Source organism: uncultured Clostridium sp. (assembly GCF_934754925.1).
In the GTDB taxonomy this organism is placed as follows: domain Bacteria; phylum Bacillota; class Clostridia; order Clostridiales; family Clostridiaceae; genus Clostridium.
Genome location: NZ_CAKVJA010000021.1, coordinates 1 through 41,777 on the forward strand (window position 1 = coordinate 1; position 41,777 = coordinate 41,777).

At 27.4% G+C, this 41,777-nt stretch carries 34 protein-coding genes and 1 pseudogene; 9 read left to right on the plus strand and 26 right to left on the minus strand.

The features are described 5' to 3' along the window. Nucleotides 1–1,664, minus strand: a 1,664-nt coding sequence (locus tag Q0G30_RS08305) for a NosD domain-containing protein (RefSeq protein ID WP_294388814.1), incomplete at its 3' end; no start/stop codon positions are given. 177 nt (nucleotides 1,665–1,841) lie between these two features. Between Q0G30_RS08305 and Q0G30_RS08310 the strand changes: the two genes are divergently transcribed. Further along, nucleotides 1,842–2,174 carry a HesB-like protein gene (locus Q0G30_RS08310; RefSeq protein WP_195468392.1) on the plus strand — a complete coding sequence of 111 codons (333 nt, stop codon included), beginning with the start codon at nucleotides 1,842–1,844 and terminating at the stop codon, nucleotides 2,172–2,174. 113 nt (nucleotides 2,175–2,287) lie between these two features. Here Q0G30_RS08310 and Q0G30_RS08315 read toward each other — a convergent pair whose 3' ends face one another. The 8 genes from Q0G30_RS08315 to Q0G30_RS08350 form a co-directional block, all read right to left on the minus strand. Next, nucleotides 2,288–2,962, minus strand: a complete 675-nt coding sequence (locus Q0G30_RS08315; RefSeq protein WP_294388816.1) for a hypothetical protein — start codon at nucleotides 2,960–2,962, stop codon at nucleotides 2,288–2,290. 406 nt (nucleotides 2,963–3,368) lie between these two features. Next, complete coding sequence (locus Q0G30_RS08320) at nucleotides 3,369–4,166, minus strand: GTP pyrophosphokinase family protein (protein ID WP_294388819.1); 798 nt, start codon at nucleotides 4,164–4,166, stop codon at nucleotides 3,369–3,371. A 135-nt stretch (nucleotides 4,167–4,301) separates the two neighbouring features. Next, on the minus strand, nucleotides 4,302–4,991 hold the full coding sequence (locus tag Q0G30_RS08325) for a metallophosphoesterase (protein ID WP_294388821.1): 690 nt from the start codon (nucleotides 4,989–4,991) through the stop codon (nucleotides 4,302–4,304). A 160-nt stretch (nucleotides 4,992–5,151) separates the two neighbouring features. Then, nucleotides 5,152–6,372 carry a tyrosine--tRNA ligase gene (gene tyrS / locus Q0G30_RS08330; protein ID WP_294388822.1) on the minus strand — a complete coding sequence of 407 codons (1,221 nt, stop codon included), beginning with the start codon at nucleotides 6,370–6,372 and terminating at the stop codon, nucleotides 5,152–5,154. A 232-nt stretch (nucleotides 6,373–6,604) separates the two neighbouring features. Continuing rightward, a complete protein-coding gene (locus Q0G30_RS08335; RefSeq protein WP_294388823.1) occupies nucleotides 6,605–7,018 on the minus strand; it encodes a hypothetical protein in 414 nt (137 codons plus the stop codon). 183 nt (nucleotides 7,019–7,201) lie between these two features. Continuing rightward, entirely contained in the window at nucleotides 7,202–8,347 is a 1,146-nt protein-coding gene (locus Q0G30_RS08340; protein ID WP_294388824.1) for an RNA-binding domain-containing protein, read from the minus strand. 247 nt (nucleotides 8,348–8,594) lie between these two features. After that, nucleotides 8,595–9,722 carry a Ger(x)C family spore germination protein gene (locus Q0G30_RS08345; RefSeq protein ID WP_289128075.1) on the minus strand — a complete coding sequence of 376 codons (1,128 nt, stop codon included), beginning with the start codon at nucleotides 9,720–9,722 and terminating at the stop codon, nucleotides 8,595–8,597. Then, nucleotides 9,709–11,130 carry a spore germination protein gene (locus tag Q0G30_RS08350; RefSeq protein ID WP_289128076.1) on the minus strand — a complete coding sequence of 474 codons (1,422 nt, stop codon included), beginning with the start codon at nucleotides 11,128–11,130 and terminating at the stop codon, nucleotides 9,709–9,711. Before Q0G30_RS08350 ends, Q0G30_RS08345 begins: the two co-directional genes overlap by 14 nt. A 103-nt stretch (nucleotides 11,131–11,233) precedes the next feature. Between Q0G30_RS08350 and Q0G30_RS08355 the strand changes: the two genes are divergently transcribed. The 3 genes from Q0G30_RS08355 to trpS all read left to right on the plus strand — a co-directional run bounded on the left by Q0G30_RS08355 (nucleotide 11,234) and on the right by trpS (nucleotide 13,855). Then, nucleotides 11,234–12,304 (plus strand): endospore germination permease, encoded by a 1,071-nt coding sequence (locus Q0G30_RS08355; protein ID WP_289128077.1) that lies wholly within the window; start codon nucleotides 11,234–11,236, stop codon nucleotides 12,302–12,304. Nucleotides 12,305–12,487: 183 nt separating this feature from the next. Beyond that, on the plus strand, nucleotides 12,488–12,652 hold the full coding sequence (locus Q0G30_RS08360; RefSeq protein ID WP_133016848.1) for a zinc-ribbon domain-containing protein: 165 nt from the start codon (nucleotides 12,488–12,490) through the stop codon (nucleotides 12,650–12,652). A gap of 195 nt (nucleotides 12,653–12,847) precedes the next feature. Beyond that, nucleotides 12,848–13,855, plus strand: coding sequence for a tryptophan--tRNA ligase (gene trpS / locus Q0G30_RS08365; protein ID WP_294388828.1), 1,008 nt, complete (start codon nucleotides 12,848–12,850; stop codon nucleotides 13,853–13,855). Nucleotides 13,856–13,929: 74 nt separating this feature from the next. On the opposite strand, the gene galU is transcribed toward trpS, so the two are convergent. Then, a complete protein-coding gene (gene galU, locus Q0G30_RS08370) occupies nucleotides 13,930–14,802 on the minus strand; it encodes a UTP--glucose-1-phosphate uridylyltransferase GalU (protein WP_294134549.1) in 873 nt (290 codons plus the stop codon). 298 nt (nucleotides 14,803–15,100) lie between these two features. Here galU and brnQ point away from each other — a divergent pair, with 298 nt between their 5' ends. After that, nucleotides 15,101–16,354, plus strand: a complete 1,254-nt coding sequence (gene brnQ, locus Q0G30_RS08375; protein ID WP_294388829.1) for a branched-chain amino acid transport system II carrier protein — start codon at nucleotides 15,101–15,103, stop codon at nucleotides 16,352–16,354. Between the two features lie 42 nt (nucleotides 16,355–16,396). Here brnQ and Q0G30_RS08380 read toward each other — a convergent pair whose 3' ends face one another. After that, nucleotides 16,397–19,084: an N-acetylmuramoyl-L-alanine amidase gene (locus Q0G30_RS08380; RefSeq protein ID WP_294388864.1), complete on the minus strand. Its 2,688-nt coding sequence runs from the start codon at nucleotides 19,082–19,084 to the stop codon at nucleotides 16,397–16,399. 12 nt (nucleotides 19,085–19,096) lie between these two features. Next, nucleotides 19,097–19,726, minus strand: a pseudogene (locus Q0G30_RS08385) (glucosaminidase domain-containing protein); the annotation flags it as partial. 489 nt (nucleotides 19,727–20,215) lie between these two features. Between Q0G30_RS08385 and Q0G30_RS08390 the strand changes: the two are divergent. Continuing rightward, nucleotides 20,216–21,478 (plus strand): hypothetical protein, encoded by a 1,263-nt coding sequence (locus tag Q0G30_RS08390; RefSeq protein ID WP_294388831.1) that lies wholly within the window; start codon nucleotides 20,216–20,218, stop codon nucleotides 21,476–21,478. 114 nt (nucleotides 21,479–21,592) lie between these two features. On the opposite strand, the gene rfbB is transcribed toward Q0G30_RS08390, so the two are convergent. The 13 genes from rfbB to Q0G30_RS08455 all read right to left on the minus strand — a co-directional run bounded on the left by rfbB (nucleotide 21,593) and on the right by Q0G30_RS08455 (nucleotide 34,873). Continuing rightward, on the minus strand, nucleotides 21,593–22,645 hold the full coding sequence (rfbB, locus tag Q0G30_RS08395; RefSeq protein ID WP_294388833.1) for a dTDP-glucose 4,6-dehydratase: 1,053 nt from the start codon (nucleotides 22,643–22,645) through the stop codon (nucleotides 21,593–21,595). A gap of 52 nt (nucleotides 22,646–22,697) precedes the next feature. Further along, the gene (rfbD, locus tag Q0G30_RS08400) at nucleotides 22,698–23,591 is read right to left on the minus strand and encodes a dTDP-4-dehydrorhamnose reductase (protein ID WP_294388835.1); all 894 of its coding nucleotides are present in this window, start codon (nucleotides 23,589–23,591) and stop codon (nucleotides 22,698–22,700) included. A 154-nt stretch (nucleotides 23,592–23,745) separates the two neighbouring features. Next, nucleotides 23,746–24,321 carry a dTDP-4-dehydrorhamnose 3,5-epimerase gene (gene rfbC, locus Q0G30_RS08405; protein ID WP_294388837.1) on the minus strand — a complete coding sequence of 192 codons (576 nt, stop codon included), beginning with the start codon at nucleotides 24,319–24,321 and terminating at the stop codon, nucleotides 23,746–23,748. Between the two features lie 4 nt (nucleotides 24,322–24,325). Continuing rightward, nucleotides 24,326–25,192: a glucose-1-phosphate thymidylyltransferase RfbA gene (gene rfbA / locus Q0G30_RS08410; RefSeq protein WP_294388839.1), complete on the minus strand. Its 867-nt coding sequence runs from the start codon at nucleotides 25,190–25,192 to the stop codon at nucleotides 24,326–24,328. A gap of 10 nt (nucleotides 25,193–25,202) precedes the next feature. Further along, entirely contained in the window at nucleotides 25,203–26,054 is an 852-nt protein-coding gene (locus tag Q0G30_RS08415) for a glycosyltransferase family 2 protein (protein ID WP_294388841.1), read from the minus strand. A gap of 26 nt (nucleotides 26,055–26,080) precedes the next feature. Then, complete coding sequence (locus tag Q0G30_RS08420; protein ID WP_294388843.1) at nucleotides 26,081–26,749, minus strand: sugar transferase; 669 nt, start codon at nucleotides 26,747–26,749, stop codon at nucleotides 26,081–26,083. 341 nt (nucleotides 26,750–27,090) lie between these two features. Next, nucleotides 27,091–28,428 (minus strand): O-antigen ligase family protein, encoded by a 1,338-nt coding sequence (locus tag Q0G30_RS08425; protein ID WP_294388845.1) that lies wholly within the window; start codon nucleotides 28,426–28,428, stop codon nucleotides 27,091–27,093. A 20-nt stretch (nucleotides 28,429–28,448) separates the two neighbouring features. Continuing rightward, nucleotides 28,449–29,339 (minus strand): glycosyltransferase family 2 protein, encoded by an 891-nt coding sequence (locus tag Q0G30_RS08430; protein ID WP_294388847.1) that lies wholly within the window; start codon nucleotides 29,337–29,339, stop codon nucleotides 28,449–28,451. Nucleotides 29,340–29,355: 16 nt separating this feature from the next. After that, nucleotides 29,356–30,351: a glycosyltransferase family 2 protein gene (locus Q0G30_RS08435; RefSeq protein ID WP_294388848.1), complete on the minus strand. Its 996-nt coding sequence runs from the start codon at nucleotides 30,349–30,351 to the stop codon at nucleotides 29,356–29,358. A gap of 85 nt (nucleotides 30,352–30,436) precedes the next feature. Further along, complete coding sequence (locus tag Q0G30_RS08440) at nucleotides 30,437–31,876, minus strand: flippase (protein ID WP_294388849.1); 1,440 nt, start codon at nucleotides 31,874–31,876, stop codon at nucleotides 30,437–30,439. A 1-nt stretch (nucleotide 31,877) separates the two neighbouring features. Beyond that, a complete protein-coding gene (locus Q0G30_RS08445; protein WP_294388851.1) occupies nucleotides 31,878–33,044 on the minus strand; it encodes a glycosyltransferase in 1,167 nt (388 codons plus the stop codon). Between the two features lie 12 nt (nucleotides 33,045–33,056). Beyond that, nucleotides 33,057–33,971 (minus strand): glycosyltransferase family 2 protein, encoded by a 915-nt coding sequence (locus Q0G30_RS08450; RefSeq protein ID WP_294388852.1) that lies wholly within the window; start codon nucleotides 33,969–33,971, stop codon nucleotides 33,057–33,059. A 23-nt stretch (nucleotides 33,972–33,994) separates the two neighbouring features. After that, entirely contained in the window at nucleotides 33,995–34,873 is an 879-nt protein-coding gene (locus tag Q0G30_RS08455; RefSeq protein WP_294388854.1) for a glycosyltransferase family 2 protein, read from the minus strand. A 245-nt stretch (nucleotides 34,874–35,118) separates the two neighbouring features. On the opposite strand from Q0G30_RS08455, the gene Q0G30_RS08460 reads away from it, so the two are divergent. After that, nucleotides 35,119–37,155, plus strand: a complete 2,037-nt coding sequence (locus Q0G30_RS08460) for an LTA synthase family protein (RefSeq protein WP_294388856.1) — start codon at nucleotides 35,119–35,121, stop codon at nucleotides 37,153–37,155. Between the two features lie 238 nt (nucleotides 37,156–37,393). Next, entirely contained in the window at nucleotides 37,394–39,433 is a 2,040-nt protein-coding gene (locus Q0G30_RS08465) for an LTA synthase family protein (protein ID WP_294388858.1), read from the plus strand. A gap of 118 nt (nucleotides 39,434–39,551) precedes the next feature. Here Q0G30_RS08465 and galE read toward each other — a convergent pair whose 3' ends face one another. Beyond that, nucleotides 39,552–40,562 (minus strand): UDP-glucose 4-epimerase GalE, encoded by a 1,011-nt coding sequence (galE, locus tag Q0G30_RS08470; RefSeq protein ID WP_294388860.1) that lies wholly within the window; start codon nucleotides 40,560–40,562, stop codon nucleotides 39,552–39,554. Nucleotides 40,563–40,806: 244 nt separating this feature from the next. Between galE and Q0G30_RS08475 the strand changes: the two genes are divergently transcribed. Then, the coding region (locus tag Q0G30_RS08475; protein WP_294388862.1) for an LCP family protein at nucleotides 40,807–41,777 on the plus strand (971 nt) is incomplete at its 3' end.

Here is a 41,777-nt window from a genome sequence, read left to right on the forward strand (position 1 = left end):
ATATATGGACCTTTTCCATTCCAATCATTATAATAATTTTTTTCATAGCAATCCATAACATCTGAGGAATTGCCATCATAGACATTCTTATTAATATCACTAATAAAGTTATTTTCTCTTATAATATTAAAATAATTTCCTTCAGTTATATAAAGTCCATACTCTCCATTATTAATTATGCTATTTCCTTTTATTATAACAGTATTAGTTACATCTATATTTTTTAATTCTGATAATAGTATTCCATTAGTTACATTATTAATAATATTATTTTCTAATATCTCAGTAACATCATTTTTACTAATTAATATAATGCCGTTTCCTTGACTTTCATTTAAATTATTTCCTTTAATAGTATTACAAATATTATTATAATACAAATAAATGAATGAAAAATTACTTATTATACAGTCTCTTTTCGTAATACTATTTTCTTTCATAAAAAAGTCATTGTCAATTATATTATTAGTTTTATTATTAAGATTTAGATAGACTCCACAAACTAAATTTACTCCCCTATTTGACTCTGGCTCAAATGATGCTATATTTTCTTTTAAATCTATTTGATTTTCTTTTATCTCATTATAACTATTATAAGAGTCTAGTAAAATACCTATAAAACAAATATATTTAACATTATTTACATTTGAATTTAGATTATAAATATTACTCTTTATTGAAAGATAATTATTCTTTATACTATTAGCATTATTCTTATTAGAATAAAGAATACCATAAAAACCTATTCCTCCAACATTACAACTTGCATTAAGTTTATTAAATTCTACAACAATATTATTTTCTTCAATATCCATTTTTGTATTATTTGAATCTAAATAAATTGAAGAAAAATTTAATTCTACTAAATTGCAATCATTTAAATTAAAAGTATTATTTTTAATATATAAATTATTAAACTTTATAAGTGTATCATGAGTTGAATAGCTATTGATACAATATCCATTTACACAATAAGAATCTAAATTTTCTATTTCACTATTTCCATTAATAATTTCAATTTCATTATTTAGTATATAGATAGAAGTTGAATTATCAGTAATTATTCCTGAATAATTTTCTTGCATATTTTCATTAAAAGTAATGCTTATTTTAAGATATATAGCATTATCTTGTATTAGAACTTTTCCTGAATCTAATATAAATATTCCTGTACAAGAATCTTTTGATGATTCTATTAAGCTATTTTTTATTCTAACTTCACTACTTCTATTTATTGAAATTGCCTGATTATTTTCTTTAAAAGACATATATTGAATAGAAATTCCTTGTGAAAATTCTATATATATACCCACTTCACAGTTTTCTACTATAAAATTTTTTAGATTTACATCTGTTTGCCCTACAATATTTATTGCTGCCTCACTATTACCAATACTTACACCTGTTCCATCAATTGTAACATTACTAACTTTTATTACAAATAACTTTCCTGTTTGTTCCACTTTATTATCTAATGTAGCAATTCTAGAATCCTTATCCCAAGTTCCAATGTTAACTTTATCTCCATTACTATTTATCCATCCATTCTCTTCAGTTAAAAATATTATTTCTTTAATGTTTTCTATAATTGAATGAATTTTATCATGATAATCCCTATGTGAATATCGACTTAATACCTCTTGCTTTAATATATGGTTATCCATAAGTATCCTCCAAATCAGTTATACAAGATATACTATTCATAAATTATTATAATTGATATTAGCTTTCTTAATTGATAAGGCATTTTTTTACATTTTACTTATAAAAAACATATTGCTATTTCCGAGTAATATGGTATACTATAAACATAATTTGAATAAATTTAAGAGGTGAATATTATGAATAAATTTTTAGTAAGTGAAGAAGCATATAACGAATTCAAGGCTTTCCTTGTAGAAAATGAAGTAGAAAATTTTAGTATAAGAATTAACTTAGCTGGATTTGGTTGTAGCGGACCAGCTTTTAACATAACTGTTGATGAAGCAAAAGAAGGAGACGTTTCTGAAAAGATTAACGACATAACTTTAATTGCTGAAGAAAAATTAGTTGATGAATTCGGTGGATTTAGATTACTTTCATCTGAAGAAAACGGTGGTAGAGGATTATCTTTAAAACCAGTTATCGAAGTTGAAGGTGGTTGTGGATCTTGTGGCGGTGGATGTCACCACTAAGATACAAAAAAAGCTAAGCAAAATTGCTTAGCTTTTTTATTTACAAATAAGATTAATTACAAATTAAAATTTTAAGTCACCAATAACTTGGCTGTAACTTAAATATAATATTTTTATTTATTAACTGCATTTTCATACGTAAAATTATACTCTACATATTTATTATTAACTTCCTGAATTCCTTGTAAAATATCTACCCAATAATCTTCGTTAATCATTACCTTCTCTTTTTCACTATTAGATACATTACAATTTTCTTCATAAAAACTATTAAAATAATTATTTAAATCCATTGCCATACTTCTTAATGTTTTAAAATCATCTGCTACTTTTCCCTTTAATTCTATAACATCGATTTTTTCTGTCATATCATTTTGAATGTATGAATAAATTAATTCTTCTATTTCTGAATATAGTTCATTTTTAGTTTTCGTATTTACAACTATATTTTTACCTTTATTCTTGAACTTTCTTAATATTTTATTATCATCAGCAAGATAATTATTCCAAAGACTTAACTCTGCTTCTGAAATTTTACTATAGTTTTTATAAAGTGTTAAAAGATCTCCGTTATTTACACTCTCTGCTGTAACACAGCTATCTAATATGGAAAATATAGATTCATTCCTAAATCTTATTTCTTCAATCTTACTATAATTTTGTTTTCCTAGTTCATAGCAATATTTTTTATTTAAGATAGCCTGATAAATATTCACCGTAAAGCTTATCATTAATATAAGAATAATAATTATAAAGCAATTATCTTTTATATTAGTTTTAATCTTCATTCGCCACCCCCACTATCTTCAGTATACCATAATCCCCTGAACGTGACAAATTAACTAAAAATACTTTAACTTTGATAAAATAAAACACCTTTAAATAAAAAGGTAACTATCCTATCAAAATAATTTGTAGCACAAAACATTAACTATAAAAATGCGCATGTTATAAGCAAATACATGGAAAAAGAAAAAATGAAATATTAATTTGGAGGGAATATTGAAATTAAGCCGTAGAATTTAATCTTTGTGGAATTTAACTTGCGTAAAGAAGTTGTATTGAAGCGTCAGCGGCTTTTACAACTTTAGCAAGTTCAATGGAACAAAGATATAAATTCTAGGCGAAAATTTCACCGTTCCCGGAAAATAAATATTTCATTTTTTCGCCCCATGTAATGCGCAATTTATTTAATTATTCGCTTTCTTTATATCGTATAATATCTTTCTTTATACTGCTTAAAAGATTGTTTAACTCCCATACTTCACCTTCATCTACAAGCTTATTTAACATAACCTGATATCTGCTTGCTTCGGCTGTTTTTCCTATAGACATTAAAGTCATTATATTATTCATTATATTAGTTATTATATCTGACTTAACCTCAAATAACCTTTGAGCATCCTTTATTTCATCTTTTATTTCTAGCATTTGCTCATCTAAATTAAATGCTGAATCTGCTGCTTCTTTTAATTTTTCTTGTATCTCTTTAGGAATATGTTGCTTATACTTATAATTTAAAGAATGCTCTATCGTAGCCCAGAAATTCATCGCTAAAGTTCTTATTTGAAACTCTGCTAATATATCCTTTGGACCTTCTGCCATATAGACAGTATACTTAATAATCATATGGTAACTTCTATATCCACTTTGTTTAACATTTCTTACATAGTCTTTTTCATAAAGTATTTGCATATCTCGTCTTGCTCTAATAAGTTCAATAACTGTATCTATATCATCAACAAACTGGCACATTATTCTTATACCAGCTATATCCTCCATTTCTTGCCCTACTCTATCAAGAGGAATTCCAAACTTATTTGCTTTTTCTAAAAGACTTGAAACTTCCTTAACTCTTCCTGTAACAAATTCAATTGGAGAATATTCATTTCTTTTTCTATACTCTTTTCTTATACTCCTTAGTTTAACCTTAAGCTCATCTACTGCTTGTTCATAAGGCATAAGGAAACTCTTCCAATTTTGCATTGCCATAAAACATCACCCTTATATTTAGTACAAATACATTATATCAAAAACACCAAAAACTGTAACTAAAAATCATATAACTGAAATTTTAAATTTCTGCTTTAAAATATAATATCTATATAATCCATATACTTAATCCATTTAATCTAATATCTTAATAGGATTAAAATCAATAAAGTCACATGAAGTCATTATATATTCTACTCCATTAATATTTCCCTCTATTGCTTTCACATTAGCTGGTCCATGTAAGTGTCCATAAACAACTTTTTCAACTTTGTAATCTTGGAAAATCTTCATAAACTCAGTCTCTTCATTTCCATTACCAAAAGGTGGATAATGGATCATTACAATAAATTTATCAAACCCAGCCTTTTTTGCTGAATCCAATGATAACCTTATTCTTATTTGTTCTCTTGCATATATCTTTGCGTCTTTAGAATTAAACTTATCACTACTTGGATCAATCCAACCCCTTGTTCCACAAATAGCGTAATCATTATATGCATAAAAATTATTTTGTACAAACTTCATATTATCATACATAGCATTTAATTTAGATATACTACTCCACCAATAATCATGATTTCCTTTACTTATAATTTTTTTACCTGGTAAATTGCTTATCCATTCTAAATCTATTTTACTATCCTCAGATTTCATAGACCAAGAAATATCTCCTGCAATTAATACTGTATCTTCTTCTGTTATTTTATCTGTCCAATTTTTCTTTATCTTTTCATCATGGTTAATCCAATGGCCACCAAATATATCCATAGGCTTATCTGTACTTAATGCAAGGTGTAAATCGGAAATAGCATATAAAGCCATAGTACTCCCCCTTATCTCATGTTTAAACTTATTATTTATATATTATAACCACTTAATCTTAAAATAAAAATACTCCGAGGTCAATCCAAATATTGGATTGACCTCGGAGGTCCATACATTTTTTGTAAATTATTTTTAGCTATATATTAACTTATAAAATTTATTCTACTACAATTTTATTGTAATTCTTTTTACCTCTTTTAATTAAAGCTGCTCCATCTTGTATATCTTCTTCAGTGAATAATCTTGCTACTTCTGTAACCTTTTCTCCATTTATAGAAAGACCACCTTGTTGGATTAATCTTCTTCCTTCTGCTTTTGAAGGAACTATTTTAGTTTCAGCAATAACATCAAGAACAGTTTTTCCAAAGATTTCAGCTGTAACTGTTACTGTTGGCACATTGCTCATATCAACTCCACCAGCAAATAATGCTTCTGCAGCTGATTTAGCTTTGTTTGCTTCTTCTTCGCCATGAACAAGCTTAGTTACTTCATAAGCAAGGATAGCTTTTGCTTTGTTTATTTCTGCACCTTCTAAAGCTCCAAGTCTTCTTACTTCATCCATAGGTAAGAAAGTTAATAATGCTAAACATTTTTCAACATCAGCATCGTCTACATTTCTCCAGTATTGATAGAAATCAAATGGTGATGTTTTTTCTGGATCTAACCATAATGCTCCACCAACTGTTTTACCCATCTTTTGACCTTGGCTATTAGTTAATAATGTACAAGTCATTGCCATAGCTTGACCTTGAGCTTTTCTTCTAACTAACTCAACACCTGCAATCATATTTGACCATTGGTCATCTCCACCTAGTTCCATTTTACAGTTGTATTTTTGATTTAATACATAGAAATCATATCCTTGCATTAACATATAGTTAAATTCTAAGAATGATAATCCCTTTTCTAATCTTTGTTTGAAGCATTCAGCTGTTAACATTCTATTTACTGAGAAGTGAACTCCTACCTCTCTTAAGAAATCAACATAATTTAAGTTTAATAACCAATCTGCATTATTTACTAATATAGCTTTATCATCTGAGAAATCTATGAACTTCTCCATTTGCTTCTTTATACAAGAAACATTATGTTCAATTTGCTCTTTTGTAAGCATAGATCTCATATCAGTTTTTCCTGATGGGTCTCCAACCATTGCAGTTCCTCCACCAAGTAAAGCTATTGGTCTATGACCAGCTTTTTGCATATGTGCCATAAACATCATTGCTATAAAGTGACCTACATGTAAACTATCAGCTGTTGGATCAAATCCTATATAAAAAGTTATTTTCTCCTTTTCTAGCAATTCTCTTGTCTCTTCTTCATGAGTAAATTGCTTTATGTATCCACGATCTAATAACTCGTCTAAAACGTTAGCCATCTCCTTACCTCCTATAAAATTTCATATATTACTTAGTATATATTTATTATCCCTTTTTATCAAGAAGATTTAGATTTTAATGAACCCATATTCAAACTTTGTAAAAAATCAATATAATATCTTTATAACTAAAAAGCTACCCATTTGAACACTCCCTATTAATTAAAAAAGGTACTGTTCAATTTCTGAGTAGCTTTAATTATAATTTATTTAAATTTAATTATTTTCAATCCTATGCTACGTATTCTTTAATACATGATGGTACTTCTTCTGCAGTATCAACATTAACATTAATATACACATTGATACCAAACCTATCTGTTAGACCAGCAATCTTTCTAAATAATTCTGTTGAATCCTTCATAGTACACTTAACAATATTTGATAATCCATCAATATAGATATTTTCAATATCATAATTAGACGAAATTATACCACATAACATTCCATAAAAACTTTGACAATCATCTACCTTATACTCATTTGTATCAACAAATCTTATACCTCTTGCTAACTGTAACATTGGTCTAGAATCATCATCAATATAAACGGCATCACCTTTAGCACTTATTTGTTGGTGGTTGGCTAATTCTATTAACCTTTTTGTTTTTCCAGAACCTCTTCTTGCACAAAAAACTTGAATCATTGGAACCACTCCTTATTTTTAAATTATTTTTTATAGTTAATTATCTTCATAATTTTGTTGAAGATATAAGTTAAACTTTTTACATATAATTTAAAATTCTAGTAACATACCTTTTAGCAAATTAAACTTTAACTAAACTTTCTACACCTTTCTTTAAAGTTATTATTAGCCATATAAATTTTATTATTCCATGCTTATAGGCAAAATAACCTTAAAACAATCATCTAATGTTGAGTTTATTAACCTTACCTTTCTTTTTCCTTTGAATGCTTCCTTTATTCTTACTAATCCATTACCATCATTAATAAATCTCTTACCTTCATCTAAAGATATTAATTTATCATAAATCCACATATTTCTCTTATTATATCCCATATCACCAAACATGTTGCTTTTAGAAACTAATTGCCCTGGACTTATGACTATGACTGAGTTTTTTGTTAATATTATTTCTATTACCTTATCTATAATTGAATACTCTCTATACATTACTGAATTTTTCACAGCTTCCATAACAGCAAAAACTGGATATCCACTAGGTAATAACGTATACATTTCTTTTTCTGTTTTATCTATCATATCTAATAAATTGCCATTTATCATAATTGATCTAGGATAATTTTCATTTATTTTGTTTATTATCCTTATAGCATTATTGGGAATACAAATATTATTACTGTCACAAAATACTACTAATCCACCAAAAGTACATCTAACCCTTCTATTTCTTTTATCTAAATAAGTTATACCTGCACTTTCCAATAGGAATTTTTCATTTTCTCTATTAATAACTATTCCCTTACTTTTAAAATATCTTTCTATTAGTTCTCTATTTAAAAATTCAGCACTACTATTTACTATTTTGCAAGTTTCAACTGTTAATAACTGATTTTCCTCAAATGCTGCCACTAGTTCTGATTTTCTCATAGTATCCGTAATAGACCCTCTTCTTATATGGAATGCTCCAGTTTCTTTTATCTGATAAGGTTTTTGTCCTCCATCAAATATTGTTATTATTCCAATATCAATTCCATCTAAATTTACAACCTCTACTGTTATTGGAATTGGTGGCTCACATCTTGAACTCACAACCTGTTGGATTTTTTCTTCATCTAATGCTTTAAGCTTATTAATTCCAACTAATCGTTTCGTTCTGTCTTCAACTCCTATTATTAGATACCCTCTTCCCCCTTTAGAATTTGCTATAGCACATACATCTTTTGCAAGTTCTTTCTTACCTGATTCTGATGAGATATCTATTTTTAGTTTGAAATCTAATTTAGTACCTTCCCTCTGTTGTATTAAAGATAGTAGCTTTTTCTTATTCATAATATTTTACCTTAAACTCTCTCTAAGATATAATATTCAACTTAAACTAAAACTGCTAATTTTAGCATTAAATTTTAGTAAAAACTTTATAGTAATATATTATATTTATAATAATAAAAAAAAGAACAAAGAAAATAATTTTATTATATATTTTCCTTTGTTCTTTAACACTTAGCAATTTTTAGTTTTATCTCTTTAATTTAATAATACTCTTCTATATTTCTTTTATCATTAATACTTTTAAATATTAAAGGCTATCCTTAGCCACTCCTGTTCCCTTTATAATTAAATTAGTATTAACCTCTATTTCAGTAATATTTAAGGGATTATCTATATTCTCATTTGGATAATACATTTCTGCTAATCTATGGATATCAAAAATATCTAGATTTTCTTCTTTATATTTATTAAATAAATATTCTGCATAACCAGTTATATATGTTTCCTCATTTGTCTTAATATAATCTAATGCATTATCATCTACTATTAATTTTCCTTGTACCTCACTTACTGATACCTCAAGATTAACATCCTTTATTAGCTTATATTTTCCATCTATAAATTCTAACTTATCTTTCATACTACTATCTAATATTTGCAGTGTAATAAAATTTTCCTTACTTTGAGGATTAGTAATCTCTAAGGTTCCACTTTTTGCATTTCCCATCACAATGTTATAAATCAAACTATTTTCCATATCTATTCTTTCTACTAAAACATTATCCTTAAAAATAGATGAACCTTGTATTTCAATCTTTTTATCAATAGCATTATCCTTTAATGCTATTGATGTTAATAATGCCGTATTACTTCCCATTAAAATATTACTTAAATAATAATTTATATTTGAACGCACAGCCCTAGGATTATACTTTGCTTTCCCTACTAAGTCATTTAAGAATAGTCCTAGGTATTCTTCATCTGTAGATACCGTCTTTACTAATTCATCTACATCTCCATAATATACGAAAGCACTTGGTTTCATTGAAAATTCACTATTATTATTAATTAAATCTAAAAACTTTTTAATGCCTTTTCTAGAAGCTTTTTCAGTAAAAATATATGCCCTTATTTGACTATAATCTAATTTGAAGCTTGATGCTCTATTTACATCATTTAGTGCTTCTAAAGCTGTTTTACCTTCACCTTTGTAAATTATCCTTCGTCCCTTATCTGAACTATCATTAGTACTTCTATAAGGCTTAATACAATCTAAATAAACTATTTCTTGTCCTAAGTCATTTACATCAAAAATAACGCTAGTTGGAAATGTAACCTTATTAATATCATGATAATCGAAACAACCAGTTAAAAGTAATGGTATAAGTATTAAGCTTAATAATATAGAAGCTTTTTTCTTTTTATTTTTCAGCATTCTTTTTACCCCCTGTTCCTATTATCCTTCTTGAAATCCTATCTAATTTACCTCTAAAGAATACATCCTTAAATCTATATTCACTTAAACTACCTAATGGGAATAAAAATGGATATCCCACTGATTCTAATTCTGATACTTGAGTAATATAGATTAATGATGCACATAAAAATCCTGGTATTCCAAGTAATGATGATGATAACATTATAATTATTGACCAAAATGAAACAGCACCATATACTTTAGGAATTAAGAAGTAACTTAATGTACTTATTGCAACTATTATTATTGTAATTCTTGATGCAATTCCAGCTCCTACTGCTGCATCACCTAATATAAGAGCAGAAACTATACTCATTGCTCCACCTATTGGGTGTGGCAACCTTAATCCAGCTTCCTTTATAAGTTGAAAAGCTATCATCATAACAACTACTTCTACAACCGTTGGCAATGGTACTCCGGCCCTTGATACTGCTAACCTAAATACAAAAAGACTTGGTATCATAGAAAAATGATATGTAGTAATTGCTACATAAAGCCCTGGTAAAAATGAAGCAATTAAAAATGCAATCCATCTTAATATTCTATTAAAATTTGTATAGTATCTATTTATATAATAGTCATCCGGCATTTGAAAATTTTCTAAGAAGAAGTATGGTACCGTAATTACAAATGGTGTTCCATCAACTAAAATACCTATACGACCTTCAAAAATCTTTGCTGCAACTTCATCTGGTTTTTCAGTATATCCTACTGTATCAAAAAATGAATGCTTATGCTCTAAATTCACCTCTATATAATTTGAATCTAAAACAAATCTTAAATCTAAATTTTTAAGTGTATCTTTTACTTTGTTAACTAACTCATCCGGTGCAATTCCCTTTATATATGCAATTGCAACTGCTGTTTGTGACTCTTCTCCAAGTACAACTGTTTCAAACTTTAAGTCTGGATTCTTAATACGTCTACGAATTAATGCAACATTATCTACTATAAGTTCATTGAATCCCTCTCTAGGACCCTTTAATACAGCTTCAGTTTCTGGAATTCCTATACCCCTTCTTGGGAAATTCTTAACTTCACAAAATATAATTTCCTTAAAATCTTTTAAAATTAGTATTACATCTCCAGATAAAACATGCATAAGTGCATCCTCTAAATCTGTTGCCATACCTGTTGCACTTATATCAAGTACCTTTTCTAATAAATCATTTGGATATTTTATACTTGTATTTTTTAATTCTCCAAATCCTCTTAATGGTAATATTAAATACTCCATCATCCATTGACCATTACATAAGTCATCTATGAATACTAAAGTACCATCACCTATTATTGTTTTAACATCTCTATATTTAACGTCAAAACATCCTTCAAATCGTTCTTTTACATAACTTAAATTATCCATTTACATCACCTAAAGATATTATTCCTCTCACCATGTTTAATATTCATTTTTTTGAGAATAATAAAATAGACTTAGCTTATATTTAGATATTGGAGGAAAAGAAATGAATAAATTATCAGCAAAACACTTTATACTTTTTGTATTTGGTGTTACATATATATCTTTTAAAACATATCCCTCTTTGTTTATTGCAGAAGGGGGAAGAGATACATGGCTATATACACTAATTATATATTTAATTTTCTTTGCATTTGCCATGTACTTAATTTATGTTATGGATTCTCGGAAAGTTTATAATATAAATGAAGTATTCACTCAAGGACTACCTAAGCCTTTAGGCAACATATTTTTATTTTTGTTTGCCTTTGGTCTATTTCTAGCTGCCCTTGAGTCTGCAGCAGTAGAAACTAATGTAGTTAAATCCTGCTTTTTCCTTGGAACTCCTAGTTGGTATATAATTATATTCTTCATTTTGCCATTAGTTTTTTTAATAGGAAAAAGCATACGCTCATTTTTAATTTTTATAATAATCCTTATATCTTCATTAGGAGTTAATACTTTTATCTTATCTGCAATTACTGAGAAATATAAAGATATAAAATATATTATGCCTGTTTTTGCAGGTACCATAGCAAGTGAATTTTTATCAACATTTTTACTAGTTTTGGGTTCACTTTCTGCTTTTGTTATTGCTTTGCCATATTTAAGATATTTAAATACTGGAAAAAATTTAAGAAAACATAGCTTTATTGCTTTAGGAATACTAGGTGCTATATGTATTTACATTTTAATTGGAATATTATCCACATTTGGACCTCTTAGAGCTGCTAATCTCTTTTATCCTGAATTTGTTCAAAGTCAAAGAGTTCAACTTAGTGGCTTCTTAGAGTTTGGAGATTTCTTTTTCTTATATCAAACAGTTATTGGTTTCTTCTTAAAATATGCAATTGCAACCTATGGAATATATATAATTTATAAAAAGTATATAAAGAATTATAAATACTTTACTACAATTTATACTTTAGCAATATTTATATTTGGAACATTTTTATCAAGAAATAATTACATTTTATTTTATGTTCTTAAATATTATCAATATATTAATTTAGTATTATTTGTAGCCGTTCCACTTATTGCATTTACTGCATTTAGCTTAAAATATAAGAAAAAATAATTTTATTTTCATACCTTCCCAAAAGGATCTTTGTTGCATTTTTACCAAATTATGCTATAATAATAGTGTAATAAAAATCATTAGGAAATTCTATGATAATATCATTAAAGTACCCCTTTTTCCTTAGGTGTATAGTTAGTAGTTATCAAGATTCACCCTATGGATTTTAAGGAGGTATATGAAATGGAAGATAAGAAGATTATCTGCAAAGACTGTGGGAAGGAATTTATATTTACTGTAGGAGAACAAGAATTCTACAAAGAAAAAGGATTTGAAAATGATCCTGTTAGATGTCCTGATTGCAGAAGAGCTAGAAAAGCTCAAAAGATGAATAGAGAAAGAAGATAATTCTTTTGAATTAATGAAAGAGCTGAGTTGCAGCTCTTTTTTCTATAATCGTATATTTATTTTTATATTTATCATATTAAATTAAGGTTTCATTTGACATAAAATTTTGGTAATTTTATAATAGTAACTATAATTGAAATTCGAAATTAGAAAATTAGATAAAACGTTTTTATAAGAAGAAAAGGGGTGCTATATTTGGAAAACGTAGCAGAAAAGAAAAAGGTTATTTTTAGTGGTATTCAACCTTCTGGAAATTTAACTTTAGGAAATTACTTAGGAGCATTAAAGAACTGGGTTAAACTTCAAGATCAATACGATTGCTTCTTCTGTGTAGTTGATTTACATGCTATAACAGTTAAACAACTACCTGCAGATTTAAGAAAAAGAACTTTAGAAGTTTTGGCTATTTATGTTGCTTGTGGTATTGATCCTGATAAAAATACATTATTCATTCAATCTCATGTACCAGCCCACTCTGAGGGTTCTTGGCTTTTAACATGTAATACTTATATGGGTGAACTTTCAAGAATGACTCAGTTTAAAGATAAGGCTCAAAAGCATGGTGATTCTATCCCTGCAGGCCTATTTGCTTATCCAGTGCTTATGGCTGCTGATATTTTATTATATAATACAGATTTAGTTCCTGTAGGAATTGACCAAAAACAGCATTTAGAATTAGCTAGAGATTTAGCAAATAGATTTAATAATGCATATAGTCCAACATTTAAAGTTCCTGATCCATATATTCCACCAGTTGGTGCTAAGATTATGAGCTTACAAGACCCAACTAAGAAAATGTCAAAATCAGATGATAATCCAAATAGTTATATATTAATTATGGACCCACCTGATGTTATAAGAAAGAAAATATCAAGAGCTGTTACTGATAGTATTGGTGTTGTTAATTATTCTGATGATCAACCTGGTGTTAAAAACTTACTTGATATTTTAATTGCAATTAAGGGATATAGTAAAGAAGAAGTGGTATCTCTATATCAAGGAAAAGGATATGCAGATTTAAAGAAAGATGTTGCAGATGCAATTGTAGATGAGTTAGCTCCAATTCAAGAAAAGGTTAATAACTTACTTAAAGATAAAAAATCCTTAGAAGAAATCTATAAATTAGGTGCTGAAAAAGCAAATTATGCTGCAATTAAAACTCTAAGAAAAATGCAAAAGAAAATTGGACTTATACCAAGATAATATACTTATTCGTTACAATTTAAATAATAAGTTAATAAAAGTCGGCTTCAAGCCGACTTTTAATCTATAAACTCTTATTTATTTTCCCAAGGTTTTGTATTTAAATATTCAATAAAATCTTCTCTAAGTCCTTCTCTTTTTAAAGCAAACTCTACTGTTGCTTCTAAAAATCCTAACTTATCTCCTACATCATATCTTCTACCTTCAAAATCATAGGCATACATAGCTTCATTTTTTATTAAAGTCTCTAATGCGTCTGTTAATTGAATTTCATTTCCTTTACCAGGCTTAGTATTTTCTAAAATCTCAAATATTTGAGGTGTAATTATATATCTTCCTAAAATAGCAATATTACTTGGTGCCTCTTCTATTGATGGCTTTTCAACTAATCTTTTAACTTTATAAACTCTATTCTCAATAGGAATTCCATCAATTATACCATACTTATTTACATTTTCAGGTGATACAGTTTGAACACCTAATATAGTTGTCTTATATTCATTAAAGCAATCTATTAATTGTTTTAAACAAGGAACTTCACTATCAACAACATCGTCTCCAAGCATTACAGCAAATGGTTCATTACCTACAAAAGATTTCGCGCAATGAATAGCATGGCCTAATCCTCTTGGTTCCTTTTGTCTTATATAGTGAATATCTACCATATCTGATATTCCTCTAACTAAATCAAGCATTTCTTGCTTTCCTGCTTTTTCTAACTCCATTTCTAGTTCAACAGATTTATCAAAGTGATCTTCTATAGATTTTTTATTTCTACCTGTTATTATTAATATTTCCTCAATTCCAGATGCAACAGCTTCTTCAATAATGTACTGAATTGTTGGCTTATCAACTATAGGTAGCATTTCCTTTGGTTGTGCCTTTGTTGCTGGTAAAAATCTTGTTCCAAGACCAGCTGCTGGTATTATAGCCTTTCTTACTTTCATTTTATTACCTCTCTAATTAAGTAAAATTTTAGTATTCATAAAACTATAATAACATAATGACATGATCAATACTATTCTTTTAATTCATTAGATAATTTTTTATAGCAAAACCATTTATTTACTTATATTATCAACCATTTATTACCTCTGCTCTTATACCCCCTTTTCTACAATATTATGTTGAAAATTGACAGATAAAATGTTATTATTATATCAAATTTCGTATATTAATAAATATTTTTTAATAATTTGTCAATCAAATGATGAATAGACTACAAAATCAGAAAGAGGTATACATATGAAAAATAAAATGAAAGACTCTATAATAGTAGGATTTGCCTTATTTTCGATGTTTTTTGGTGCTGGAAACTTAATTTTCCCACCATCACTTGGAAATAAATTGGGAGATCAATATTTATTAGGTATCGTAGGATTTGTTCTAACAGGTGTTGGACTACCTCTACTTGCTATATTAGCTTGTTCTAGAGGAAATGGTACTTTTGAAGGTATTACAAATAAGATAGGTACTAAATTTACTTTAATTCTTACAACAGTTCTATTCTTTGCTATAGGTCCATTACTAGCAATCCCAAGAACTGCTGCAACTACTTTTGAAATTTCAATATTACCATTTTTCCCTACGTGGTCACCTATAATAGTAATGGCAATTTATTTCTTAATAAATTTATTCTTTGTTTTAAAGCGTTCTTCTATTATAGATACAATAGGTAAATTTTTAACACCAGCATTAATAATTATCTTAACTATAGTAATTGTTAAAGGTGTAATATCTCCAATTGGGGAAATAGCTTCTACAGGCGCTACTAATATCCTATCAACATCTTTACTTGAAGGATATCAGACAATGGATGCATTAGCAGCCTTATTATTCGCAGGTGTTATTACTTCTTCTATAGTGCAAAAGGGTTATAAAGGTAAAGAAGTAAAATCAGTTTTATTAAAAGCTAGTATCATCGCTGTTGTTGGCTTAGCATTTGTTTATGGTGGTTTAACATTTATAGGTGCTCATACTGTTAATTTAGTTGACCCTGGAATTAGTAATACTACGTTATTAGTATTTATTGCAAATAAAATTTTAGGAACTTTTGGTGTAGCATTAATTGGAGCTGCTATCGGACTTGCTTGTTTAACTACTTCAATCGGTTTATTAACTGCAGGATCTACTTTCTTTGAAAAAGTAACTAATGGAAAATTATCATACAAATTTAATGCTATAGCTATCTCTTTAATAAGTTATATAATAGCTTGTCAAGGTGTTGATAAAATCGTTAAATTATCAGTTCCTATACTAAATGTTTTATATCCAGTAGCTATTACAATAATTTTTGTTACTATGCTTAATAAGTTTATAACTAATATTATTGCCATTAGATTAGCAGTTTATGTTTCTTTAGTATGTGGAATATTATTCTCATTCTTTGGAACTGCATTAAACTTTATACCTTTAGCTAGTGTTGGGTTTGGTTGGGTAATTCCTACTGTTATTGCATTAGTAATCGGATTGTTTATAAAACCTAAAAAAATATCTTAATATAAAAAATAGCAACCATTGGTTGCTATTTTTTTTAATTTTCTATTTTAATACTTCATTAATTCTTTTAGCTGTTATTTCTGCTAACTTTTGTTGATGACCCGTAGTACTTACTTTTGCTGCTTCTGTTGGATTAGTTAAGAATCCATTTTCTATTAATATTGAAGGCATAGTAGTATTTTTACAAACATATAAATTACTATCCTTAGCCCCTCTATTATATAAACCTAAAGTAGATGAGGCTTCATTAGTTATTGCTGTTGCTAACGCTTTACTTATAGAAACCTTGTCAGTAGTACTTCTAGAAGTATAAGAGCTCATTTCTAATGTTAAATCTCTTCCATCTTCAGTAATCATTCTTTCGCTAATATAAGTTGTAATCGGAGTTCCAGTACTATAATATACTTCAAATCCATTTGCTGATGAACTAGCAAATGAATTATGATGTATTGAAACAAATAAATCAGCATTCATTTCATTTGCAACTTTAACTCTTTTCTTTAAACTTTCAGTAGAATCATTATCTATTACTATACCATCATATCTTGTCATGTAGACTTGTATTCCTTTAGCCTCTAATTCAGCTTTTAATTTAATGGCAATTTGTAAATTTAAATTTGCTTCTACATATCTAATTCCATTATGTGTTGCTACCGCTCCTGGATCTATTGATTCAATCTCATGTCCTGGATCAACAACTACTAATTTAGCTTGCCTATATACAATATCTCTTTCTACAATTTGAGTTGTTCCATCATTTGCTGTTATTTTTACAGTTAATTTTTTATCTCCAGTTGTCATTCCACCTAGGTTAATGATACCTTCAAATCCAGCATTATCTCCACTTGAATATCCTGGATATGCTTTATTTACATCAGTTCTTGTTGTTCCATAAGTTATAGTTCCTAAGTCTATATTATCTACATATACTCTTACTTCCTTAACTCCACTTGATGTTACTGCCCATCCTCTTACTTTCACTTCACCTGTAGTTGTAACTGTACCAATTGTAGGCTCATCTAAAGAATTCATTGCTGGTAGATTTTTAACATTAATTGTTCTATCTATACTTTGAATAGTTCCATCATTTGCTGTTATTTTTACAGTTAATTTTTTATTACCTGTAGATACACTTGATATATCAACGATTCCTTCAAATCCAGCATTATTTCCACTTGAATATCCTGGATATGCTTTATTTACATCAGTTCTTGTTGTTCCATAAGTTATAGTTCCTAAGTCTATACTATCTACATATACTCTTACTTCCTTAATTCCAGAGTCAGCTAATGCCCATCCTCTAACCTTAAGTTGACCTGATGCTACTGTAGTGTTACTAGTAGGTTCATCTAAGGAACTTCTTGAAAGTAACTTTTCAACCTTAATGGTTCTATCTATAGTTTGAGTTGTACCATCATTTGCTGTTATCTTCACAGTTAATTTTTTATCACCTGCAGCTACACTTGATATATCAACGATACCTTCAAATCCAGAATTATCTCCACTTGAATATCCTGGGTAAGCCTTATTTACATCTGTTCTTTTGGTTCCATAAGTAACTGTACCTAAATCTTTTCCATCTACATATACTCTTACTTCTTTAACTCCACTTGAGTCTAATGCCCATCCTCTTACTTTTAATGTACTCTTGGCTGTAATCTTATTATTAGGTTCATCTAAATTACTTCTTGATTGTAATCTTTGTACATTTATAGTTCTATCTATAGTTTGAGTTGTGCCATCATTTGCTGTTATTTTTACAGATAGTTTCTTAGTTCCAGTGCCAATAGATGATATATCAACAAAGCCTTCAAATCCAGCATTATCTCCACTTGAATATCCTGGATATGCCTTATTTACATCTGTTCTTTTTGTTCCATAAGTAACTGTACCTAAATCTTTTCCATCTACATATACTCTTACTTCTTTAATTCCACTTGAATCTAATGCCCATCCTCTTACTTTTAAAGTTGTTGAACCTGCTATAGAGTTATTAGTTGGTTCATCTAAAGAACTTCTTGATTGTAGCTTTTGAATAGTAATTGTTCTTTCAATATCTTTACTCGTTCCATCATTAGATGTTATTTTTACAACTACATTTTTATTTCCAGATGTCAGACTTGATACATCTATTTTTCCATCAAATCCCGCATTATTTCCACTTGAATATCCTGGATATGCTTTATTTACATCAGTTCTTGTTGTTCCATAAGTAATAGTACCAAAGTCTTTGTTATCTATATATACTCTTACTTCCTTAACTCCTGCTTCATCTAATGCCCATCCTCTAATTTGAAGATTTCCATCTGTTACAACACTATTATTAGTTGGAGCATCTAAGCTGTTTATCTTAGGTAAGCTTACATTTTCACCCTTTACAACTATATTTCTTTTATAGCTTTGTGTTTCACCATTTCTAGCAACAATTATAACTTCTACAGTTTTGTTACCACTTCCCAAGTTACTTATATCAATTGTCTCATCAAAACCTGAATTAGTTCCATTAAAGTATCCTGGATAAGTTGAATTAACATCTAATCTGCTAATACCAGTATTTATAGTTGCAACTTGTGAATTATCAACTAAAACCTTAATTTCCTTAATTCCAAATGCATGTAAAGCCCAACCTTTAACTCTTAATTTGCCATTATTAATAACCTCAGAATTTGAAGGTGATTCTAAATTACTTTTTGCCGGCAAATATTCTGAATTAGTTGCATCACAATACATTCTAAATAATTCTATCCCATAATTTGGATCAGAGGCCCAACTTCCAGTTAAACTTAATACATCTCTTGCTTTCCCTAATATACCATTAGTAGTGCCAAACCACCCTATATGCCTTGGATCATATGTTTCATCTGATGCTAACTCCTCATCTTTCCACTTATCAACATATGTTGTCTTTGGAAAGCCATTTGCGGCAGCATATAATGCTAAATGATCTAGATGTGCTAATACGCCTTGTTCCCAATTATCAAACTTTTTATGTGCATCTGCATCATAATCATCTCCACCACTTGGATTTTTTAGTCCACATGGATTATGATAAGATTCATCTAATACACCACCAAATTTTCCATAACCAGTTTCCTTAGCAGCTTGTACATAAGCTAAGACCCAGTTAACTCCTCCCCTTGATTCAGCATACTTTTTGTATATTTTTGCTAAACCAACAAAGGTCTCAGTCGCATTTTTACTTCTTGCCCATGCTTCAACAGTTTCTAGTGAGGTATCTGTACTTGAAACTATATTAACATTTCCTATTGCTTGACTGCTTGACTTACTACTTAATGCTTGTACATCAAAATTGAAAACATTAAGAATAAATAATAAGCATATCAATAGCAAAAGCTTTTTATTTCTCCCCATTCCATATCCTCCATTTTTTATTCCAGTAGCATTATTATAATTAATTTCTTACATAATAAAATCAACAATAAACCTTGTCGTTTTTTATCGTTATTACAGGATTCAATTATATCTTATTTCTACTTATATAATCAATAATAAATCCATAATTAATTACCATTATTAATTAACCATTTCACTTAAACAAGCAACATCATTCATCTAAATAATACTAAATATGGTAATTTAATAATAACATATTATATTTATTTTTGTAAATACCTGTAATAAATATGATTAAATAGTAAATCATAGTTGATTTATGATTTAAAATCTTTTATATTTTTATAATTTATCTGATTCCTTAAATAACTTGTACATTATTGTTATATTCTGTTTAATAATATATACTAATAGAGGAAAGATTTTTAAATTTAAATATGTAGTTTCAGTCACTAAATAGACTGTTTATAGTTGTATTTAGAAAGTATTTTTAGAAGGGAGAATATCATGAGTATCTTTACGCCAATAATAATTATTTTTATATTATTATTAAACTACTACTTATATAAAAGAAACTCTTATTCAAAAAGTTTTTTTATAATGTCTAGCAGTTTTTTAGTAGTTTATATTTTATTTTCTATAATTATTTATTACAATAATTTATCCAATGGCTTTGAACATGGAATATTATTTGGAGATGTAGCAAATAATCACTTTTGTGATGAATATAAATATTACATAGATTCTGATATATTATTAAATCATTTAAAGAATGGAGACTTTAAAGCATGGTTAAATAAAGAATTACCTATATATGAATTTGTGGATCCTGAAGGTCATGCTAGTTATGGAAATTACAATATATTTGTAATATTATTAACTCTTCTTAAAGCTATAGGAATAAAGTCTACTTTAGATTTAATTTTAATTAAATTATTTGTATATATTCCGACATCAATATTTTTATATAAAACATCTAGATTATATTTAAATAAAAAATTATCTTTAATGAGTGTAGGAGTTTTTAGTTTATTACCTGGATATATATTATGTAACTCATTACTTATGAGAGATAATATTGTAATTTGTTTAGTTTCTATATTGATTTATTACATATTAGCACAAAAAATAAATTATAAGTCAATAATTTTAATTTTAATAGTAACTATATTACTATTAAAATTTAGATCTTATTTATTTTTAGTTCTTATTGCATGTATTATTTTTACTACAAAAAATACTAAACGTATTATTAGCTTTTTAGATATATTTTATTTTATTGCAATAATTACTACTATTTATTTCTTTGTTAATTTTAATTTTCAATTGCAACACTCAAATACATTTTTCTCATTTTTCCAAATTACTCACTTACAAGATATCTTTACTACCCAATTTGGAAATGGCCCTAGTATGATAATTAACTTATTTTCTCAATTAGTTATTCATATTATATATGATCCACCATTATTAGGATTCTTAACAACAGGGTTAGTTTATTTAGTTTTATATTCACTAGGTAATATTTTAGGAACTATTTTAACTATTATTTGTTGCTTAGCTTTCATATACTTTGTAATAAAAATTAAAGATAAAAAAGCTTTATTATTATTCAAATTTACAGCGTACTTTACAGTATTAACAGGTTTAATAGTACTCGCTAAAGACTTATTTATAATTAATAGAATTGCTCTTCTATGGCTACCATTATTTATAATAATATTATTTTATGTAGGAAATGATATATTAAATAAACCTTCAAAGCATTAAAAAGAACCTCTATTAAAAGTTATTAAACTTTTAATAGAGGTTCTTTTTTAACTAGTAATTATTTTATAGATATCATACAAAAAAGCTGACATAAGCCAGCTTTTTTTATTTTAATTATTTATACATTTCATTGTAATAGTTTTGATATGCTCCTGAAGTAACGTTCTTCATCCATTCTTGGTTATCTAAGTACCATTGAATAGTCTTCTTAATTCCAACTTCAAATGTAGTTTCAGGATACCATCCTAATTCTTCCTTAATCTTAGTTGGGTCAATTCCGTATCTTCTATCGTGACCTTTTCTATCTTCAACGTACTTAATTAAGTTTTCAGTTACTGCTTTATCAACATTTTCATTTAAGTAAGCAATTACTGTCTTAACTATTGTTATATTAGTTCTTTCATTATGTCCACCAACGTTATAAACTTCACCACTTCTACCATTGTTTATAACCATATCGATAGCTTTAGCATGGTCTTCAACGAATAACCAGTCTCTTATGTTCATTCCATCACCGTAAACTGGTAAATCCTTATGAGCTAAACAGTTATTTATTAATAATGGTATTAACTTTTCTGGGAATTGGAATGGTCCATAGTTATTTGAACATCTTGTTATGTTCATTGGCATCTTATAAGTATCATGATAAGCCTTAACCATTAAATCTGATCCAGCCTTACTTGATGAATATGGACTATGAGGATCTAATGGAGTAGTTTCCATGAAGTATCCTGTATCTCCTAATGATCCATAAACTTCATCTGTTGAAACGTGTAAGAACTTAACTCCTTCTTTCCATGTTCCATCTTCATTTTCCCATGCTGCTTTAGCACAGTTTAATAAGTTTACTGTTCCCATAACATTTGTCTTAGCAAATACTTCTGGCTCTCTTATACTTCTATCAACGTGAGATTCTGCTGCAAAGTGAGCAACATAGTCTATTTCATATTTTTCAAATAAAGAATTAACTAATTCATTGTCACAGATATCTCCATGTACAAATATATGTCTTGGATCATCTTGAATTGACTTTAAGTTTTCTAAGTTTCCTGCATAAGTTAATTTATCTAAGTTAATTATTCTTATATCTTCATATTTCTTTAACATGTATAATACAAAGTTTGAGCCTATAAATCCAGCTCCACCAGTTACTAAATAAGTTTTCATAATTAAATTCTCCTTATATCTCCAAAGTTTAAGTTTATGGATAATTTACTAATTATTTTTCAACGTTATCCATGAAAGTTTTTAAAGCTTCCTTCCAATCTCTCATTTCATCACCAACAGTGCATCTAAGCATCATGTTATCAAGTGATGAATATGCTGGTCTATCAGCTGAATTAGGATACATACTCTTATATTCTTCTGAAGTACATGGATTTACTTTGCAATCTCTTCCTGAAAGTTTCATTATTTCTGATGCAAAATCATACCAACTACATTCACCTTTTCCTGTACAATGGTATATTCCATATTCTTCTGTTTCTATAAGTTTTAATATGTGATATGCTAGATCATTTGCATGTGTAGGATTTCCAAGTTGATCATTTACAACACTTAAGTTATCTCTATCTTTTCCTAACTTCATCATTGTATAAACAAAGTTATGTCCTACATATCCATAAAGCCAAGCTGTTCTAACTATATAATACTTTGATGAGAATTCTCTTACAAATTCTTCACCTAAAAGCTTAGTTTTTCCATAAGAACTTACTGGAGCAACTATATCTGATTCATTTAATGGTGTATCTCCAATACCTCTAAATACATAGTCTGTTGAAACTTGAACTATTTTAGCTCCTATTTCTTCACACACCATAGCTAAGTTTCTAGGACCTAAAGCATTTATTTTAAAAGCTAAATCCTTGTTTGCTTCACATCCATCAACGTTAGTTGCTGCTGCGCAATTTATAACTACATCTGGCTTTACTTCTCTTAAAACAGTCTTAACTTGCTCTAAATTAGTTATATCTAATTTATCTACATCTACAGCAAAAACCTCTGCAGTTTTAATTACATCTGAAACTGTTCCAATTTCAGCAGTTCCTGTAGCTATTATTTTCTGAAGTTCATTTCCTAATTGTCCATTTGAACCAGTTATTAATATTTTCACGTGATAACCTCCACTATATTCAGTTTATTCAATCTTTTATATGAAACTCCTTCTCCTAACATCGAATGAGTACACGGTGTGTAACTTCAACTTACCAAATTAAAATTTGGAGTTTCAGTTAACTTCGGAATTTCAAAATCAAAGATTTTCATTCTTACTTATAAACAAAAGGTAAGTCTAGTTCTTTGAATGTTTTTTGATTCTTATCCTTTTCTGATAATAAAACTTCTTCAATTCCGTCTAATGGCCATTCTACAGCAACATCTTCATCATTCCATAAAAGTCCACCATCATGTTCTGGTGAATAGAAATCTGTACATTTATAGTTAAATGTTGCAGTTTCAGATAATACTACAAATCCATGAGCAAATCCTTCTGGCACATAGAATTGTCTCTTATTTTCTGCACTTAAGTATACACCTTCCCATTGTCCGTATGTAGGTGACCCCTTTCTTAAGTCAACAGCAACATCCCACACTTCACCTTCTGTACATCTCACAAGTTTTCCTTGTGTATGCTGAGTTTGGAAGTGTAATCCTCTTAAAACACCTTTTTTAGATCTTGATTCATTATCTTGTACGAAAGTCATAGTTAATCCTGCAGCATCAAAATGCTCTTTATTATAACTTTCCATAAAATATCCTCTAGCATCTCCAAATACCTTTGGCTCAACTATGTATAAGTCAGGTATTTTAGTTTCTATAAATTTAAAATTTCCTACTTCAACCATCTCTTTACTCCTCAATTATATCTATTAAATATTTTCCATACTCTGTTTTCATTAAAGGTCCTGCTAATTTTCTAACTTCATCCTTTGAAATCCATCCTTGTCTATAAGCAATTTCCTCTAAACAAGCTATAAATGTTCCTTGAGTTGTTTGTACTGCTTCAACAAAGTTAGATGCCTTTAACATTGATACGTGAGTTCCTGTATCAAGCCAAGCCATTCCTCTACCTAATAAATCTACCTTTAAAGTTCCTTCTTCCATGTAAGCTTTATTTAAATCAGTTATTTCAAGTTCACCTCTTGGTGATGGTTTTAAAGCCTTTGCTTTTTCTACTACTGAATTATCATAGAAATAAAGTCCTGGTACTGCATATTTTGATTTTGGTTTTTCTGGTTTTTCTTCTAAAGAAGTTACCTTACCATTTTCATCAAATCCAACTACTCCAAAAGCTCTTGGATCTTGAACATAGTATCCAAATACCATTGCTCCATTTTCTAATTGCGCTGCTTCTTTTAAATGATCACTAAAGCTTTGTCCATAGAATATATTATCTCCTAATATCATTGCTACATTGTCATCACCTATAAATTCTTCACCGATTATAAATGCTTCTGCTAATCCATTAGGTTGTTCTTGAATTGCATATTCAATATTTAGACCATATTCTGAACCATCCTTAAATAGTTCTTTAAAGTTAACTATATCTCTTGGCGTTGATATTATTAAAATATCTCTTATACCTGCTAACATTAATACTGACATTGGGTAATAAATCATTGGCTTATCATATATTGGAACCATTTGTTTTGACATTGCCTTTGTTACTGGATAAAGTCTTGTTCCTGATCCACCTGCTAAAATAATACCTTTCATAACAAATACCTCACTTTTTATTTTTTGTTAATTTCATACCTATAAATCTTGCACCAAAATTAATTATTGCATCTACAATAATTAATGGTTTTTTATCTTCTATACTTCTCTTTGCTATATATTTAAGAACAGTAAATCCACGTTCCCCTGCACTATACTCTTTTAAATATTGATTCTCATCAAAGAACTTTCCAATATCCCCATATCTTTTTAATGTTTCTTTAAAAGATAAATCATGAGAATGAATTATTTTAGAGTCTGCTGCATATTCAATTCTATATCCATTCATAATAAGCTTATATGCAAAATACATATCCTCGTTAGTAGGTAAGTTCTTATTATCATATCCATTTAACTTTATAAATATATTTTTCGAAATAGCACTTGATGCATCAGAAAAGAAGAATGTCATAAGCCCTAACCTATCAATATCCTCTTTACTAACAATTCTTTTTTCACTTGGATAATTTATTTCTCTAGTATATCTTTCTACTTTATGTTCTTCATAGCCTATTTGTCTACTAAAAGCAGCTTCACATTTGCCATCAATTATATCCTTAGTTAAGTAATATAACCAATATTCATCAACTATTTTTATATCTTGAGTTATAAATACTATTATTTCACCCTTAGCTTCAAATGCAGCTTTTTCTCTTACTAAACTATGTGAAAATTCTTGTTTTGAAATTTTCTTATAATTGCACTTTAAGTCTTTTAATTTACCTTCTGTGTTATCACTTGATTCAGTTAAAATAAACTTTATCTCTTCAATGCAAACATCCTTTTGCTTTTTTATATTTAAATACAAATCTTCTATATAATCTTCAGCATTATAAAGAGGACATATTATGGATATTTTCATTTATTTTTCCTCCAACCTTAAATATGTTAAATTGCGCCTTCACCCTTAATTACAGATCCAAAGGTTTTAAAAATTATCTTCAAGTCTAACCATAAGCTTCTATTGTCTATATAATACATATCCATTTTAATTCTTTCCTCATATGTAGTATCACTTCTTCCATTAGCTTGCCAGTATCCAGTAAGTCCTGGAACAACCGAAAATAATTTAGGTGCATATTCAGCATAAAGTGCTACTTCTTTTTCAACTATTGGTCTAGGACCAACTATGCTCATAGTACCATTTAAGATGTTTATTAATTGAGGTAATTCATCTATACTAGTTCTTCTTAAAAAATCTCCTATTTTAGTAACTCTAGGATCATTTTCTAATTTAAAATTTTTATAAAACTCTTCTTTTTGCTCTTTTGTAAAATTATCAAATATCTCTTGAGAATTTTGATACATAGTTCTAAATTTATAAACCTTTATATCCTTCCCACCAATACCTTTTCTAGTATGGCCAAATATTATTGGACCTTTCGAGTCAAACTTTATAGCTATTGCAACAATAAGAAAAATTGGACTCAATAGTATTAATCCTACTAAGGAACCAACTATATCTATTAATCTTTTTAGAAATAAATATACTTTTATTCCTTTTTTCTCATCTCCTATATCATTAACTCTAAAATCAGTCATGTTATCACACTCCATATGAATCTCCGTTAATACTCCCATATATTTATTATTATCAAATTACTTCATAATTACTATAATTTAAAACTAATATTTAAATTTAATATAAATAAATTCTAATTAAATTCCTTTAAAATTATACTAATATTTTTATGGTATATTTATATTATTCCATATAATCACATTTATTTCTACAATTTTCAAGTTTTTTTTGTTTTTATTATACCTTAAATTTAGATTAATTTCTAATTATAGTCATACATAAAGTAAATCTTACTATTTAATAATATTAATGTCAATATAAAAGGTGCACTATAACATGCACCTTAAGTAAATCTTAATAATTTGTATACTAAAATTTAAATTCTCTTATCATATAGTTGTATTAAATAAACTTCCATAACTAAAACAAAGAATACTGATAAACCTGCAATATAAGGATTTGTAATTGATGATGCTAAAATTGACATAGTTCCTATTGTCCATCCTACTAACATTTGTTCATCTCTTTGTTTTAAGCCCTTCTTAAATAGAATTAATAATAATTTAATGAAATTATATACTAAATATCCAAAGAATATTAATACACCAATTACCCCTGTCTTAAATACTAATTCTACATAGTATAGCTCAAAACTACTACTATTAACACTTTGTAATCCATTTTCCTCCATGTACTGAGGATATTCATAAATATGAGAACCAAATCCCCATCCTAAAACTGGTTTTTCCTTTATCTTATCAACTAAAAATCTAAGTTGAATTGCTCTAACTTTATTAGATTCATCATTTTCAAAATCTCCAATAGATTCAATTCTATCTTTTATACTACCTGATGATTCTGGTAAGTTTTGATCAGGAGATACAGGCACTATAGTTTTAGGTAATATAATTGCAACTAAAATTAAAGGTATTATAGCAATTAAAACATTTTTTATAGTTAATTTATCTCTTCTAACTCTCCATAGATAATAAGCAAATGATAATACTACTACTCCTAATGTTCCAAGCCAAAAACCTCTTGTATTTGATACATATATTCCAATTAAAAGAAGTGCTAATTTTACTATTCCTGATATATTTCTTTCTTTATTAAATAATTTAATAAACATAATTGCTGCTGCAAGTTGCATAAAAATACCATTATATAGATATACTCTAGCATAATTATTAGATAATACTAATCCACTTATAAGACCATATTGTAATTTAGTATTTAAATTATTGTAAGTTACTATTATTTCTAAATTATTAGGTAAGTAAATTCTACTTACTGCAAATAATATAATAGTTATAATTGAAACTACAACTGCAGAATTTACAAATATATTTAATACTCTATTAATATTTTCACTTCTACCTTTTACATAAGCTATTAAAAGTAATATATATAATATTCCTAAGAATGAATTTACATCTGAAAATATATCACCAAAACTATTTCCATTAATCAATCCCACAATGCTACCATAAGCTATATATATACATACTACAATAATAGGAATCAAAAATCTTTTTTCAACTTTTATTTTTTCTCTTAAAATCATATATACTGAGAAAAGTATACCTACTGCAAATAGCCCCTTTCTAATTGGAAGGCCTAATATATGACCAAGTCCCCCTAATACAAATTCAATAAAAATTAACGCTGTAACTATATTAAAAATACTTCTTATAGTGTCCTTTTTATCTTCCATCTCTTTTACTCCACTCTATTTTATTTATTATTTTTAAACTCACCAAATATATTATTTTTATAATCTCTTATTCCTTCTCTAATATATTTAAGCTTCTCTATTTTATTATTTTCGAATAAAATAATCTTTAAATTTTCAGTAATAAATCTTCTTTTATCCGTTAATACCCACCCTGGGAAATCTTGCTTATACTTATCCCAAATATAATGTCTATTTCTACTCATATAATATCTTCTTAAGGGACTATGATTTGTAGGAATCATTTTTAATCCTAATATACTTTTTTTAATACTATCTCCTAGATTATGTATTAAAACAGCCGAATTAACTTGTATTACCTTAAACCCCTTTTTATTTAAAGCTAAGCAATAATCATGGTCCACTAAATCAATAAATAGCTTTTCATCATATAACCCAACATTCTTATATATGCTACTTTTAGTCAATGCTCCAGAGGTAATTTCCGTTAAAACTTCTGTATATAACTTTGAAGCTACTTCTTCATTATTAATAATATTATTATTTTCATATTCTTTTTCTTCAACATGTACTGGTACAAGCATTGCTACTTTTTCCTTTAATTCTTGATCAAAACCTTCATAGCACTTTAACATATTTTTAATCATATCATCTGTAACTATACTATCGTGATCTAAAGTTAATATCCAGTCATATCCCTTTTCAATAGAATACTTTATTCCTTTATTTAATGCATATGCAATTCCCTTATTTTTTTCTAAATATATAATAGTTATTTCTTTTTCTAATTCCTTTAACATACTAATTGTTTCAGCCTTAGATCCATTATCAACCACTATAATTTCATTAACTTTTCCCTTAAGCTTATTAATACGATTCTTAAAATCATTTTCTACATTATATGTTATAATAACCGCTGATACACTATTCAATATTATCCCTCCATGATTATAAATCAAATAGTTTATATATCTCTTCATTAGATATATTTATATTTTTTAATATTTGAATTCTTTTTGCTTCCATTAAAGCTTTTTTAGCTTTTATTTCTTTAATATATCTTAAGCATTTCCAATCAAATATCATAAAGAATACAAGATATTTCATTAAACCTATATATATCTTACTCTTATCCCTTTTAAAAGAATAACTTGTTTCATTTTTTATAATCATTAAATAGTGGTTTCTAAAAGAAATACCCTTTAAAAATTCTGACTGACTTCTTCTATTTTTTATAGTATTTATTATTCCTTTACTACTATTCATTCCTCTTCCATGATATGCAATTGCATCATGTACATAATAGCATTTAAATCCATATAAATTTAATCTCCAACAAATATCTATATCCTCTTTATATGCAAAAAAGTCATTATCGAAATATTCATCATTAATTTTTATTTTTTCTAATGCTTCTCTTTTAAAAACTGCAGCTGCTCCACAAACCCCAAATACTCTTTTGTCTTCTTCATATTTACCTTCATCAACTTCATTTTGTCCAATATCTATTCCTTGTCTATAGTGATTAAAGGCTATTCCTACAGAATCTATTACATTTAATTTTTTATCATTGTCAAAATCATACTTAAGTAGCTTTCCTGTTACTGCTCCTATAGTACAATCATCTTCAAATTTCTTAATACAATTTTCTATGTAATTTTCACCAAATACAATATCAGGATTGGCTATTATCACATAATCGCCTTTTGATAATTCAATACCTTTATTAGCTCCGCCAGCATATCCAGTATTTTTATTTTTAAATAATATAACATTATCCTTAAAGTTATCTTCAATTATCTTTACAGAATTATCAGTAGAATCATTATCTATAATTATTACTTCTATATTTTTATAATTTTGTTCTAATAATGATTTTATACATTTATATAAGTATTTTTCTCCATTCCAATTTACTATGGCTACAGAAACTAATTTTTCCATATATAAAATTCTCTCTTCCTATATAAATATTTCATAATATTATGATATATTTTTATTAATTTTTTCCTACATATATAATGATTAATTATTTATTCTTTTTTAACTTTTCCTTTACTACATTAAAGGAATTTTTAAGCATTTTATCTCTTAATATTATTAAACTTCCAAAGTATACCACTATACCAGTTACTATTTGTTTAGCTAATATTATAAAGTTTCTTTGAGTTCCCTCTCCCATAAGAGAAACTAAAACAAGCATAAGTATTCCAGCAACCCAATATTTATATGTTTCCTTAATCCAAGAAACATCTACTATTTCCCTAGAATACCATAACTGAATTAATGCAATTGTAGATTCTGCAGATACTGTTGCAATTACAGCTCCTAACGCAGAATATTTAGGTATTAATATTAAATTAAGAACAAAATTCACAACAGCTCCAGCACAAACTGAAATAGTATATTCTTTATTTTTTCCTACAGCTATCATATATTGTGTTCCAAAAACATTTCCTAATCCAATTACTATTATTAAAACTGCAGATATTTTTAGTAAAGGAATTACGCTAAGATATTCATATCCAAAAAACATAGGAATAAATCTCTCGCTTACCCCCATTATTCCAAAAGCAATTGGAATTGCTAAAAAGCTTATAACAGTGAAAGATTTTCTAAGAGTATCTTTTACTAAATCATGCTGATTCTTACTAACTAAACTAGCTATTCTAGGCATCATTACAGTTCCTAAAGAAGTAAGTATTGTAAGTAATATTCTAACTATCTTTTGAGATTGATCATAATATCCTACCTCTACAGTAGGTGAAAATATACCTAACATAGTTTTATCTAAAACTGTGTAAATCTGAGTTGCCACCTGTGGTATAAAAAGAGCTAGAATAGGCATCATATGTCTCTTTAATTTTAACTTTCCTAAGGACTTAAATGAGAAAGTACTCTTATCCACGTATATCCACATTACGCATTGACCAACAAACATAGTTAAACTATTTATAAGGATATATTGCCATAAATCATTACTATCTTTTACAAAAATAAATATTAACAATACGGATATTACCTTAACAAAAAAGCTTCTTATTGACGCATTTTTAAAATCCTCTATTCCAACGAAGTACCATGATATATCTATAGCACTAGATAAAATAAAGAATCCTTGTAGCATATAATATATTCCTAATGAACTGTTGATTCCTAAAATTACTACAAAGATAACATAAGAAATCATACAACCAATAAATTGTATAGAGAATATCTCCCAAAAAGTTTGTCTTAATTTTCTTCTATTTTCTCTAACTGTTGCAATTTTTTTTGTAGCATACATAGTTATCCCCAATGTTCCAAGTAACATGAAATATTGAGTATTTGCATTAGTTAAACTATTAGTTCCAACACCCTGTGGCCCTAAAACTCTAGATACATATGGCATAGTTATTAAAGGTAATAAAATAGCAGTAATTTGATATATCAAATTATATAAATAATTTGTTTTAACACTTCTAGCCATACTAATCTCCTTTTCTTCCATTTACTCTATCTAAAATCTCGACAAATTCATCTGTAGTCTTTTCCCAGCTTAATTCTTTTAAGTACTCCATTGAATTTTCGCTCATTTTCTTTAACTTACTAGGATTATTCATTGCTTCCTTAACTTGTTTATAAAAATCATTATAATCAAATGAAGTTACAATAGCAGTGTTCTCTGGGAAGAAATATTCAAAAGTTCCTTCTTTAAATTCTATTACAGGTAATCCTGTAGCTAACATTTCATATGGTACTAGTGAAATATTTGTTAATGATGCAACTAGTCCAAAATCTGAAGTATTATATAAGTTTAATAATTCACTTTTATTTAGTTTTCCTAGGTTTTCTCCACCTTCGCATTTAAAGTTCTTATCTTCACCATAATACTTAATATTTAAGGTAATTCCTTCTTTACTAAAATCATTCTTTAGCTTTGTAAGTAAATATTGAATTAAATACGGTGCTCTTTTACCAACATCTTTAATGTATACAGCAAAATTAAATTCTTTTTTATCTTTATAAGAATCGAAGTTTCTTTCTTTTGCAAAATACTCCTTACCTTCGTAAGGGAAAGTAATAAAGTCTAATTCTGAGTTTACTACACACTCTTTTTCTATCATATGCTTATTCCATTTACCTAAACTAACCATATGATATCCGACTTCATAACTTTTTTGAGCCATAATATAGCTCTCTCCATATAAATTAAAATATGGTTCATAGTCTTGAATGAAATACATCTTGTATCCACTCATTTTTCTTGAATAATATACAGATTCCCATGAAGTAGCAATTACTATATCACTTTTTACTTTTGTAACATCATCTCCAAGAATATTTCCTTTATAATTAGTTAAATTTATTTCTGCATTTTTCTTCATATCTTCTATATTTTGAGGTGCAAAAGAAACATATCCTACATCATAACCTCTTTTGCTTAACTCTGTTCCTAATCTTAATATAGATGTATGACCTCCACTAAAGGCAGGCATTCCTGGTATAACAAATGTTATACTCTTTATTTCCTTTGGTACTATATTTACAATTGGAGTAAAATCTACTTCCTCTAATAAGCTATTTATATATCTTTTAAAATTACTCTGATCTCTTAAATAAATAACTTTTCTCATTGCTTTTACTATTTTTCTCACAATAATGCCTCCTTATTGGACCTTCCAATATTCAATTTTTTTACTTTCTTTTAAGCCGTCATTTAATCCTTTTACTGCTGATTTTACAGCATTAAAATTATTAATGTTTTTTACAACTGTTTTTAAAAATCTTATATAATATTCTTTCTTATGTTTTTTATAATCTTCAGCGCTCTGGTTTCTTTTAGTATACATAAATAAATTTCTTGTTAAATAATATTCCTTAAATCCAGTTGTCTTTCCTCCAGTTGCTGAATGCATATGATATACAATACTATTTCTTAATAATTTAGCTTTAAATCCTGCATCTTTAAGTCTTAATGATAAATCAACATCTTCAAAATATGCAAAGAAATTACTGTCAAAATAGTTTTCATCATCTAACTTTACTGCTTCTAATGCTTTAGTAGAATATATAGCTGCTCCTGCACAAACACCTTCTATTTTTATATCATTCTTACTTAATATATCTGATACACTTTCCTTAAACCCTACTTGTAATGGAATTAAGTCTTCCTTAAAATTTAACCCTGCGGCATCGCAAACATCTTTATTAAAATAATTTATCATAAATAATTGAAATACATCAAAATCTTTATTGTTCTCTATAGCTTTCATGGCATTTTCTAAAGATTCTTTAGGAACATCAACATCATTATTTAATGTTAAAATGTAATTACAGCCATCATTAATTGCTTTTTTTATTCCAATATTATTGGCTGGCGCAAAACCACTATTATAATTCATTTCAGTCAAATCTATTTTAAGTATATTTTTATATTTTCTAATAACTTCTTTAGAATTATCCTTAGAGTTATTATCAATTATATATACTTTAAAATCTTTAAAAGTTTGATTTTCTAAGCTTTTAAGACACTTATCAATTAGCTTTTCACCATTCCAATTAGCAATTACTATACCAAGCATATCTAGTTCTCCTTCTAATTACTCTATTTTAGTTTACCTCTAATACCTTTTTTATAATCCTTATATCCCTTGAAAACCATTTTTATTTTATTAATCTTATCCTTTTCACCTAAAATTATCTTTATAAATTCTTTTTTAAATAGCTTTTTATCTCTATTTAAAGTAAAGCTGTTTAAATCCTTATACTTTTCCCAAGTATAAAATCTATTTCTTGTCATGTAATATCTTCTTAAAGCTGAATGGTTAGATGTATTGAACTTTCCAAAAATACTTTTTACAGATTGACTTTCTCCTAAGCTATGATAAAGAATTGCATCTCTTACCTTTATCATTTTAATATTTTTCTCATTCAACCTCATACAAAAATCAGTATCAACTAAATCTATAAATAAACTATCGTCAAAAAATCCTACCTTATCAAATACTTCTGCTCTTAATAAATTACCTGATGTTATATCTGCATCAACATACTCATAAGAATTCATATTTGAATTTTCCTCAATAGACTGTATTCTCTCATCTACAAAGTTAGGGAAAATACTTAATATCTCTTTTCTCTCACTTTCATCTATTGCATTATATACTTCTAGCATTTTTTCAACCATATTTGAACTAGCCTTACTATCTTGGTCCATAGTTAATATCCAATTATATCCTTGATTTAAAGCCTCTTTAACACCTATATTTAATGCAGTAGCAATTCCTAAGTTTTCTTCATTAAATATAACTTCTATTTTTTTATTATCTATATCCTTAATTAAATTTATATTTTTTTTCTTTTGTGACTCAGAACCATTATCTACAATTATTATTTTATCAACTTGATTTATTAATAGATTTACACTATCTAATAAATTATTATCTGGGTTATACGAAATTATAATCGCTGCAACCTTACACATAACACTTTCTCCTTATTATATAATTATTCTACCTATATAGGTAAAGTTATAAAAATTATTACACTCATCATAAATGTTATCATTTAATATGGTAATATTTTGTCTAATCCTAGTAATTATAGCATATAATGAAATCTATTTAAAATTTTTTATAAATTCCTCACATTTATTTCATATTTTATTATTCTTTTTTTCTTTTTACTCTTGTATAATTAATGTACATATTCTTATTTAAGGAGGTACAAATGACTAATCTTAGAAAACAATTTGGAGAATATTTAATTTATCCACTTTCAGTTTTATTACTTATATCTTTATTATTAGCTTTTATAGTTGACTGTATTAGCAGAGGATCTTTTACTGAAAGCATAAATTTTATTTCAAATAAGGGATTTACCTTTCTATTTAATGTTTTAATTATTTCATTAACATTATCTATAACATTACTAACCAAAAAGAAAACCTTTTCTTATTCTGTTATATCTGTCATATGGGTAATTGCAGCAATAGGTAACAACATATTATTAAACCTACGTGGTACTCCCCTTACTGGAAGCGATTTAAAATTAGTTAAAAGTGGACTTAAAATAATAAATAACTATATGTCAAAAAAAGAAATTTTATATATAGTTATAGCTTTATTTTTCATCTTAACTTTACTAGTTCTTATTTTTATCTTTGCTCCTAAAACAAAATTTAAAATTAATTATCTTTTATCTTTAGGAATGATTTTTGTAATATTCATGGCCTATAAAGGATGTAATTCTTTAGCCTTAAAAAATTCTATAGTTTCTAATAACTTTTGGGACTTAGATTCTGTTTATAAAGAAAATGGGTTTACCTATTGTTTTAGTACAACCCTTCTTAACAATGGAATTTCTGAACCTGAAATATATTCACAAAATTCTATTGAATCAATATTATATTCTTTAGATGACTCTAATACAGTCAACGCTAAGGCCCTATCTTCAGATATTTCATATTCATCTGATAAGAATCTTCCTAACATTATTATGATTCAATTAGAGTCCTTCTTTGATCCATTTTTAATTGAAGGATTAAAATGTGATATAGATCCAATAGCTAACTTTAGAAAATTAAAAGAAAATTATAGTACAGGTGCTTTTTCTATTTCAACTATTGGCGGTGGAACTGCTAATACTGAATTTGAAGTTTTAACTGGACTTAACTTAGATTTTTTTGCTCCTGGAGAATATCCATATAATACAACAGTAAATGTCAAAACCTCTGAATCTATAAATTATGCTTTAAAAGAGTCAAACTACTCTACTCATGCGATACATAATCATGAAGGTAATTTTTATAATCGTAATACAGTATTTTCAAACTTAGGCTTTGATACATTTACTTCATCAGAATATATGCTTATTAATGAAAGAACTCCTTTAGGCTGGGCTAAAGATACTTTTTTAATTGAACCTATTTTAGATTTATTAACTTCCACAGAAAATCAAGACTTTATTTATACAATTTCAGTTCAAGGTCATGGAAGTTATCCTAATGATGAAATTGCAGGCAAAAAAAATGTAAACATCACCAATATAAGCAATGAAAAATATAAAAATTCAATTGAATATTATATTAACCAAATATACGAAATGGATTTATTTATAGACGACCTTATAAATGCAGTAAATGCATTAGGTGAAGATACTGTTATTGTTTTTTATGGTGATCATCTTCCAAATTTAAATCTTTCAAATGAGGAGTTATCAAATAAAAATCTATTTGAAACTGAATATGTAATTTGGGATAATATTGGATTAGATAAAAATGATATTGATTTAGAGGCTTATCAATTAACTTCAAAAGTTTTATATGATTTAGGAATGAATAACGGTATAGTAACTAAACTACATCAAGACTATCTATTTGGATATGAAAATTCACCTTATAATGATGAGTCACAATATCTAGATGCATTAAAATCTATTGAATATGATATACTTGCTGGTAATGAATACCTTTACAATTATATATCAAAACCAATTGCTACAAATCTTAAGTTTGGTTCAAAAGATATAGTATTATCTAATTTATATATTGAAGATGGAAAGCTTTTTGCTGAAGGTGAAAATTTCACATATAATTCAATTTTCTTAATTGATGGAAATTTTGCTACTACAGAGTTTATATCACCAAATAAGATATGCTGTGATGCTACTAGTATTAAAGCTGAAGGCTCAAATATATTTATAGGTCAAATGTCTGGTGGGGCTCAAGTTTTATCAGCAACCCAAACCTTATCAATAATACCATAAACCTCAGCCCTTAAGTAGCTTAATTAGTAAAAAGGTAAGAGTGAATATATAAAATTTTTTCACCCTTACCCTTTACTTTTTCATATCTATTATTTTATTATAACTTATCTTATAACCTTTCCCATTACCCCTATTATTTATATATTTTTAACATTTCCGTATAATTTTTAACATTGTATCTGCAGTTTTTAACACTTATAATATAAATACAATATATAAGTTTATAATGGGTGGAAAAATGATTAAAAAAATTATTAATAAAGAAAGTATTTTAAAAGTATTACTTTTTATACTTTATTCTTTACTTTTAGTATTTGTAATAGAATGGCTTTCTCGAGGAAGTATTGAAGCTGCTTATAATTTCTTAAGACACTTCTTTAAAATTTTTCTATACAATGTACTAATTGTATCAGTGACTTTAAGTCCATGTTTTTTATTTAGAAGAAGATTATTTGCATTTAGTTTAGGTTCATTAATTTGGATTGTTTTAGGTATTGCAAATAATTGCTTAATTAGTTTTAGAGAAACGCCTTTAACATTTGCAGATTTAGGAATGATGAAAAGCGCTCTAGAACTTAGTGATCAATATCTTTCAAAAGGTTATATTATATTAATAATTTCATCTTTTGTAGCTTTAATCTTAATTTTATCTTTTGTATTTTTTAAATGTAAAAAAGTTAAAGTTAGATATTTTAGAAATATTTCTTTCTTATTCATATTTTTGCTAACGTTCACATATCTACTTAATTATGGATTAAAGACAAATATAATTAGTAAAAACTTTTGGGATATAGCTGGTGGATATGAACATTATGGATTTTCTTATTCATTCTTTAATAGTGCTATTAATACTGGAATACATAAACCTAATGGTTATTCGAAAAATACTATCGCTGATATAAAAGATGAATTATCTCTATTATCTGCTGAAAGTTCTACTACCGTAAGCTTAAGGACAGCACAAGAAGTCAATGACAATTCTTCTATTGAAACAAGTGCACCAGATAATAGTAACTCAACCGTTAAACCTAATATAATATTAGTACAACTTGAATCTTTTATAAATCCTAATTGGATAACTGATATTACCTTAAATAAAAATCCAGTTAGTAACTTTGAATCATTATCTGAAAAGTTTACTTCCGGTTTATTAGAGGTTCCAGCTCTTGGTGGTGGTACTGCAAATACAGAATTTGAAGTTATTACTGGAATGTCTACAGACTTTTTTGGAACTGGAGAGTTTCCTTACAATACTATAGCTTCTAAAAAGGCTATACCATCTCTTGCCTATACCTTAAAAGATTTAGGCTATAGTGCTAATGCCCTTCATAATCACGAGGGAAAATTTTATTCAAGAGATGTAGTTTATAAAAATTTAGGCTTTGATAGCTTTACTCCAATTGAATGTATGAATGTTCCAGAAAGAACTCCTGTAGGATGGGCAAAAGATAGTGTTTTAATAGATGAAATCTGCAATATTATTACATCTACAGATAATCCTGATTTAGTATTTGGTGTTTCTGTTCAAGGCCATGGAAATTATCCTAATGATGAGATGGAAAATAAAGAGATTTATATTACTAATGATTATTCTAAGAGCAATAAAAATAGTTTAGAATATTACATAAATCAAGTTTATGAAATGGATCAGTTTGTTGGTGACTTAATAGAGGCTGTTAATAAGTTAGATGAACCTACTGTAATTGCTTTTTATGGAGATCATTTCCCTGCAGTAGGAATAGAAAATGGTGAAGTTTCTATTAATACCCTTAAAGCAACACCTTATTTAATATGGGATAATATGAATTTACCTAAAACTGATAAAGATATTGAGGCTTATGATCTTACATCCTTAATATTAGATAAACTTTCTTTGACAACTACAACATTAAGTACACTTCATAATAGTAATCTTGATGAAGAAACAAAGACTGAATATCTTAATCAATTAGAATATGACATGATTTATGGTAAAAACTATACTGCTGATTATGAAGAGCTTGTTCCTTCAAGTGAGTATAAAATTGGTTTTAAAAATGTAAAAATTAATAGTGTTGAAATCTATGATGATAATAATATTTTAATTAAAGGTGAAAACTTCAATAATTATAGTAATGTATATGTTGATGGGAAATATGTTGAGAAAACTTTTATAGATAGTAATACTCTAGCTATTCCAAAAGCTTCTTGCAAAACTAGTAGCATAGTTCAAGTTCGTCAACCTTCTGCAACTGGTTCAACTGTATTTTCTTATTCAAATGAAATAACATTTAAATAATTATAATAAAAATAGAGGATTTAAAATTTACTATATATCATTAATTATGCATAATTAGTAATTATCTTAAAATCCTCTATTTTTTTTTATTACTATTATTTATTTTGTAAATTAACTCTTAGTTATATCCCTTAGGATTGTTACTTTGCCATCTCCAAGAGTCCTCGCACATTTCCTTGATTCCTCTTTCTGCTTTCCATCCTAATTCTTCATTAGCCTTCTTAGGATCTGCATAACATGTTGCTATATCACCAGCTCTTCTAGGTGCTATTTCATAAGGAATTTCTCTTCCTGATGCTTCACTAAATGCTTTAACAACATCTAATACTGAGTATCCATTACCAGTACCTAAGTTATAAGTAACAAGTCCTGGATTAGTTGCTAATTTTTCTAATGCTTTAACATGACCTACTGCTAAGTCTACAACATGAATGTAATCTCTTACCCCTGTCCCATCATGAGTTGGATAATCATTACCGAATACTCTAAGTTGTTTTAATTCACCAATAGCAACTTTAGTAATGTATGGCATTAAATTATTTGGAATTCCATTTGGATCTTCCCCTATTATTCCACTCTTATGAGCTCCTACTGGATTAAAATATCTAAGTATTGCTATGTTAAGTTCTTTTTCAGCCTTAGCAATATCTCTTAACATATCTTCGATCATAAGTTTAGTGCTTCCATATGGGTTAGTAGTTGATAATGGAGAATCCTCTGTTATTGGAACAACCTTTGCATCTCCATAAACTGTTGCAGATGAACTAAATACAAAGTTTCTGCATCCATATTTCTTCATAGCCTTTAAAACTACTAATGCACTTGTTAAATTGTTATAATAATATTCTAATGGCTTTTCTACTGATTCACCTACTGCTTTAAAAGCTGCAAAGTGAATAACTGAATCTATTTTATTATCTCTAAAAATTTCTTCTGTCTTCTCTACATCTGTTAAGTCAACATTATAGAACTTAACATCCTTACCTGTTATTTCTCTTATTCTATCTTTAACAAGCTCCTTACTATTACTTAAATCATCAGCAATTACAACATCATAACCTGCATTTAAAAGTTCCACTGTTGTATGGCTTCCGATATATCCCATTCCACCTGATACTAAAACTGCCATATACAATTTCCTCCCAATAAAAGTTTTATTTTCCTCATTAATATTATATAACAACTAAATTCAATTTAAAATATCTTTTTTAAATTAATTAATAAAGTTCTAAATATATTTATAAATTATAAAATTCTATTTTTTGTATAACTTTCTATAAATATTAATTAATTAACTTATATGTTAGTTACTTTTTATAGTATAATTACTATATAAATTATACCATAAATTTTTAAAAGTTAAGGGGGAACTTATGAAGAAAAAATTATCAACAACAAAAAAGGTGTTAATTAGTATTTTGATAGTATTTTTACTAGCAATTTCTTTACTAATATTTTTATTTAATCATTTTAGTTCGAAAGTCGAGAGGGTTGAGATTGATAGAAGTACAGTTACTGAAACTGGAAAGGAACCTGCTAAAGAAGATAAAGATGTTATTACTATTGCTTTATTCGGTACAGATTTCACTGAAAATGAAAAATACGGAAACTTATACGGAGCAGCCGATGCCACTATGATTTTAGGAATTGATACTAAAAATAATAGACTTAAATTATTTTCATTTATGAGAGATCTTTACTTAGACTTACCTGATGGAAGTGGTAATAAACAAAACTTAAATTATACTATGGCTTATGGTGGTCCTGAACTTATATTAAAAACTATTAATTACAACTTTAATTTAACGGTAGATAAGTTTATTCATGTAAGTTTACGTACTCTTCCAACCATAATTGATAAACTTGGCGGTGTTGAATTAAATATAACAAGTGAAGAATTAAATTTTATTAATGGTTATATAAATAATATTGATAAGCAAAATGGTACAAGCACAGAGAAACTAACAACTACTGGAATGCAAACATTAAACGGTACTCAAGCTGCAGCTTACTGTAGAATAAGATATACGGAAGGTCGAGATTTTAAAAGAACAGAAAGACAAAGAGATGTTCTAGCAGCTCTATTTGAAAAATTTAAAACTGCTTCAATTACTGATTTAGCAGTTATTATGAATGATATACTACCACTAGTTTCAACTAACCTTACTAATACTGAAATAATGTCAATAACAAGTAAAGTTTTAAGTATGGGAGTTCCAACAATTGAACAATCTAGGTTTCCACTTGATGGTAAGTCTGAAATGATTGCCACTGATATGCTTCACTTAACAACTGATATAGAAGAAACTACTAAAGATATACATAATTTCTTATATTCTTTAGA

Coding starts and splice junctions, on each gene's coding strand:
- Q0G30_RS08420 (WP_294388843.1), bottom strand. CDS start 26,749: ATGGAGTGTGATAACATGACTGATTTTAGAGTTAATGATATAGGAGAT.
- Q0G30_RS08355 (WP_289128077.1), top strand. CDS start 11,234: ATGAATAAATTATCAGCAAAACACTTTATACTTTTTGTATTTGGTGTT.
- rfbA (WP_294388839.1), bottom strand. CDS start 25,192: ATGAAAGGTATTATTTTAGCAGGTGGATCAGGAACAAGACTTTATCCA.
- Q0G30_RS08340 (WP_294388824.1), bottom strand. CDS start 8,347: ATGAATAAGAAAAAGCTACTATCTTTAATACAACAGAGGGAAGGTACT.
- galU (WP_294134549.1), bottom strand. CDS start 14,802: ATGAAAGTAAGAAAGGCTATAATACCAGCAGCTGGTCTTGGAACAAGA.
- Q0G30_RS08465 (WP_294388858.1), top strand. CDS start 37,394: ATGATTAAAAAAATTATTAATAAAGAAAGTATTTTAAAAGTATTACTT.
- Q0G30_RS08425 (WP_294388845.1), bottom strand. CDS start 28,428: ATGGAAGATAAAAAGGACACTATAAGAAGTATTTTTAATATAGTTACA.
- Q0G30_RS08325 (WP_294388821.1), bottom strand. CDS start 4,991: ATGGCTTTATATGCTATTTCCGATTTACACCTTGCATTAAGTACAGAT.
- galE (WP_294388860.1), bottom strand. CDS start 40,562: ATGGCAGTTTTAGTATCAGGTGGAATGGGATATATCGGAAGCCATACA.
- Q0G30_RS08335 (WP_294388823.1), bottom strand. CDS start 7,018: ATGATTCAAGTTTTTTGTGCAAGAAGAGGTTCTGGAAAAACAAAAAGG.
- Q0G30_RS08350 (WP_289128076.1), bottom strand. CDS start 11,130: ATGGATAATTTAAGTTATGTAAAAGAACGATTTGAAGGATGTTTTGAC.
- Q0G30_RS08390 (WP_294388831.1), top strand. CDS start 20,216: ATGAGTATCTTTACGCCAATAATAATTATTTTTATATTATTATTAAAC.
- Q0G30_RS08435 (WP_294388848.1), bottom strand. CDS start 30,351: ATGGAAAAATTAGTTTCTGTAGCCATAGTAAATTGGAATGGAGAAAAA.
- Q0G30_RS08315 (WP_294388816.1), bottom strand. CDS start 2,962: ATGAAGATTAAAACTAATATAAAAGATAATTGCTTTATAATTATTATT.
- rfbC (WP_294388837.1), bottom strand. CDS start 24,321: ATGGTTGAAGTAGGAAATTTTAAATTTATAGAAACTAAAATACCTGAC.
- Q0G30_RS08460 (WP_294388856.1), top strand. CDS start 35,119: ATGACTAATCTTAGAAAACAATTTGGAGAATATTTAATTTATCCACTT.
- Q0G30_RS08310 (WP_195468392.1), top strand. CDS start 1,842: ATGAATAAATTTTTAGTAAGTGAAGAAGCATATAACGAATTCAAGGCT.
- rfbB (WP_294388833.1), bottom strand. CDS start 22,645: ATGAAAACTTATTTAGTAACTGGTGGAGCTGGATTTATAGGCTCAAAC.
- brnQ (WP_294388829.1), top strand. CDS start 15,101: ATGAAAAATAAAATGAAAGACTCTATAATAGTAGGATTTGCCTTATTT.
- Q0G30_RS08450 (WP_294388852.1), bottom strand. CDS start 33,971: ATGCTTGGTATAGTAATTGCTAATTGGAATGGTGAAAAGCTAATTGAT.
- Q0G30_RS08440 (WP_294388849.1), bottom strand. CDS start 31,876: ATGGCTAGAAGTGTTAAAACAAATTATTTATATAATTTGATATATCAA.
- Q0G30_RS08415 (WP_294388841.1), bottom strand. CDS start 26,054: ATGAAAATATCCATAATATGTCCTCTTTATAATGCTGAAGATTATATA.
- Q0G30_RS08455 (WP_294388854.1), bottom strand. CDS start 34,873: ATGTGTAAGGTTGCAGCGATTATAATTTCGTATAACCCAGATAATAAT.
- tyrS (WP_294388822.1), bottom strand. CDS start 6,372: ATGGCTAACGTTTTAGACGAGTTATTAGATCGTGGATACATAAAGCAA.
- Q0G30_RS08345 (WP_289128075.1), bottom strand. CDS start 9,722: ATGCTGAAAAATAAAAAGAAAAAAGCTTCTATATTATTAAGCTTAATA.
- Q0G30_RS08380 (WP_294388864.1), bottom strand. CDS start 19,084: ATGTATTGTGATGCAACTAATTCAGAATATTTGCCGGCAAAAAGTAAT.
- Q0G30_RS08360 (WP_133016848.1), top strand. CDS start 12,488: ATGGAAGATAAGAAGATTATCTGCAAAGACTGTGGGAAGGAATTTATA.
- Q0G30_RS08320 (WP_294388819.1), bottom strand. CDS start 4,166: ATGGCAATGCAAAATTGGAAGAGTTTCCTTATGCCTTATGAACAAGCA.